This window comes from Bacillus sp. FSL H7-0578, from assembly GCF_038630855.1.
In the GTDB taxonomy this organism is placed as follows: Bacteria; Bacillota; Bacilli; order Bacillales; family Bacillaceae; genus Bacillus; species Bacillus safensis.
In genome coordinates this window covers 1152377-1210047 of record NZ_CP152045.1, presented here as the reverse complement: position 1 = coordinate 1210047, position 57671 = coordinate 1152377, and the positions used below count along the sequence as shown (strand labels likewise).

Genomic DNA, 57671 nt, shown 5'->3' with positions numbered 1-57671 from the left:
GCTAAATTGATTCCTTCACGAGCAGCCACTTTTTCTGCAAGTGGTGACACGCGCTGATCTTTCTCACTAGAGTGGACGGCCGCCTCGACGTCACGCTTTTGAACTCTGCCTTTAGGTCCTGTGCCAGATACCTCATGAATCGCTACATGATGATCCTTTGCCGTTTTTCTCGCCGCAGGTGTGGCACGTACTTTTTCATTAGGTGTTTTTGGGGCTTCAGTAGAACTGGATGAAGCCGCTTCTGATGAAGACGATTCGCTGCTGTCTGGTGATTCTTCATCTGATTGTGCTGGCGGTTCGCTTGGCACCTGTTCATTTGCCTCTCCGATGTATCCAATGACAGCATTAACTGGAATTTGATCATCGGCTTCATAATATTTCTTTAGAAAAATACCATCATCATAGGCTTCCACCTCAATATTGATCTTGTCTGTCATAATTTCAAAAAGAGGCTCACCGATTTCAACCGAATCACCTTCTTCTTTAAACCATTGAAGCAAGGTGCCGACTTCCATCGTACTGCTCAGCTTCGGCATAAATATCTCTTTTGGCATGATCTTCTCCCCTTTACTTAAGAGCGCACAAGCTCTTTTGCTGCTTCAATAATATCTGGCACTTGTGGAATGACCGCTTTTTCCAGCGTCGGGTTGTATGGTATTGGGACCGCAAGACCGCCAAGTCGTTTAATTGGAGCATCTAAGTAGTCAAAGGCTTCACTTTCCGCTATCATACTTGCAATCTCTCCGCCATAGCCGCCTCGTTTTACCGCTTCATGAACGACGATACATTTACCTGTTTTCTTCACAGATTCGATAATCGTTTCTTCATCTAATGGGACGAGTGTTCTTGGGTCAATGATTTCAACATCGATTCCCTCGGCTTCTAGTTCCTTCGCCGCTTCTAACGCTTTGTGTACCATAATCGCTGTTGCTACAATCGTGACGTCTTTCCCGCTTCTTTTCACATCTGCTTTCCCTAGAGGAATGGAATATTGCTCTTCAGGCACTTCACCGATTGTTTTATATAAAAGCTTGTGCTCGTAGAAAATGACAGGGTTATCATCATCCATCGCCGCTTTTAAAAGTCCTTTTGCATCATAGGCTGTTGAAGGCTGAACCACTTTAAGTCCTGGAATATGCGCCATCCACGCTTCTAAGCTTTGGGAGTGCTGCGCCGCTGCCCCCGTTCCTGATCCTGCTGGTGTTCTCACGACAAGCGGAACCTTTCCTTTTCCGCCAAACATGTACCGTGTTTTGGCTGCTTGGTTCACAAGCTGATCCATTGCGATTGTGATAAAGTCAGAGAATTGAAGTTCTAAAATAGGACGCATACCAGTTAAAGCCGCTCCGACTGCCCCACCTGCGATGGCAGCCTCTGAGATAGGTGTATTGCGAACACGCTCTGGACCGAATTCTTCAATCATGCCGCGCGTGACCCCAAAAGCACCTCCATATACGCCGATATCTTCACCTAAAATGAAGACATCTTGGTTTTCTCTCATTTCCTGACTCATAGCCTCTCGAACGGCTTCTAAATATGAAATCTCTCTCACTGTTGTTTTTGTCACGTGATTCCCCTCCTAATTAGGCGTATACATCCTCTAATAGTGTGTCAATAGACGGTTCTTTACTGTTTTTGGCGAATTCGACAGACGCTTCAATTTCCTGCTTTGCTTCTTCCTGTAAGCTTGCTGCCTGCTCTTCTGTCAAAACATTCAGTTCAATCAAGAGAGACTTAAAACGTTTGATGCCGTCTTTTTGTCTCCACTCTGTCTCTTCTTCACGTGTACGGTATTTTTTCGCATCACTCTTAGAGTGACCCTTCCAGCGGTATGTTTTCATTTCAATGAGTGATGGGCCTTCTCCCGCTCTCGCACGGCTGACTGCTTTATCAACTGTGTTCATAATTTCGACCATGTCATTTCCATCAACCGTTTTCCCTGGCATTCCGTAGCTTTCTGCTCTTGTTGAAATGTCTTCAATGTTGATCATTTCTTTCACAGGGCCAGACATGCCGTACTGGTTGTTTTCACAAATAAACACAACTGGTAAATCCCAAATAGACGCAAGGTTTAATGCTTCATGGAAGCTGCCTTCATTTGTGGCACCATCTCCGAAGAAACAAAGAACAACAAAGCCTTCCTGCTTCATTTTAGATGTGAGCGCTGCACCTGTTGCCAGCGGGATACCGCCGCCAACGATTCCATTTGCCCCAAGATTTCCTTTTTCTAAGTCCGCAATATGCATGGAGCCGCCTTTTCCTTTACAATAGCCGGTTTCACGTCCAAACAATTCAGCCATCATTTTATTAACCTCGGCCCCTTTTGCAATACAGTGACCGTGTCCCCTGTGTGTGCTGACGATCTTATCTTTATCTTCTAATACGGCAATCGATCCAACAGCTGACGCTTCCTGTCCAACACATAAATGAGTGGTGCCATGGATAAGTCCTTTTGCAAAAAATTGATCAACCTTTTCATCAAAATATCTCACTAACCACATTTGTTTATATAAATCTGCTAATTTCTCATGACTAATCTGTTCAGGCAAAGTGATTTGTTTTTGCATTTATTCTCTCCCCTTTACATTTGTTCTTATGTGTTACATTTGTAATTATCATACGTTTAAGTGTCATCGAAGTCAAGCATTTCTCTCTCATTTTTAAGCGTTTTCATCTTTTGTCCGAAAAAAAGAGAAAGGCAAAGCCCTTTTCCAAAGAACTTCTCTTTCTCTTTTAATCTCATACACTCATTCATCTGGATACATCATGATTTTGACGCTCTCACCCTCAGGATGCCTCGCACATTTTATCGCCTGAAGCAGCTGGCTTAACGGATAACGATGCGTCACCATCTTTTCAGTGTTGACCACTTTTGCTTTCAGAAGCTCAAGGGCTTCACGATAGTGATATGGATGCGAGGAATAGGCTCCTACTACCTTCACTTCATCATTGAAAAATCGTTCAGCAGGAATGGGCACATCGCCCTTTGGAAAATGAGCAAACACCAAAATCGTCCCGCCTCGCGCTACAGCCTGAAACGCCTCTTTTAAAAGCGCACTGCTCCCAACAGAAATAATAACGAGGTCTGCTCCCTTTCCATCTGTTTCCTTCATCACCCGGTTTTCAACCGGCTCAGCTGCTGGATGGAAAGCGATATCTGCACCTAAACTCCTCGCTTGCAGCAGCCTGTTCTCATTCACATCTGTTATCATCACTTTCCCAGCCAAATAATATTTGGCGAGCTGCAATTGAATACAGCCAATTTGCCCCGCTCCAAGGATCAATACGGAATCTCCTGGATGAACAGGAGCTCGTTCAAACCCATGCAGACAGCAGGCAACCGGTTCTACCATCGCCCCTTGCTCATACGATACGTCTTTTGGAAGCTTGCCCATCGTGTGCTTGACATGCAAAGCAGGTACACGGATATATTCTGAAAACCCGCCCGGCTCTACATTTGTGGCTGTAAACTGCGGACACATCGTATAAAACCCCTTTTGACAAAAGTCACAGGTGAAACAAGGCACATGATGCGCCACATAAACCCTGTCTCCCGTCTGGACATTTGTCACACCCTTGCCGGTCTCGACAATATCACCAGCGATTTCATGCCCTAACACCGTCCCAGGAGGTACTGTCTCATGCGTTGCTTTGTAAATATCCGTTCCGCATAAGCCGCAGGCTCGCAGCTTTAACAAAACTTCATCATCACCGATGACTGGCCGGCTCCGCTCCTCATACCGAATGTCCTCTGAAGAATAAAAGACAGCTGATTTCATGTAGCAGCATCCTCCTTTTCATCACCCTTCGCAAAATCCTGTAGTGTTTGAACAAGCTGCTTGTACTCACTCATCTCGCTGGATATCCAGTAGCGCCCTCCAAATATACGAGCTGGCCCCACCCTGACATAGACTTTCCCGATATGAGGATAAGGCTTTAAAAAAAGCTTTCCTTTAATATCAGAAACTGCATATGTGTGCCATCTGCCAAAAGCGCCTATCTTCAGTTGATCTTCACTAATGATGACGTTTGTCGGCTGGTTCAGTCCCGTGATACTAGAAAGTATGAGAATAGGCAGAGTATAAACGCCTAACACAGCTAACGGGTCAGGTCCTGCTGACCATAATGTATAAAGAGACCAGAGAAAAAACAGACAGATGAGCACAGCCGGAAGAAAAATAGACAACATTGCAGACGTTCGGCTATAAGCATGATGCTGCATGAGACTTCCTCCTTTCAGATCACTAGAAGGAGCCACAAAAGCTCCTCCATGCAATAACTCTCTACTTGATATGATCGATGATTTTCTCGATATCATCTTCAATACCAAATCCAGTTAAAAAGGATAATGTTTGAATCACAGGTGTCCCTTTTGTATCACTCACAGGTGTTGTTGTCACAATTAAATCTGCGCCCTCCGCTTTTTGCGGGACTTCAGATGCCTTACACTGTTCTACGACGACATCATATCCTTTTTCCTTTAACGTTTCTTCTACCTTTTTAGCCACAACCGTTGATGTTGCAACTGCCGTTCCGCATGATACTAATATTTTCTTCGCCATTAGAATCCCTCCAGCTCATTTATTGTTCTTTTTGATCTAAGCCCATTTCTTTCGCATACTGCTTTTTAATATCATTTCGCACCCAGTACCATAGAAGCGCATAAGCCAAAGCACAGATAATCGCTGCAATAAAGTAAGGGTTGCTCGGATCAAGAAGTCTCACCATGATCCAAGGAATAACGTGAGAACCAAGGTCAATACCTGAAATCATGTTTGCCCCTTCTGGGAAATCAAAGCCGACTGCTTTCCCCATGGTTGTCGCAAGCGGGGCAAGGTTCGTTGCGATAAAGAAGACAATCATTAATGTAAAAATACTGTTAATAAGGCCGCGAATAATATTTCCACGAGCGGCTGCTACTGCCCAGACAACTGTAAATGGCAGAACCGATAAGTCAGCAAACGGGAGCATGCCATTGTAAGGCAGAACAACTGCGAGCAAAATCGTAATCGGCACCATTAAAAGGGCTACCGCCATATTCGCTGGATGACCAATCACAATCGCTGTATCTAAACCAATATAGACATTTTTCCCTGGGAAACGCTTTTGAATATAAGAACGAGCGCCCTCAGAGATTGGAATGAGCCCTTCCATTAATAAAGCAACCATTCTTGGCATTAAGACAAGAACTGCCGCCATTTGAATACCGAGCGTCATCACGCCTTTTGCATCATAGCCGCCGAGAAGACCAATAATGATACCAAGTATGAGACCCATCACAAGCGGTTCGCCAAAAATGCCAAAGCGTTTCTTCAATGTTTCTGGATCAGCATGAATTTTGTTTAAACCAGGAATCTTATCAATGACGCGGTTGGACGCATACATGAGCGGGGCGAAGTTGACCGTTTCTGCATGAGCCATCGATACGCCTTTTAAACCGAAATGGTGTTCGATTGTCGGCGCCGTCCAATCGGCTAACTTTAGCGTGATCGCAGAGACGATCAAGCCAACAGCAAGAGCCAAGAACATATTATGATAAGCGTAGTAAGTAACAGAGGCTGCGAAAATCAAATGCCAGAAGTTCCAAATATCCACATTCAGCGTTTTCGTAAAGTTTACAGACAATAAGATGACATTTAATAAAAGCACAAGAGGAATCATGAGCGGGGCAACGGGTGTACCAAAGGATATGGCAGCTCCAATCGGCCATCCAACATCCAAAATATCGAGCTTTAGCCCAAGGGAATTAACCATGGCTTTTGCTGCTGGCCCAAGTCCGCTCACGAGCAAATTAATGACAAGATTGACACCAACAAATCCAATTCCGATCGTAATACCGGCCCTGAAGGATTTCTTAAAGCCCTGCCTTAAAATCATACCGAAAAGCGTCATAATAATCGGGAGCATAATAGTTGGTCCAAGGTCTAATATAAAATCGACGGCTTGCTTGATCATACATCCACCTCCTGAATTTTTCAGATAAAGCGCTTACATAATTTCGCGAGTGACTATTGGTTTAGTTCTTGCTGAAGCACGTCAACCGCTTCTTCATAAGATGTCATATAAGAGAGCTTCGTCATCACTTCTTCTTTTCTAAAAAGTGTCATCAGCTTCTCCAGCATCACAAGCTGTTTGCTAGGCTCAGAGATTGCTAGGACAAACACAATTTTGGCTTGCACTGTTTCATCAGGGCTTCCCATCTTATGAAAAATGACAGGTTCCTTTAAAGTAGCTACACTAATCGCTGGTTTGTTCACATGCTCAGGATCTGTATGCGGAATCGCTACCCCAAAGGCTGCAAGTGGAAGGCCTGTAGGATATGTTTTTTCTCTTTCAAGCACTGCTGGTAAAAAGCTCGATTTAATGTACCCTCCAGCTTCTAACCGCCCTGCTAAATATGTGGTCACCTCCTCTCTCGAAGATGTTTCGAACTGCAGCTTAATCAGTTGTTCATCTAACTCAAACAAGCTGTTCAAACAACCACCCCTTTCATTTGGTATAAATATGAACACATGTAACAAAAAGAAAGAACATTTTTAGAATAGAACCTTTTATAAAGCGCTTACAATTATGCCTTCTAAAAAATGTTCAATACTGTTACCTTTGTAAAGATATTATAATATTCAAAATTATAAGTCAATGTCCCTAGGGAAATTTAAATAAAAAAAGACGCAGTCATCACCGCGTCTCTTCCTTCTAATCTTCTATACTGCTTGTTAAATGTGGCTTCCTATATCTAAAAATTCAGATACAAATAGATTGTCTGTCTGCACTGCCATTTCTTCCTTTGTGCCAATTTTTTCGATTCTTCCTTCATTCATCACCACAACACGATCAGCAATATCAAATGCTTCTTCTTGATCATGTGTCACAAAAATGGTGGTCATTTGAAAGTCACGATGAACTTTTTTCAGCCAATGCCTTAATTCTTTCCTCACCTTTGTATCAAGTGCGCCAAAGGGTTCATCCAGCAGGAGTGCCTTCGGCTGAACGGCAAGTGCGCGCGCCAGTGCTACACGCTGCTTTTGCCCTCCTGACAGCTGCTCTGGATACCGCTGCTCATACTGCGTAAGCTGAACAACCTCTAAAAGCTCATGTACCCGCTCTTTGATGTCTTTTTTAGGCAGTCTTTCTCCTCTAGGTTTAATTTTCAGTCCATATGCCACATTATCAAAAACCGTCATATTTCGAAAAAGCGCATATTGCTGAAACACAAAACCGATCTGCCGTTTTCGTACTGGAATGTGTGTGTAATCCTGATCTCCGAATAAAATCTGCCCGTTATTGGCGTAATCAAGACCTGCAATGATTCTTAATAACGTCGTCTTCCCAGAGCCAGACGGTCCTAATAAAGAGATCAATTCACCATTTCTTATCGATAAATCCACGTTTTGCAAAACCTTTGTCTGGCCAAATTGTTTTAATATTTGTTTTGCTGTAATCCCCAAGGCACATCCCTCCATTTATGTTGACCGCTTGCCAAGCCGGTGATCCCTCTGCTGAATGATTTGCTTAATGATTAAAGTAATGACTGCCACAAACGCCATGAGAGACGCCACAGCAAAAGCGGCTTGAAATTGGTACTCATTGTATAAAATTTCGATATGAAGCGGCATCGTATTGGTCATCCCTCGAATATGACCTGATACAACCGACACGGCACCAAATTCACCAATCGCTCTTGCCCCGGCCAAGATGACACCGTAAAAAAGAGCCCATTTGATATTCGGCAGTGTCACAAAGAAAAAAGTCTTCCATCCGTTTGCACCCAGTGTGAGCGATGCTTCCTCCTCCTGAATGCCTTCATGCTGCATAAACGGGATTAATTCTCTAGCGATAAATGGAAATGTAACGAATATGGTGGCTAGGATCATGCCTGGTACAGAATAAATGACTTTCCATCCATTCGCCATAAGCCAAGGTCCTAAAAGCCCGTTTGAACCAAATAAAAGCACAAATACAAGTCCAGCAATCACAGGCGAAACGGCAAACGGGAGGTCCATCACAGTCGTTAACAAACGTTTTCCGCGGAAGTTAAATTTTGTGATAAGCCATGCAGCACTCACCCCAAAGATCATTTGAAGCGGCAAGGTGACGACGACAATGAAAACGGTCAATTTGATCGCCGCTAGTGTATCTGGATGTGAGATGGCCAGAAGGTATGAACTCCACCCTTTCTCAAATGCCTTTGAAAAAACGGTGATCAGCGGTATAAGTAAAAATAAAATCAAAAAAGCATACACGACCGTAATCAATAGGATTTTCACTGCTTTAGATTCGGTTACAGGACTTTTATACCGAACATGGTGCTGATGACTAAACTCTCTCTCCAATGGTTTCACCTCACGTATACTTGTTTTTTCCGCTCAACATACCACTGAATGCCGTGAATCAATAACAGAATGAAAAATGAAAGAAGCAGCATCAAGCATGCAATTGCTGCTGCACCATGATAATCATATTGTTCAAGCTTGGACATGATCATCAGCGGTGTAATTTCTGTTTTAAACGGAATATTTCCAGCAATAAACACAACAGAGCCATATTCACCTAGCGCTCTTGCAAACGCAAGTGAAAATCCAGTCATCACCGCAGGAAACAAGGCCGGTAGCAGTATGTGAAAAAAGGTCTGTCTCCTTGTCGCACCAAGAATCGCCGCAGCCTCTTCCACTTCCTGCTGCAGCCCCTCTATCACAGGCTGAACGGTTCGGATAACGAATGGAATGCCAATAAAAATCAGTGCCAAAATAATCCCAATCGGTGTGTACGCCACCTTTATATGCAGAAATTGACCAATCCATCCATTAGGAGAATAAAGGGTGGTGAGGGCAATACCCGCAACAGCGGTTGGGAGAGCAAAAGGCAAATCAATGAGAGCATCTAAGATTTTCTTTCCAGGAAATGTGTACCTGGCGAGAACCCAGGCAATCAGTACACCAAACCCTGCATTGATGAGAGCAGCTGCAAAGGAAGTCGTCACGGTCAGCTGAAGCGACTTCAATACTCTTGCATCGGTAAATACCTTCCAAATCCCCTCTGCTCCTAATGAAGCCGTCCAAATAAATACCATGGATAAAGGAATGACGACAATCGCACTCACATAAACGAGCGTCACCCCAAGGCTCAGACCAAATCCAGGCAATATACGTTTTCTTTTATTGGCGGCTGCATGTGTTTTCTTCATCACATCGCCCCCTATTTTTGTCCGCTGTATATTTGATCAAATAAGCCGCCATCATCAAAAAATCTTTTCTGCGCTTTTCTCCACCCGCCAAACGCTTGATCAATCGTCACCATATCAATCTTTTTAAACTGGTCTTTATATTTGTTTAAGACTTCTTGATTTCTAGGGCGATAATAGTTTTTCGCCGCAATTTCCTGCCCTTTTTTAGAATATAAATAATCTAAATAAGCCTTCGCCACTTTCTCTGTTCCTTTACGTTTCACATTTTGATCAACAACCGCAACAGGCGGCTCCGCTAGAATACTAATTGATGGGGTGACAATCTCAAATTTGTCTTTGCCTAGTTCGTGCTGCGTTAAATAGGCTTCATTCTCCCATGCAATTAACACATCCCCAAGTCCGCGTTCAACAAAGGTCGTTGTGGCTCCGCGTGCACCTGAATCAAGGACTTCGACATGTTCATATAGCTTTTTGACAAAATCCTTTGTTTTTTCTTCATTCCCATGAAATGTTTTATCGGCGTAGGCCCATGCAGCTAAGTAATTCCATCTCGCACCGCCGGACGTTTTCGGATTTGGCGTAATGATGGACACACCTGGCCGAATCAAATCGTCCCAATCTTTAATGTTTTTGGGATTCCCTTTCTTCACAAGAAACACAATGGTCGATGTATACGGTGTGGACTGATTTGGAAATTCTTTTTGCCAATCTTTTGAAAGCAGTCCGCGATCTGCAATCGCATCAATGTCATACCCTAAAGCCAGTGTTGCCACATCTGCCTCGAGTCCATCAATAATCGATCTTCCCTGCTTTCCTGATCCACCGTGAGACTGCTTGATCGTGACATCCTCACCAGTTTTGTCTTTCCAATACGTCTGAAAGGCTTGATTGTATTCCTGATACAATTCACGTGTAGGATCATACGAAACATTTAACAGCTCAACCTTTCCCTTTTGCTTTGAAGCTTCGTTTGCGTTTGAGCATGCAGTACTCGTCACAGCCAAGACTAAAATGATGGTCACGATAGAGACCCATTTCCACTTTTTCATGTTATCCCGCTCCCCGTTATCAAATAATAGTGACACCAACCTTGCCGTTTCACACGCAAAAAAGACCCTTAGCCACCTGAAATACATCACAGTTCTGTACTTCAAATTGCCAAGAGCCTTCGGTTGTCCGATCAGCTATGTATGATTGATGTTAGTCTTTATATTATTCAAACTATTCACAGGTGTCAACTCTGTTTTTTCATTTAAACAAAAAAAGAAACGCCATCTTGAAGAGGCGCTTCTTTTCCCGGGAAATGGTCTTAATCGGCAGATAGCTTTAAATTGACACCAACAGCGGTTCCATTTCTTGAGGAGTCAGCTACTCCTGTAAATGTCCCTGCTTTCCGATCAATGAGTAAGGCTTGCACATTTCCTATATCAATAGGTGAACTGCCAAAACGGTGACCCATGTCATTTAGCTTCGTTCTCACATCAAGGGGAACACCTACTTCGTAACGGTAAGAAGTTGGACTGTTTGTATAAATCCGCGGCTCTTCTACCGCATCTTGCAGCTCCATGTCGTATTCAAGCAAGTTTAGGATCGTTTGTGAAACCGAAGCAATAATGGTCGTTCCTCCAGGTGAGCCCACAGTCATGACCGGCTCGTTATCTTTGAATATGATGGTCGGGGTCATACTGGATAATGGACGCTTATTCGGCTGGACTTCATTTGCTCCGCCTGGTCTTGCGTCAAAATCTGTTAGTTCATTATTTAAGAAAAAGCCATATTCCGGAACAAGAATTCCTGTACCAAATAACTGTTCAATGGTTGTTGTGAATGACACGACATTTCCCCACTGATCGGCAACAGTAAAATGAGTGGTCTCGCCAATGGTTTTATCTTCTGGCTGCGGGACAATTGGGGATGGATTTTTTTCATCCTCATACGCCCATGGATCTCCTTCTTTCGGGTTTTTGTTCATTTGATCTAATTGAATGAGAGAAGCTCTTTTTGAAATGTAATCATCGTCTAGTAGTCCTTTTAGTGGAACATCTACGAATTCGGGGTCGCCTGCATATGCAGCACGGTCAGCATAGGAGAGATGCATTGTTTCAGCTAGCAGCTGATATTTTTCGAATGATTTGAGGTCATATTGTGATAGATTGAAGTGATCTAGTATTTTGAGTATTTGCAGCATAAACACACCGCCTGAGCTTGGTGGAGGCATACTTGCAAGCTGGTAGCCTTTATAGTCCCCCCAGATAGGCTTGTCAGTCTTGACTTCATAACGACCAAGGTCATCAGTTGTCATCGTTCCGCCAAAATCTTGGACTGTCTTTGCAAGTGCTTTTGCTACTTTTCCTTCATAAAATGCTTTGCTTCCTTTTTTTGCAATGAGCTTAAATGTTTTCGCAAGACCTGGCTGTACAAGCAGATCGCCTTCTTTGAGCGGCTGATCATCTGGAAGAAAGATTGGCGCTGCGGCCGTTTTTTTCAGCTTTTCTTGATGATCTTCAATGGCTTTTGCCAGAACAGAATCGATTTCAAATCCATCCTCTGCAAGCTGAATGGAAGGCTCAATCAATTCCTTCATCGAACGGGTTCCCCACTTATCTAATGCTGCCTCGAGACCTTTTACTGTCCCTGGGACACCAACCGCATTACCGTGTGTGGACCGCTCAGCAAATGGGATGACTTTTCCCTCATCCGTTAAAAACATGTCAGGTGTTGCGCCCTGTGGTGCTCGTTCTCTACTATTGATGATGGATGTTTCTTTTGTCTTTCCATCATAAACCATCATAAAACCACCGCCGCCAATTCCAGACATCATTGGCTCTGTCACATTCAGTGCGTACTGGATGGCAACAGCAGCATCCACTGCGTTTCCACCTTTCTTCAATACATCAGCACCTACTTCTGATGCCAGCGGGTGAGCAGTAGCCACCATGCCATCTTTACCAACAGCTACTTTACTCCCATGAGATTCGTTCGCATTGACTTGGCTGACAGGCAGAAAAAACGAGAAAACAAACAGACATATGGACAAAACAATTATAGAAATGCGTTTCATGAACAACACCCCTTCCATATTCTTACTTTGACCTTACCGACTTCTTGACCAGAATACAATAGATTATTCTAAAATTTCAAAAATTTTCATCCTATCATCCTACATTTCCTAAATCAAACATTGTTTTTCAAAACATATGACGCACTCACTCATTAGGAATAAAGACACATCATTTCCAACGATTCAGCTTCAAGGTATAATAAACACAACAAAGAGGGGGAAAAGCATTGAACAACAAATGCAGATTATTTTGGGAAGACTATTGGAAAGAGAAATCAGAAAAAGCACCTGCTGACGCGTTTGTTTCGGCGTGGGCATTCGGCTCAGATCCTGATCATTTGCTTGATCTTGTAAAGCAAGGAAAAAAAACAGCCACTTGTTCTGGACACCTTTTTTATGAAAAGGAACAGGAGCCGCTTCCACAACCCGGACAATATGCGGTCATTTTGGACAGCCAAGAAGAGCCAAAAGCCATCATTGAAATTACACATGTAGATGTCATGCCAATGAATGAAGTCCCCGTATCATTTGCACAAGCAGAGGGTGAAGGCGACTTATCTTATGACTATTGGTACAGAGAACATAAAGAATTTTTCACAGAAGCACTCCAATCATACGGTTTAGAATTCAAAGAGGATATGCTTCTTGTTTGTGAACGGTTTAAGCTGATTCATTCAGCTTCTTAGCCTTTAAGCGGCGCCAAATATGGCCCGCTTTTTTCGTGGCTTTTCCCCTTTTAGAAAAAGGTGTGTTGAGATCACATCTTTAGGTCAGAATAAGATCAAATAGAAAAAGTGAAGAAATTTTCGACTACACCTGTTTTTTTTCGACAAAAGAATATATAATTATTTGATGTGTGCATTGTCTCATTTATACAATGGAGGGTTTTTACATGTTAAAAAGGAAAAAAGACAAGTTTTCCGTCTTGTTAACGGAAATTGCTAAAAATTTAGATGAAACTGCTGAGTATTTTGTTAGCTATAAAGTAACAAATCAAACCACTCTGAAAGAATTTTCTGACACATTGAAGGAATATGAGACAAAAGGTGATAATCATGTTCATACCATGATTAAAGAGCTGAACAAAGCCTTTATTACACCGATTGAACGTGAAGACATTCTTCAATTGACGAATAGCCTCGATGATGTTTTAGATGGAATTGAGCATTTTTCCGCAACATTAGAAATTTACTCAATTACAAGCTCTGACGAACATATCGACAAATTCAGCCACTACATCAGAGAGTGTGCGAAAGAAATTTTAATCACAATTGATCTACTAGCTGAAAATCGCTTGAAAGATATTCATCCGCACGCAATCAAGATCAAAGAGATTGAACATAATTGTGACAATCTTCATCGTAAATCATTAAAGAACTTGTTTGGAAAAGAAACAGATCCAATTAAAGTGATTCAATACAAAGAAATTTACGAAACACTTGAAGAAATTGCTGATTCCTGTCAAAGTGTTGCCAACAATCTAGAAACAATCATTATGAAGAATGCGTAACGGGGTTAGTTAAACATGGACACATTACTCATCCTTACCATACTTATTGTCATTTGTGCACTTGCTTTTGATTTCATTAACGGGTTCCACGATACAGCAAATGCCATTGCGACTTCAGTTTCAACGAAGGCATTAAAGCCTAGACATGCGATCATCATGGCAGCGTTCATGAACTTCTTAGGAGCAATGACATTTACAGGTGTGGCAAAATCCATTACAAAAGATATCGCAGATCCATTTACACTTCAAAACGGCTCTGTTGTGATCTTGGCTGCTTTAATTGCCGCCATCACATGGAACTTGCTTACTTGGTATTACGGGATTCCGAGTAGTTCTTCACATGCATTAATCGGATCAATTGCAGGTGCGGTTATTGCCTCTGCCGGTTTTGGCGCTTTAAACTATTCGGGATTCATTAAAATCATTCAAGCACTTTTGCTTTCACCTATCCTAGCTTTCGTATTGGGATATATCGTGTATACCATTATCAAAATTATATTTAGAAACAACAATCTCGCAAAAACAAATAAACAATTCCGACGTGTTCAAATTTTAACGGCTGCACTGCAATCGTATACCCATGGGACAAACGATGCGCAAAAAGCGATGGGAATTATTACGATGGCTTTAATTGCAGGTAATTTGCATACAACAGACGACATTCCTTTCTGGGTACAATTCTCTTGTGCGCTTGCAATGGGACTCGGTACTTCTATCGGAGGCTGGAAGATTATCAAAACAGTCGGCGGTAAAATTATGAAAATTCGTCCGGTAAACGGAGTATCTGCCGACTTAACGGGTGCAGCTATTATCTTCGGTGCGACGTTTATTCACTTACCTGTTAGTACGACTCACGTTATCTCATCTTCTATTCTAGGTGTAGGTTCTGCACACAGAGTCAAAGGGGTTAACTGGGGTACAGCAAAACGTATGCTTGTCACTTGGGTGATTACATTACCGATTTCAGGAACTCTAGGAGCTCTTATATACTTTGTGTTAAATGCGATTCTCTAATATCAAAGACCTGTCTGACAGGTCTTTTTTTATTTGCCCGCACACTTAAAACCTTCCTTCTGCAGGACATTTTTTCATGAAGCAGGTTTTCCAATCATATCCATAGAAATAAACAAGTATTCATCTGTCTATGGGAGAGAAGAACATGCTATTATTTTTTCAATTGACTGTATGGTTATTGCTAGGTGCTCTTGCTGTGTATGTATTTGCGGTTTGGCGCTTTGAACAAAAAGTAAAAGAAAAGATGTTTGCCATTCGTAAAACGTGGTATTGGATTTATGTAGCGGGTGCTGTTGTGTACTGGACAAATGACCCCTCTTCTATCTTCACTGATTGGATGCACTACTTGATCATTGCCGTATTTTTCGCATTAACTGATGCTTTCATCTTTCTTAGCTCCTATATTAAAAAACTCGGAAATCATGAGCTGGAAACCGACACCCATCAACTCCTTGAACAAAATAACGATCTGCTTCATTCTTACCTCAATAAACTAAAAACGTACCAATACCTATTGAAAAATGAACCGATCCATGTATATTATGGAAGTGTAGAGGCATATATAGAGGGAATTGAGCGGCTGATTTATTCTTTTGCCGACAAGATGAATATTCAAGCGGTGCTTTGTCCATACGATATGCAGGAACAAAAAGACGACCTGCTTCGGACACTTGACCAGCGGGCTCTTATTCAGGCGAAGCTTGACAGGCAGGAAGTATATTACGATGATTTCGGTCATTTGGTGCTCATCCCATTTTCTGTAGCAGATGCTCATTTTGTCATTAAGCTCACCTCCGATGAGATTGTCACGGAGTTCGACTATTTATTAATGACATCACTTACAACAATTTATGACCTAATCTTGCCTGACGAAGAGGAAGGTGATGAAGATGGACCACGCACTTCAAGGGGATAACAACAATCCTAAGAAAAACCCTTTTAAGATTTTAAAGAAAAAACGCCATATCAGTATGGCCGATTATAAGGTAAGCCCCCATACTGAGCGAATTTTTAAAAAGAATGAACAGCTTCTGGATGAGTATAAAAATAAAAAGGCTTGATTACACTAAAGGACGCGGAACGAAATCCGCGTCCTGCTTCCATTTTCACATAGACTTGCATACAATACACTATACGCTGCAACGATTGAGGTGCCAAAATGAAAAAGAAAATCAAACAACTGAGATATGTTCAGTTTGCCGAATATCAGCCGTCCCCATATACTAAGCGTTTAATTGAAAAGAGTGAAACAGCCATCCAATCATACAAACAGAAACACTCACTGATTTAACAGTTTAAGCAGCTTCTCCTTCGTTTTAGGACCGTATATTCCATCACTTGTCAAACCGTTCACCAGCTGAAAGCGCGCTACGGCATTCGCCGTTTTTTCTCCGTAAACACCATCGATGCCTTTATCTGCAGCCGATTTATCAGGATAAAAATAAACAGCAGCAAGCGCTTTTTGGACGTGGCGTACGTGCTCTCCCTTCGTTAGAGGCGAAGTCACCTTTAAAATCCCATCTGGCAGCTCATACATCATTTTTCCATCGTTTCGATAAATTTTGAGAACCTGTCCAATTTGAATCTTGTTCGGGTCGCTAATGTTATTCCACTTCTGAAGATCTTGAACTGTGACGTCATGAGCTTTGGCAATACTCGTTAACGTATCCCCGCTTTTGACGACATACGTGATGACCGTCTCAGGGTCTCCTGCCGTTTCAATTCCTTTTTTAAATTCATCCCATGTAGCGAGAAGCAGACGCGGACATGTTTTTCCAGACCAGTGCTGATGTGTGACCACATTCGCTAGTGGAATATTATGCTCTTTCAGCAGCTTTTGGATGAGCCATTGCGCATGTTTAACCGCTTGCTGGAAATTCCCATCTTCATTTTCACAAATTTCAATGCCGATCGACTTTCTGTTCCCATTTCCATGTCCGTCCCCTGCATGCCAGCCATTTTCATTTAACGGCAGATGCTGAAAGATTTCATGATCATCCACTGTAAAGTGCCAGCTTTCCGCTGTCGTTGGGCGTTTCACATATGCCGCATGACTTTTCGCATCCGCTCCCTTTGACGTGTTTGCTGTGTTATGCACCGTCACATACATCGGTGTCATGGCGTATCCTGGGCGATTCCCGTTTCCAACTGGAATAAAATCTTGATAAATTTCTACCATGTTCTGCACTCCCTTTTGCTAAATTGAATTGATCTTTCTCATCAATTGGTGGCGTTCGTAAGACAATTTGGATTTGTTTTAGTGATAAGACTATGGTAAAATTTGAATTCAATCCACTCTTTTTAGTAATGGGAAAACGCAAAAATGAAGAAAAAAACAGGAATTAATTCCATTTTTCCTTGATTTTATGTTAAAATTGTTAAAAATAAGCCGATATTAAAAGTAAGTAATAGCTTCATTAGCTATTTAGTCCTATATGGACTTTTCTTTTACGCCAAAAACAGAACATACGTTTGCTTGGAGGTTTTTAAATGACTGGTTTTTTAACCCATTTAGAAGAAGAGATTAAACGGTTATATGCCAAATTACAAATAAGCTGTCCTGCTTATAGAGACATGCAAAGGATCGCTTCTGAATTTCATGTATGGGTCCACTATGAGGATACTGGCAGCATGATGATCAAACATCAAGGTCTTTACAGTATTATATTAAACAGATCTCTATCGTCAGAGGAACAATGGCAGGATTTTGCCCACGAGCTTTGTCATGTGCTGAAGCATGCAGGCAATCATTTCAAGATGCACAAACTCTTTCGAGAACTGCAAGAGTTTCAAGCTAAACAATTCATGTATCACTTTTGTGTGCCGACCTTTATGCTGATGCAAATGAAGCTTCCAAACCTTCGGCAGCAAGCCATTTTGCACATTGCGCAAACATTTCATGTCACCTGGGCTTTCGCTGAAAAGCGGCTGGCCTTGTTCGAACAGCGGAAAGCAGGCATTCGCTTCCAACAAGAGTTTACATCTTATTTAATGAAAGCCGAGAAGGTCGCGGAAAAAGAAGCTGTTTATCAAACGTAAGCCTCTTCTGCATAGGGCGACAGGGTTTATCCATAAAGATTTAATACTTGCTTGAGTACATTTGTGTACCGATAAAATTGCTCATTTTGCGTTTCACGGCGATAGCGCCGTCTGAAGTCTTGAAAGAATGCTCTTCTTTGCGCCTGACTGATTTCAAGTTGTACACTTTTTCCGGTCAGACATTGATTATTAATATTGTGAGGATGTGTTCCAGAATAGCGATCAGATTCAGATAGCAGCACTGCGGGGAATCCATTAAGCGTTAAACGTTTCACTGTTTCTGCCGCTTTTTCTCTGTCTGTCCCGCCCACTAATGTTTGAAGCACCTCCGTTTCCCCGTAGCCATGGAGCGCAAACGTGTAATGATGGGCATGCACTAGAGAAAGGCAGACCGGCTCATTGAAACGTGTGCTTGTAATGTGAAGCACATGATTGCCTTTCACTTTAAGGCCTTCAAATAAATACATAGAATCATCACTTGCGATTTCATGAATGAGCTCACTCACGCCAGATTCAATTCCCCCAGCATGAGGGGACAAAACCAAAAGCTGGTCTCCTTTCCGCTCGTGAAGAATTTGATAGTCGATTCCCTCTCTTTCATGAGCGGAAAGCTCTTCATAACTTTGATATGTATCAATGATTTGCGTCATTCCATCTTCCCCATTTCTCTATATGAGCATAAGTCTACTGATCTTAAATTCTTTTGTAAAGGAATTTCGCATGACCTATCGACTTAATACATCCTTAAATTTTCCTTATCTTTTCGGCTATCTGTTGAATTTTGAGAAAAAATGACCGATAATTGAAATGAATAGAACTTTTGGACTATATGAATCTTTTTGTATTCTCTCTCATAAATTAGAAATATTGTGATCTACATCTGGAGGAATTCATGTTAAAAAAGAAAACCACCATCACCTTTGTCATCTTAATCCTTAGCTTCGCTGGCATCATTTACTGGAAATGCTTTTCTCTTCAAGGCGTATCTCACGGAACCTTTATCCGCTCGATGACATCACCTGACGGAACATATATCATCAACACCTATCGACATAGCGGAGGGAAACTAAAGGAGAACGCAGTTAGAGCAGAAATTGAAAACAAACTCACCCACCGAAAGAAAACGATTTACTGGAAATACCCTGATAAAGACCCTCTCATCAAATGGAAAAATGGACAGCTCGTTCAAATTGGGCATGAATTTTTAAATGTGGTAAAGGGAGAAACATACGATTATCGCTTTGACCGGAACAAAAGAAAATAGCGTATCAAAAAAACGAATCCCTTTTGGATTCGTTTCAAATTGTTGACAAAGGGCTAAAATGATTTTTATTTTAGCCCTTTGTCTTCTTTTCAGCGTGATAGAAAACCTTTGCAGTCTAGGAAGGACGAGCACTGGCGCGGAGCGAATTGAACATTCGTGAGCACCAGCGCGCAGGACTGACAAAGAATGCGAGGGTTTGTCTACACGCTGAAACGAATCCAATTGGATTCGTTTTTTACGTTGACATTACATGCTGCATGAATTCTTTCATTTCTTTACTTACGCTCGTCAGCCGTTCCACAATTTCACTAAACTCTGTCACAAGTAAAGCCTGCTCTGATGATGAACCTTTCATATGGTCCATACTCTCAAGTAATGTATGTATATTAGAGGAAATCCCTTGCAGTGAACTTTCAATATTTTCTGTTGCACGTGAAGTTTCACTTGAAAGCTTTTGAACCTCACTGGCTACAACACTAAATCCAGCCCCCTCTTTTCCTGCCCTGGCTGCTTCGATTGACGCATTCAATCCCAGCAAACTTGTTTGTTTCGAAATGCCCTTAATCATTTTTGTAATATCAGATGTTTTTTTCGAGCTTTCAAGTGTTTGCTGCGTTTGTAAGGTCATTTCCTCACTTGTCGCAGAAAGCTCTTCTGAATGTGCCGCCACCACATGCACCTTTTCTTGAATACTTTGAATGATGTCATTTAATGACTCCATATATGCTTCAAGCTCTAATTGATTTTTAAGTGGAAAACCTAAAGCGAGTGCGCCGATAACTTGTTGATTTTCATCAAAAATTGGCAGACCCATTGCATTTAACGGTATTCCGTAAACCGATTCAGGCACAAACATACTTGATGTCTCACCTCTGAGCGCTTTTTTCATATTTAAATCATCTGGCTTAATGAGTTCTCCTGCTCGAATTTGAAAATCAACATCTTTCGATGGCAAATACAGCAAGAATTTCTCTCGATCAATGACACCCATCGTCACTTCGTTTTTTAAAATCTGCATCATATAAGGTGCTGCTGTCACAATACTCTGTAGTATATCCAATTTCTCTACCCCCTTATATAGTTTATCGGTCGTTCTTCTTAAATTAATAGTTACTTTTTAAAATAATGATAATGATTAGAAGAAATTCTTCATATTTACGAGTAAAAAGAAGTACTTTTCCTTTCTATATTCAAACGTAAATTTGCTATAATTAATGAATCGACATATGATGAAATGGTCATGTAACCATTTTGTATATTCATTGGAGGCGCATGTTGTGACACAACCCATGAAATATGAGCGGGCAATCGTCATTGGCGGAGGTATCACCGGGATGCTCGCTGCAAAAGTTTTATCAACGTCTTTTCATCAAGTATTGATGATTGAAAAGGATGAACTGCCGGACTCTCCTGAGAATCGTCTTGGCACTCCTCAAGCCTTTCATCCACATAGAATGCTGCCACTTGGCAAGCAAATCGTTGAACGTCTATTCCCTGGTTATACAAAAGAGTTACTGGCAATAGGCGGATTTAATACCATGCATCAAACCTCTCGATTTATCACAAAAGATGGCGAGTTAACGCTCACTGATACAGAAGAAACTGCCGTCACAAGACGCGCGATGCTAGAGTGGGTGCTGATAGAAAGAATTGTAAAAGAGGGCCGTGTGCAGTTTTTAGAAAAACATGAAGCCATCTCTCTTCAGTTTAAAGAGGGAACAAATCAGGTCATGGGGCTCATCGTGAAGAACCGGCAAGTAAAACCTGGAAGCATTCATGAAATGAAAGCAGACTTAGTGATCGATACGTCTGGAAGAATGTCTAAGTTGCCAAAATGGTTGAAAGACGCTGGATTAACCTTGCCACAGACTGATGAGTTAAGTGTGTTTCTAGGCTACAGCACAAGATATTATCACATACCATCAGGGGCCCCACCCCTGCAATCAATGGTCGTAGTTGGCCAGCCAGACAAGCAAATTCCAACAGGACTGTTTGAACGGGTAGATCATGATTTAGTGGCTGTTCTTCTTTCTGCAGCTGGCGGTTCACATTATCCAACAACGGATGCTGATCAATTTGATTCAGAAACCGCTGCACTGACCCACCCCGCGATAGCAGAAGCCATCACCCATTTAACGCCCTTTACAAAACCAAAAGGATTTAGAGTTCCTTCCTGCGTGAGACATCACTATGAACACATGCAGGATTGGCCAAGTGGATTATTGGTGATGGGCGATGCCTTGTGTACGTTAGATCCCATTCATGGACAGGGCATGACAAAGGCAGCCCTCGAAGCACAAACACTTGACCGTATGCTCAAACTAGCACAAAAAAATGAGCGGCTGTCTTTTGAAAAGGACACATTACAACAAATGCAGCAAGCGAGTGAACTTGGCTGGTGGCTTTGTGCGATTGCTGATATGGCGTGGGACGGTGTCGAGTTAAAAGGAGAAGCAACCATCCCCCACTTGACGTTCGTACAGGAATTTTTAAATCGCTACGTACAATTCGCCATTGTGACAAAACAGCCTGAATGTCTTGAGGCATATCACCGGATGCATTCTTTTTTATTAGAACCAAGAGAAATCATCAACTTAGAACAGCTGCACAACATGATTCAAGCTGACACCTCTGGAGAAACCGCTGAATGGTGGAAGCAATGGGATCAAAAGAACGATGAAGGCAACCTAGCTTTTTTCCATGAAGCGGTTCCTGACTTTCGTCTAGAGCACTTGCTGTCATTTGAATGAAATAAAAAAAGCCCCTCTCAAAGGGGCTTTTTCATTAACGTAATAATTGAAGTACGTTTTGTGGCTGCTGGTTTGCTTGCGCTAACATTGCTTGAGATGCTTGAGAAAGAATGTTGTTCTTTGTGAACTCACTCATTTCTTTTGCCATGTCAACGTCACGAATACGAGACTCAGCTGCTGTTAAGTTTTCAGCAGAAGCACCAAGGTTGTTGATTGTGTGCTCTAGACGGTTTTGGACTGCACCAAGAGCTGAACGCTGTTTAGATACAGCGCCGATTGCTGCGTCGATTTTTGCTACTTCGGTGTCAAAGTTAAAGCCTTCTTCATTAACTACAATATCTTTTACAGTTAAAGTTTCTGCATCCATTTTGCCAATCTGTACGTTGATATTTTGCTCAATGTTTGCGCCAATTTGAAATTGGAATCCTTCTTCAACGCTACCATCCAACAGATTCTTTCCGTTAAATGCTGTACGCTGAGAAATACCATCAATTTCATCAACCAAAGCAGTAAGTTCTTCTTGAATAGCTGTTAAATCTTCTGTTTGTTGAGTCCCAACGTTACCTGCTTGAACTGTTAATTCACGCATACGTTGAAGAATCGCATGTGTTTCAGTTAATGCACCTTCAGCTGTTTGAATAAGCGAAATGCCATCTTGTGCGTTTTTAGACGCCATTTCTAATCCACGGATTTGTCCACGCATTTTTTCAGAGATCGCAAGACCTGCTGCGTCATCTCCTGCACGGTTGATACGAAGTCCAGAAGAAAGCTTCTCCATGTTCTTTTGCCCTGCACCATTGTTGGCAGACAAACGGTTCAGTGTGTTAAGTGCTGCGATATTGTGGTTAATTCTCATGTTAAATGACCTCCATGTGTTTGAACCAATTGGACGTCCTTATCCAAAAGTTCTAAATTAGAATTTTTTTGTAAGCCTTACAATCCATTTATCGAACATTTATGGAATATGTTTAACAAAAAAGGAATAAATAAGGATAAAGTCTCATTCACTATGGTCGTTTCGCTAGAGTATTCCAAATTTAAAGGTCATTTTTCATGATTTATAACAGGGGTTTAAGAATCATAAGACTGGAGAAAACGCGAAGAAAAAAACATAAAAAAAAGCCCCATAAAGGGGCCTGTCATTAACGTAGTAATTGAAGTACGTTTTGTGGCTGTTGGTTCGCTTGTGCAAGCATTGCTTGAGACGCTTGAGAAAGAATGTTGTTCTTAGTGAACTCACTCATTTCTTTCGCCATGTCAACGTCACGGATACGAGACTCAGCAGCTGTTAAGTTTTCACCAGAAGCACCAAGGTTGTTGATTGTGTGCTCTAGACGGTTTTGGACTGCACCAAGTTTACCACGCTCAGTAGATACTTTATTGATTGCAGCATCTACTTTGTCTAATAAAGCATCTGTATTAGCAGCTGTAGCAGTTGTTACATCATAATCTGCTTTCAACATATCAAGACCAGCAGCAGCAGTACTCATGTTACCAATATTAACAGTTAATTGTTGAGTTTTGTTAGCACCAATTTGGAAAGTAAATCCATCTGTTGCTGTGCCATCAAGTAATTTTTTACCGTTGAATGCTGTACGATTAGAGATACCATCTACTTCATCTAAAAGGTTGTCGATCTCATCTTGGATCGCTTTAAGATCTGTAGTTGCATCTTGCGTACCAGTGTTACCCGCTTGAACAGTTAGTTCACGAACACGTTGAAGGATTGAGTGAGTTTCAGTCAATGCACCTTCAGCTGTTTGGATAAGAGAGATACCGTCTTGTGCGTTTTTAGATGCCATTTCTAATCCGCGGATTTGTCCACGCATTTTTTCAGAAATCGCAAGACCTGCTGCGTCATCTCCTGCACGGTTGATTTTAAGACCAGAAGAAAGTTTCTCCATGTTCTTTTGGCTTGAAGCGTTGTTTGCAGACAAACGGTTTAATGTGTTAAGTGCTGCGATATTGTGGTTAATTCTCATTTCCTATTACCTCCATGTATGTGGGACCTGACAGACGTCCTTGTCTGAAAAAAGTCCTTTATTCTAGGGCTTATCAACCCTGACAATTCTATTATCGGACGTGATTATAGGATGTTTAGCAGATTTTTAAAAAAATATCGCATTTTTATCATGATGTTAATCCTAACTTTGAGAATTCTATAAAAATAAAAGCTGCTGATCTCTTATCAGCAGCTTTACAATTTATGAATATCAGTATTGCTTGATATCAAACATTAAGATATTTTGGTACACAACGTAATCCTTCTTACTTGTGAAAGGACCTTTATTGTGTTCATCATTGATTTCATAGAAGTTCATGCCAATTCCAAAACTTCTCTCTTTATACCAGTTTAGAAAATCGTTGATTTCTTTCATTGAAAGCAAATAATCCTTTTGCAGCCCGTTTATCATGGTAATTGAAAGTATACCTTTTGCTGCTTCTTCACCAGGTTTTGTCCCGTCCTGATCTTTTGGTTCTTCAGTTGTACCATCACCAGGCTTTGTTCCGTCTTGATCTTTTGGTTCTTCGGTTGTGCCGTCACCTGGCTTCGTTCCGTCCTGATCTTTCGGTTCTTCGGTTGAACCATCACCAGGCTTTGTCCCGTCCTGATCTTTTGGTTCTTCGGTTGAACCATCATCCGGCTTTGTCCCGTCCTGATCTTTTGGTTCTTCGGTTGAACCATCACCAGGCTTTGTCCCGTCCTGATCTTTTGGTTCTTCCGTTGTGCCATCACCTGGCTTTGTTTCACCTTCAGCAATTTGCAAATCTTTTAATGAAATAGATATCACTGATTTGTAATCACTTTTAATCGATTTTGAATGAAAATATTCCTGAAAATTTCTTCCACCTATGATATATATCGTATCATCAAGTGTTACAGCACTTGACCCCACTCTAGCTTCAGGCAATTTGCTTATACTTTTTTTCACAGAATTAGACTTAACATCATAATATTGTGTATAAGGTGAGATTATGCTAGACTTGTCATCGTCATACTGACCGCCAGCCATAAACAATTTCCCCTGATATGTTGTAAATGCAGCCCCTAGTTGATAAAACTTTAATTGTGATTTTGTTTGCACCCATTTATTTGTTTCAATGCTATATTCATATACATGGGCGTTTTTGTGATTACTTACTGTTCTTTCCCCACCTGTAACATAAATTTTATTGTTAATAACTTCTGACATAGACATTCCCGTAAATTGCTGAGGAAACATTTTTAATTGTTCCCATTTATCCGTTTTTGTATCATAACTATAAAAATTATGTTCTTGATAAGGGCTTTTATTCGTTGCAAGAATATAAATCTTATCATTTAAAACACTCGCACTTATATCACCTTTTGTTACAGCTAAGTATGGAATATTAATTGGTGTTTCTGCCCATGTATCTAACTCTGCATCGTAAATATCAATCGTATTTGTACTATCTTGATATGCTCCTCCAATAACATATACTTTTTTACCTATCGCCACTGCCGTACTATCTGTTCTTTCTCTTGGCATATCAGCTTTTGAGCTCCACTCATTTTTGTGAGGATCATACATGTAGGTATTTTTATTACTATATGATTTTTCACTACTTCCCCCGAAAACAAAAATCTTCCCATCTACTACTGCGGAACTAGAATGAAGTCTCTCTTCCGGTAAGTCCGCCCGCTTCGTCCACCCATTTGTCTCAGCTGCATGAGCTTTTAACGGATGAATTGTGACCATCATAAAAATAGTCAAAAGCACTAAAAATAAACCTTTTTTCATCGTTTCTTTCCTCCATATCTTAAATATCCCTCCTTTTATCGACATATTTGTAATAAAATTTAATTTTTATCATTGTACACCAGAACAAATATCCTCAAATCGCACCTGTTATTTACCCTCACACATACATCACCGGCGTTGATATTTTAATAATCTTTCCGCCGCGACGATAAAATCTTGGGACGCGCCGGCTTAAGGTGGCGATGACTTCGTAGTTGATCGTATTGAGCATTTCGGCGATTTCATCGACAGAAATTTCTCCGCCCTTTTGACGACCATATATGACGACTTCTTCGCCTTGCTTTGCTTTCATTTCTCCTAAACTGATCATCGTCATATCCATGGTGACGCGGCCAGCAATCGGCATTCGTTTTCCACGGAAAAGCATAAATCCTCGATTGGATAATGCTCGTGAGTACCCATCTGCATAACCGATTGGTATGGTTGCTATAACTTCATCAGGTTTTGCTACATAGGTTGCCCCATAGCTGACGGTCCTTGGCTTTGTCACCATTTCCTTCACGAATGCAATCCTTGCTTTTAAACTGAGAGCGGGCTCTAGCTTAACAGCATCTAAACTCTCAATGTATTGCGAAGGATACAGTCCATAAAGTCCGATGCCTAGCCGTATCATATCTGCGCTAAATTCAGGAAATGCGATGGCAGCCGCTGTATTGTTCATATGTACAGTGGGCAAAGTAATGCCTTCTTTTTTTAAGAAACGAAGAAAATCAATAAAAATGCTGTGCTGCATTAGTGTGAAATCAGGGTCAGGCTCATCCGCAGTGGAGAAATGCGTAAATATTCCATCCCACCTCAGGTTTTCACTCTTTTCAAGCGCCTCCACCACCTCTAACAGCTCTTCCTTTGTCCGTACACCTAATCGTCCCATCCCTGTGTCAACATTGACATGAATCCCAAGGCGATGCTGACTTTCTTCTTCCGCTAAGATCTCATTTGCTTGAACAATCCAGTCTTCTCGAAGGCCGGAGAGATCAATTCTCCAGGCTGCAGCCCTTTTCACACAGTCGAGCGGGGTAAATCCAAGGACCAGAATCGGTGCTTCAATTTTTGCTCTCCGCAATACAATACCTTCTTCCAAGCTGGCAACCGCAAGCTCTGTCGCACCGCTTTCTAGTGCCTGCCGCGCTACTTCAACTGAGCCGTGTCCATAAGCATTTGCCTTTACGACAGCCATGATCTTGCTTTTCCTTGGAATATGCGCTTGAATGGCTTCGATATTTCTTTTAATCGCGTCAAGATTGACCTCGATCCAGACTTCCCTGCAAAGCTTTTGCATGTATGTTTCCTCCAGTCATTTCGATATCAATGATCGTTTTCGTGTCTAGTCTATCTTTATTCATTTTTGAGAAAAACATTCAACCGCAATGATTGAACCAGCTTTTGTCTTGATGGACATAAAAAAAGAAACCACCTCAAACTGTGATTTCTTCTTTATGAACAGTCATTTATTAAACCGCAGATTTCATCATTGAATCAATTTCATGATAAATCTCCTTCAGATTTTCTCGTTCAGTCAAATATTCGGCAGTGCTCTTACGAACAGGCACATCAAATGTCAGAAAGGTGAGCGTAATCGTTGATGATTCCTGATCATTCATAGTTAATCTCAATTCAAGTGTCGAGATCTCTTCATTATTATCACTCTCAACAGATTGTTCAATCGGTACACCATCTTCTAACATGTCAACTTGCTTCAACTCTTTCAAGGAAAGCTCAGTGACTTCAAACCTGAATTTTCGAGATGAGCGGCCAGGTTGATGTGTAATAAAGCGTATTACCTTTCGCTCATCATCAATCGCAAAGCCTTTATCAACATTTTGTGAAAAGATGTATGTGGAAGCCTGAAACCCGTCTTCTTGAAAAAGCATCATCATTTTATCTAATAATATATTTGGATCATTCTTTTCTTTTTGCCTTTGCAGCCTACCCGCTATCCATAAAATGACCATTGCACCGATGATGCTAAAAACCGTTCCCAGCCCATTACCTACATCTACGAAAATAGTAAAGCCTAAAATAGCAACAATAAAAGCGATTACAATGCCTATGATGAATATCACTCCATGCTCCTCCTGTCATGACCCTCATTGTTATATTGGTTTAATCAAGTATAGCATCTGGATTTTGATCGAAAAAAAAATCTATTATAGACTAAACAGACACTATATTCATTTCGCTTTTAAATAGAAAGGATTTTTATGATGAACCTCTACACGACAGACGAAATCATTGATGCTCTTTATAAAGCCTGGTCCTCTCAATCTAGTTCAAAATGGAGTGAAGACAACCCGGCCAATGGACAATGCGGCGTCACTTCTTTAGTCGTCCATGATCTTTTAGACGGAAAAATAAACAAAACCGCATTACCCAACGGATGGCACTTTTACAACGTAGTGAATGGAACAAGAATCGACTTTACTTCTTCACAATTCTCTGAGGAAATCGTTTATATGGATGTCCCTTCAAATCGAGAAGAAGCATTTCAAGATACGAATGAGGATCAATACCGATATTTAAAGGAACGAGTCCTAAAATATTTAAACATTTAATACTCATGAAAACAGACCATATGAGGTCTGTTTTCATTGCAGTTTGATCAAGTGTTTAAAAGATAGGCAGTAAGAATTCACACACCTTATCTTCGCCTTCTTCTCTATACCTTTCCATTATAGGGGCCTGACGCATGTTTAATCGATTGTTTTGGATCATTTGAGGCAATTGTCTCCAAAACAAATTCACTTTTTCGATTGTATGTGTCACCGTGAACACAGCATACTTTCCTCCTTCAAAATGACCAGTCTGAACCATTTGATCTTTTGAGAAATCTCTATTTGTCATAAGCATGAGATCGTATCTGCATTTTTCTGATGGAATTTTTCCAGGATCATCTTGAGGAACACCATATATACCATATTCCTTTAATTCATCATTTAAATGATGTTGCTTAATCCATTTTTTAAATCTCTTCATCATCTCAAAATTCTCTTTGCTGCCATATGATCCGATATTTCTCATATACACCATTTTCATATTCGTTAACATTTCAATTTTGTAATTCATGATTTCCCTCCAATTTTTATTGGAAGACTGGCCAATCATTCCTTACAAACAACGGTAACATCCTTTAAAATATAATGCAGTAGGATATTAAAAATAATGTAATGCATGATGGAAAATACATATGTAGGATTTGCGATCTAGATCGTACATGAAGTAATCTCATTTTCTCTTCATTAGATATCAAATTTTTTCAAATAAAAAAGTGCGGACTATAGCCGCTCAATTGTTATTGATTTTCCTTTGAAGACTTAACACCGAGAAAGACGCCAATCAAATAGATGATTGTTCCGAAAAACATACCATTTAACAAACTGATAAACAACATTTTACAAACCAGACCAACATAATAAGACGCTGGCGTCCCTGGAAACACAGCCATATTGAACAGGCTAATCATAAAGGTTAAAGCAAAAGATATAATGAAAATCCTTCGAAATAATGTTGATTTTAACATTGTCACTTTACTTCCTCCTCAATATCTTTTCTATGGAAAAAATATTCTTTATTCATAGCATATATTCAGTCTTAAAATAACCAACAATACTGATGACACTGATCATCACAAATACTATTGATAACGTTTTAAATTTCATACTGACAGTCCCCCCGCTTCACTTGAGTTTGGAAATAAAGAATCTTTTCATAGAAATGCATCGCATTGTCTTTATCTCCCATTTCATTATAATATTTTGCAGCATCTTTTGCTAAATCTTCAAGATCAGGATACATTGACTTTATTTCTAGCGATTCCATTATTTTTTCCAACTGCTCAAAATTGTTGTCAACATATAGTGATCTTAAAAATTTGAATATCAATAACAGCACATGGTCTTTCAGCTTTTCAGATAGTTCTATGCCGTTATTTAAAGCATACTTACCTAAATCCTTTTCTTTCTTTTTGAAATAGGCTTTGGACAACATAATGAGCGGGTCTAAGATTCTATTTAAATGTTCGTATCCCTGCTCTCTAAATGCTCGAATTGAGTCATTAAAATGTATAATTGCTTGGGCTATTTCATTATGATGAAAATAACTCAACCCTAAATTATAGAGTGCTGATCCTTTTAATCGTTTTGTTGAGTTGTCGGCGGCTTTTTCTAGTGCGTGTTGAAAATGGGGTATTGCTTTTTCGGGGCAGCCCATATCTATATAGTTTAATCCGATCACAAAAGAACATTGTATTTCTCTTACTGTGTATGTCTCTTTTTCTCGATAGCATTCTATCGCCTGAGCGATATGGTGCATGGACATGTGGGTTTGTTTCATGTGGTAATAGATTTCAGCCATCTTGTAATTGAACTCGGCCCGTTCGATATCGTCACTGACAAGAGACAGCTTTTTTTCTGCCCGTTTATAGAAGGTAATCGCATTTAGGTATTCATAGTTTTCAAATTCATACATGCCGAAGAAAAAATCGAAATAATACTCGAGCAATCCTGTTAATTTCTCTTGGTCTCTTTTGATCTTCATTGCGAGTTCCTTGAAGTTGGCCCGCTCTTTCCCATTTTCTAAAGGATTGAAGTAATCAAGCATTAATTTATGTCTGAACTCCATGAGTGAGAAATACAATAATAAATCTTGATTTTCTTCCATATGATCAAGCATTGATTTGATTTCCTCTTTATATGCTTCGGCGTCCGGTACGTTAAATCTTTGAATATGATAATACCATTCATTGATTTTCAAACCGACGTGAGAAGAAAGCACTTTCTCCATCAGCCCTTACCTCTTCCTCTATTTTCCCTATAATGACATATATTATCATTTTATGTACCAATCGACACCGAAAAGAAACCGCAAAAAGGCCCAATAAAGGGCCGTGAAATTGATAAAATAAAATGACTTCTATTCATAAATAAGCACCCAGTATTCCGCCCCAGGTTCTCCTTCTCCCACAACAGCCTTCCACCCTTTTTTTTGATAAAAAGATAAAGCTTTGTGATTGTCGGAGACACATTTGAGGGTGACCGGTGTTCCTAAAACTTTTATCGCTTGTTTGAGCAGCAGATCGCCAGCCCCTTGACCAGCAGCTTCTGGATGTACAAACAAAAGGTGAATAAAACGATCTGGTACATATAGAGAAATGAATCCAAGGATTTTATTGTTCTCCTCAGCTAAGAAAATTTGCTCTTCCTGCGTATCTTGATCAAAATCTTGCAGATGGAGTTCTTCTGGATTGAGCCAGTGAAAGCTCTGGCGCCGGGATTCTAAATAGATTTGTCTTAATTGTGGATAATCGATCGTTTTTGCTTCTCGAATGAGCAATAGAATTCCCCCGTTTATATTGAAATGTGAAGCTGCATCATTTAACTCGACACTTCTTCTTTTCTACCAAGTTTCATTGATAACTGAACGCCAATCATTAACGAGACGATGACAAGCATTGCCACAATGGAAGCATAAAAATGTCCGCTTAAATCGAAAACCAAGCCAATGAAAAACGGACCGAATCCACCCACGATGTACCCGCCCATCTGCGACATCGCAGACCAGGTTCCGGCTTCCTCCGGAGTACTCGTCTCCATAATCGGGAGCATAAGCGCTAAAGGAAATAACCCCCCGGCACCCATACCTAGGAAAATGACGGCTGGCAAGATCGGCATTGGCAGAAGAAGAAAGATAAGGCCAATGAGTTCAGACAGACTGCATAAGATGAGAAATAATTTCGGTTTTCCTAACCGAGTAACGACCGCTGGAACGAGTAGTGCCACCGGAATCTGAATGAGTGTAAATATGGTCAAGAGCATGGCAGCATATTGCGGACTGTTTCCAAAACTAAGAGCAATCGGTGAAATCCATGCCGTCAAAGAATAAAACATACTGGACATAAAGCCAAAGAACAAGGTGAATTGAATGGCCTTTTTGTTTCGTAGCGGCAATTTTAACGGCAACGTTACAAGATCACTCTGCTCATTTTTGCGAGCTAAACCTATCCATAGAATAAGGGCGATCACCCCTAGAATAGCCCAGCAGGACAATGCAAATGGAAGATGATGCTGACTGCGTAGATAAATCGGAATCGTGAAACCGGAAGCGAGCGCTGCACCTATTGTCATCGAAATTGAATACACACTGACAATACCAGGATTTCTCGGGAAATATTTTTTAATAAAACTAGACAATAAAGGACCTGCGAAGCTAATCCCTACCCCTCCAGCAAACGCAGTCATGAGCAGGATAGCAACCGATTGGCTAGTACCACGCAGTGCAGTGGCAATCGTGATAAGAAGAATCGAGAAAAACAGCGTTCTCTCTAAACCAAAACGCCGGCTGAGTATCGTTGCAACGGGAGCAAATATTCCCATACAAAGGACAGGCAAAGTGGTCAAAAGGCTTGCTGTCAGTGCGTTTACTCCAAGCTCTGATTGGATCATGCTCATCATGGAAGCCACGGAAGTAATGATCGGACGTAAGTTTAAAGCGGCTAAAAATAAAGCGGCTAAATAATATATTTTTTTCATCAATACCCTTCTTTCTCTCTCATCTTGTTAAGGTTACTTTGAGTATAAATCTGCCGCATTCATTGATCAATACAATAAATCGTATTATGATGATAGGAAAAGACTATCATTTATGAAAGGTGGACATATGGATACCCGGCATATTACCTATTTTATGGCTGTATTCAACCATTTGCATTTTACAAAAGCCGCTGAGCAGCTAGGTATATCACAGCCTACACTTAGCCAGCAAATTCGACTGCTTGAAGCAGAAGTTGGGATGCCGCTCTTTGATCGAATCGGCAAAAAGGTCGTTGCTACCGAAGCTGGTTCGCTGCTTTATCAATATGGCGTGAAAATGCTTCAAGCTGAAAGAGATGCAAAAAATGCGATGAAAGAACTATTATCGGAAAAACGAGGAACCGTTCGTCTCGCAGTACTCCCTTCAGATCTTGATTTTCAGCTGGTGCCACTATTTGTAGAATTTAAAACTCTTTATCCAGAAACCAATCTAAAGGCATATTCAAATATCTTCGTTCGTGAAGAAGTCCTTTCGCATAAAGTGGATCTCGGCATCGGACTGCGAGGGCCTGCGGATAAGCGTCTCGTTCAAATTCCACTTGGAAGTGAGCCTTACGAATTATTTGTTCATTCAGAAAGTGATTTGGCCCAAAAGAGCGAAGTGTCATTAAAAGAGCTGACTCACCGTGCGTTGGTCATGTATCCGAAGGGATATCTAGGAAGGGATTTAGTAGATGACGTATGTAAAGAACAGGGTGTTGAACTGGACACTGCCATGGAGGTTGGGTCCGCGTTTTCGCTATTGCAGCTGGTTGAAGCCGGCATCGGTGCAACCATTCAGCCAAGAGGATTACTAAAGCAACATTCGATATGGCCTAATATTGTTTCGATTCCTATTGCTGATCCAGCACCTGTCCGGCACTTGGAATTAATTTATTATGCAGATCGATTTGTCAGCAAAGCACAACAGCAGCTATCTGAATGGCTGATAGACTTTTTCAAATCAAGAACTAACTAAAAAGTGAGGTTAACACATGAAGAATGCAAACAGCATATTTACAAGAACAAACCGGGTTGTTATTCGTCAATTTGATAGACAGGATATTGAAGCATTTTATCAATATCGAGCAAATCCTTCTATTGCAAAATTTCAATCTTGGGAAAACTACACGTACGAAGATGCTGAATCATTTGTTCAACATCAAATGACACAAAAACCTAATCAACCGGGGACGTGGTTTCAATACGCTATTGCCTTATCTGAGTCCAATCAGCTGATAGGAGATTGCGCCATCCATACACTTGACAGTGAACCTAGAATCGTTGAAATAGGTTTTACCCTCGCGCCTGAATACCAAGGAATGGGCTATATTCACGAAGCTCTCAGTTCAATCTTCCAATATATTTTTATGACATTGAACAAACATAAAATCATCGCCTTTACAGATATGCGCAACGAAAAATCCATTCGAGTGCTGGAACGTTTAGAAATGAGACGCGAAGGACATTTGCTGCAAAATTATATGTCGAAGGGACATTGGGTCGATGAATATCAATATGCCATTCTTCAATCTGAGTGGGCCGCTAAGCGTCATTAAACATTTATTTCCTATTCAAAATTCCTAAATAAGCGCTCCATGGACCCACATCGGTTCGATATCGTTTCGCCATGACCCGAACAATCTGGGACATATGTGTGAAGTCATGGACAACCCACGCAGAAAGTAATTCGCTCACTTGCACGACCCCAAACTCCGGATGGACGCCCTTTTTCTCTAAATCAAGGCCTGAATGTGTCATGCGCTGAATGTATGCCACATTCTCCATCCGCACATGATGAAACTCAGATAGTGCTTGTTCTATCTGTCTTTCAGATTGATTCAAATGAGAGTAGCGGTCAAACGCAGGAAATGGTGTATTCTCTCCATCAGCAAGAATCACATTTAATCGAGGAATCCAATTGAATTTCTCTGCTTCAATCAAATGTTCAATGACTTCAACTGGATTCCATGTTCCCTCTCCTTCACGGCTGTGAAGCCAATCATTCGATAAACCGGACAAAAGACTTTCTAACATGTGAGGAGTTCGACTCAACATATCCAAAGCTTCATTCAAATTGAAATTCATATGGCTGCTCCTTTATCAATTTTCTTTATTCTAATGTTTTTTGAATAGGATGCAACTCATACTTTAAGACAGATAAATGCGCTTTTCATCAACCTTCTATATACAAATAGAACTTTTCTATAACGATTACCATGCTTTCTTTTTTTATAATAGAAAAAAATGAAATGTGGTGATATCTATGTCTATAACGATTGGTATTATGGGCGGGATGGGTCCTTTAGCAACGATTGATCTGATGAAAAAAATCATTTCACATACACCAACTATTAAAGATCAGGATCATTTACATGTGATTGCTGATAATTTCCCTAAAATTCCTGATAGAACCACTGCAATTTTTGGGAAAGGCGACGATCCTACAGAATATATGATTGAATCAGTAAAGAGATTAGAACGTGCCGGAGCGGACTTTATTCTTATTGCATGCAATACCGCACACTTCTTTTTAGAAAACGTACGACATTCCACTCATATCCCTATTATGAACATGCCATTAGAAACCGCAAATTACCTAAACAAACATCACTATACATCTGTGGGCTTACTATGTACTGATGGAACATTAAAAACCCAGCTCTATCAAAAGGCTTGTGCTCATCACAAGATTGACGTCATGACTCCTAGTGAAAATCTTCAGAAAAACGTGATGAATGGGATATATGCAGTGAAAGCAGGAAAATTAAGTAAAGGCGGAAGTGAATTGGCGTTAGCTGCAGAAATTTTAATCAATCAAGGAGCAGAAGCCATCATTGCCGGCTGTACAGAAATCCCCTTAGTCCTAAGGTCAACTAAAGATGTGAAAGTGATTGACCCTACTGTCATTTTGGCGAAAGAGGCTGTAAAATTAGTGTATGAGCTTGAAAAACTAAACATTTAAAGAACGTCATATAAGGGGATAACATGAATATTGAGAATATAGAAGCGTTTATTTATGTATGCCAGCTAGGCAGTATCAATAAAGCTGCGGAAGCACTGTATTTAACCCAGCCTTCTGTTTCGGCACGTATTCAATCATTAGAAAAGGAATTAGACCTGAAATTATTTGATAGACAGAGAAATAAACTATCTCTGACGGAAAAAGGTGAACAGTTTTACCCGCATGCCAAAAAGATTCTCCATTCTTATCAAGAAGCAAAGCATAGTCTCAAACAAACGATGATTCCTTATGAATTGACGATTGGATGCGCATCCTCCATTTCCAATAATCTATTGCCTAACATATTGCCCGCCCTAAAAGAAAAATACGAAAACCTGAAAGTGAAAATCGTAACAGGACATTCAAAGGATGTTGTCCAAAAAGTGATTAACAACCAAGTAGACTTTGGGATTGTGAGGACTGAAACACATCCTCAAATTGAATCGATCCCAATTTTCAGCGATCCAATCGGGCTGTTCGTCCCAACTCATCACCCGCTTGCCAGCCTTGACAACATCAATATGAAAGAGCTAGAAGAACAGCCTTTTATTTTCTTTGACTATGGATCATTTGATTGGTTGATGCTCCATCGATTATTTCAAAAAAACAACATCACACCGAACATTTCCATTGAGGTTGATCATATGGAAACTGCAAAAAATTTAGTGCTGCAAGGAATGGGACTATCATTTCTACCTCATCATTGTGTTAGAAATGAGGTAGAACAAGGAACATTAAAACAAATTTCAATAGACCCATCCATTGATTTCAACATCAATATCGAGTTCATTTATAAAAAAGGAAAATCCAAATCCGTTTTCATTGATCAACTCAAACAGTTTTTTCATGAATTAGATTAAAAAAAAGCCCTTTTCAGGGCTTTTTTTGGATTCGTTCTGATTGATTAGCTTTCGTTTGCCAACATGTATGCTGCAGTTTCATGTATATCTTTTAATCCTGATCTCTGTGCGTACTCGGCCACAGTAATCGCACTTGTCGTCAGAAGTTCTATTATATGTTCATCCATTCCTGGCCAAGTTCTCCCGCCTGCTTTTTCATACGCATGGATAAGTTTTGTTAACCCTTCTTTCCCAAAGAGAAGTTGATGCGACAAAAAGTCTGCAGATACATCACCAACCCCCACTTCAGACCAATCAATCACACCCGTCACACATTGATTTTCATCAATCAGAATGTGGCCGGGATGCAAATCTCCATGCTTCACTCCCACGAAAGGCGGCCATAAAGAATCTTTAGCTAGCCATTCTTGCCAGCGCTCCCATAACCCGCTGTTAATGGTGTATTGCGATTTGACACGTTCCATTCGCTGTTTCATTGATCCTCTTAATTCATGAGCACTGAGCATCTCCACACCGATCGTTTTAAATGGCTGTTGATCTAAGGAATGTACATTCGCTAGAACTCTTCCTAATGATTCATAATAAGCTTGCGGTACATTCGTTTGATCAAAACTCCACACATATGATTGCTTCTCCACATCAATACTAGCCGCCGGTACCCCCTCTAATTGTTTATAAGCAATCAGACTTTCTGTAAAGATAGACCACTGAGGGACCTGAAAGTGAACCTGCTTACTCATATGATCTAATGTCTTTTTTTCTTGTAAAGTATGTTTCATTGATTCAGGTCTGCGAGGCATTCTTAATATCCATTGATCACCATGTAAATCTTCGACATGTGCGACACGGAAATCCACACCTGATTCATTTATTTTGATGGTATTCTCTAAAATTTCTAATCCGTGATGTTTGGCTAATTGCTTTAATTCTAGTCTATTCATATTCTTTTCCTCCAATTGCTCATTTATTCATGATCAACAGGCGTTAAGAAAATCATCAAAAAAACCACAAATAGGCTGCTATCTGTGGCTAGAGTAAACACGGCTAGACTCATATCTCTCTTTTTATCAATAAAAAATTACAAAAAAAGACAGAAATGATATCTGTCTGTCTTCAAGTAAAGTTACATACTTGACCGCTGAAAATGATTAAAAATGTGCAGACTACCCCGTTTACTCTGTTTGATGAAAACAGAGCCTTTGAACATATGAAATTATTGATTGTTCAAAGTTTTCTGGCGTAATCTTCCTGCATGCATCATTTTTAACCATCCTCCTCTTCATAATATAAAACTACTATACTTCATTTAAATATGACTTTCAATAAGATTACAAAAAGAAGCCCTTTTCAGGGGCTTTTCTTCTTTCACTATCGTTTTTTCACAGGATGAATGTCCTCTCCCAAAAAAGCGGTATCAGGCTCACCACTATTTTCTAGAAACTCCGCTATTTCTTTCAGCTCTTGATTGATAAGGTCATTTCTTTGCATATCCGGGTTTAACAGAAGGATGGAGTGAATCGTTGTCGCTGCTTCATACAAAATATGTTGATCTTTTATCTGTTTGATGCATTTTTTCATACGATCGAAAAACCATTCAATCTCTTCAATTTCTTCCATCGGATAATGTGCCATTTTAAAGAGATTCTGCTGACAAAGGTCTTGTCTCTCAAAAATTTGTTCAAGCTCTTCTTTACTGATATACAAATCCGAGCATTCCTCATCAATTTCTACTACCTCGATCATGGCGTCTTCAGCTGTATATAACTGCTCAATAAAATCATCAAAAGTATCTGCCAGCTTAAAATCCACTCCCATCTCTAAATCAAAATAGTAGCGGGTGTTCTTTCGTTTGTCGATAATCCATTGCGATCCATGTATCTTCCTCTCCGCTGATGATCACAAGTCCCTCCGGCAGCTCCAATTCATCACTTAACTGGGAACTATTCATGATGCCATCATCTTTGGCGATTCCTCTTAGATGATCAAATTGAACATGACCCTCAGCCCATGAATTCGGTTGTTCCGTTGGAAAAGCATTACGAACTGTAAAGCCACCATTCCATTCTAAGATGAGCTTTTTTTATGTATCAGGTAAAGCGACACCAAGTCTCACCTCTGCTTCACGAATTTGTTCCTCATCTATCTTTTCTAACGTGAAAGGACTCTCTTCTTCTTTCTCCCAGAAAGGTTTCAAAGTGGGGACCTCCTAGTTTCTAATGAGATCAGTATATCATTGACCAACTACTCATTTACCATTTTAAAACCTCAAATTACAAACTCGTTCAATTCCTTCATCCAATAAAGAATTTATCAGTAGATATAAAAAAGATCTGGCTGGAGTGCCAGCCAGGTACCAGGCACTTAAAATGCTCAATGCCAGCATCCGCATGTTATTCCTTCTGGACAAAATATTCACGTTCGTTTTGTTTATCTATATCATACGATGATCCGCATAGAAAAAAGATCCCCTTTTTCTTGATTTGATGACCAATTGACACAAAAAACCTTGAAAGGCATTGGCCGATCAAGGATCATTTTGTTACTTCATTTTCACTGCTTCTTTCATTTCCTCTACTATTTTATTAAACCACTGTATAGGATTTAATGAGATCGCCGGAAAATAGATTTCTGCATTATTTTCGATAAAGCTTTCTTTTTCTTCTATTGTTAAAGTACCATTCAAAAAATCCTGACAATCCTTTATAGTAGACAGCAGACATTCTTTAGTAGCTTCATGAATAAACTCCTCTAACGCTTCTTCTGGTGAATCGATATCCTGATGAAATGTCCCACCTAAAAAATCTTCTAACTCCTCTAAATAACTGTAACTCTCATTCATTTTATCATCCTTCTTTCTATTTAACAGGGTATCCTGTTAAAATAAAACCGCCATTCTCATCTTTTTTCAGTATAATTTTTGCATTTGTAACATTCTCAACTACTTCTGAATTTCTCGAAACACTTCTTCCAATTACCTCCCCATCACCCTTATATTTTAATGGTAATGTAGGTCTACTGTTGGGGTCGGATAACCACTTTTGTATTTTATCAACACTCTTCGGATCACCCAAAACTGAATCAGCAACTCTTTCTGCAGTCATTCTATCGTTAAAAGTAGAAGAACCCGTGATTTTAGGATTACTTTTCAGCCTTTCTAATAGTTCTTCATCTGTTTTCCCAACATGTCTCTCTATTAAGTGCCCACCTCTGGATTCATGTGTAGCTAACCCATTACCTGGAGATAAAGGATTTTTCTCACCTTTCTTGATTCCCATCTTACCATGAAACCCTTTTGCACCAAACGGTAAAAGCATCCCCAGCGCCGCATTCATACTCGCTTCCTGCTGTTCTTTCGAGATCTTGTTTCCAAACATGTCTCGGCCTGTGATCGCTTCGCTGAAGCCGTTGGTGGCGGTGAGGCCATATAAACCTTTTTGGGTTGCCTTTAGGGCGTCAAAGGATTTTTGTGATGTCTTGTAGATATCGACTGCCCTGACTGCAGCTGATGTGGCTTGGGTGGTTTTATAGACAGCTTTTCCGCCTTTGAAAATGCGGCCTGCCCAGCCGACGATTGGGATGTAGCCTGCGGCTGCCATGCCGCCTGCCGCGACTCGCTGGCCTGTGGTGAGTTCCTCGCCTGTGATTGGATCAACGCCTGTTGCGGCACGTTTTGCATCGTTCACACCTGTCAATTCATTGACGATATTTCCGCCATAATCAAGTGCTTTTTCATACCAAGGACGGTTGGCGAGCGCTTCTTGTTCCTTTGCGATCTCTCGGGCTTCTTCTTGTTCTTTTTTGATTTTCAGATATTCAGCAGTTTGCTTCTCAATATCGCTCTTTGCCTTGTAGATGTCGCTATTTTGATACGCTTTCTTGTCAAAATTCATAGGCGAAATCGCTTTTCCGTCATTTGTCGCATTCATCATTTCAGCATACAATGCCATTGTAGCTTGTTGCTCCGTCTCTGACAAAGCATATTCATCTTTTAAATTTTGATCAAGCTCTCTTAGTTCTTTGACCGTCTTTTTTCGTTCATCTTCCGCATCTTCTATTTTTTCATCAAAGGTTTGGCTATCAAATACTTCTAGGGAAATGAGGTCATCAATGTCTTGAAAAATCGTTTTGAGTGCCTTTTTTTGATCCTTCACAATGCTTTTAGCATTCTTGATGCCCATATGTACTGCGTTGTCTAAAAAGTGTTCTTCTACAAAGGTATCGCCGCCAAAGCTCGTATCATCCAGTGTCCCAGAAACACCTTCATGAAAGGCTTTTTGTTTATCAATGAAGCTGATAAACATGTCTACATTTCCAGCGAGCTCTTTATAGAAACTTTTAATGTTATCGGCACCTTTCCCAGTGAAATCATCACCGAGATTGGTCACACCTTGTAATGACTTTTTTAAATCTACCATTTGTTCGCGGAGTTCCTGATAGTGTTTTGCCCTTGTGTCCATGGCACTGGTTAGTGCTTTTGCATCAAGTATCTTGCCCAGCAGAATTCACTCCTTCCTATTCATTGACAAGGTCAATTTTACCAACACAGGGTTTGTCATGAAATAGGATTAAAGACACAAAAACAAGACCTAGAGTACTTTCTAGTGTTTATGGTTACTTGTTTTTTAATAAGTGATAACTATCTCTTCCTAAAAACACTCAAAACAATTTTAGTAGATAAAAGTTTGTCGACAATAAAAAGAAACAGAACATTCGTTGACAGAAAAACAAAAAAAACCTGCTACGCAAGAGTTTCAAAGATGATTCCAACCAGCGACCTCTACCCTATCAAGGTGAATGACCTCATCCGAAGCAAACGGACGTTTTCTGAAAAAGACTGATTTAATAAGGTTCTATAATGTGCAAGTGCATTTCTGATAAAAAACTGAAAGGGTTCGTCCCCAATCTGTCCCCATTTAAAAAAAACAGACCCTCAAGGTCTGTTTAGTTTTGCCTATGAGTTTTCAAATGTTGAATTTGGATCGATCATCGTCGTGTTTCGATCGGTTTTTTGAGGAAATACAGTGGTATTTCGATCAGTTGATTCTTGTGAGTAATTAAAAGAACCTAGGCAAGCAGCACCTACCAATAAAGTGGCGCTAATCAATATCTTCATTTTAATATTCATATAAACACTCCCCTTTTTGGATTTCGGTTTGAGCTTCTATGGCAGTTCTATAATAATCTGCTACCCTCTCCGAATCATTCCTTTTTTCATAAAGATTTGCAAGGCTTAAAGCAAACTCTTCAATATAAGGATACAACTTCTTTTCCTCTAACCCTTTAAACATTTTTCGTATATTTTCAATACCTTCATCTACATAAATTGTCTTTAATGAATTGAGCAATGTTTTATAAAACAGATTGTTTTCTGCTGTTGCACTTTTTATTCCTTTAGCGATATATTCAAGTGCTTCTTTTGTTTTATCACTTTTAAACAAAGTCCAACTTAAACTAAAAAATAATCTTGGTTTAATATCTTCATTGTTTTCAGTCATCTTATCCAACCCTTTTTTATAGAAGGAAGCAGCTTTAATATAATCCTGTTGCCTGTCATACGTATTTCCAAGATTCAAATAAGTTTTAGCGATTAATCTTTGATCATTTATTTCTTCAGCAAGATCTAGTGCTTTATGTAAGTGGGGGAGCGACTTCTCATATCGTTTAAAATCATCATAATTTCCTGCGATCACAAATAGACTTTGAATTTTTCTCACCTTATAAAGATCATAACGATCATAAATCTCTAGGGCTTTTATAATATGGTGCATAGAAACATGGGTTTGTTTCATAATGTAATATGCTTCAGCAACTTTAAAATGGAATTCTGCTTGTTCAATTTCATCTACAACAAGCGCCAGCTGCCTCTCAGCAATCTTATAATATTGAATGGCTTGTACATACTCTTTCTTACTGAATTCATGCATACCTCTAAAAAAGGCATTATAGTATTGCAACATTCCAGACAGTTGATGGTTAGAATTCTCTATTTTATCGACTAGCGCGGAAATTGATTGATCGAATGAAGGTTTTATATAATCGAGCATAAGCTGATGTCGAAAACACATCAATTGATAGTAAATGAGCAGGTCTTGATCCTCTTCCATTCGCTCAATTTCTCGTTCTACCTCAGCTTTCAAAATCTCTGCATCGGGTACACTGAATTGCCGAATCATTTTATACCATTCATTTATTTTCACACCAACATGTGAAGAAAGAACTTTCTCCATTCCTTATTCCCCTTCCACTAATTTCCCTTATATTACATTTATTATCACATGTTTAAGTTTACAAGGCACCGAAAAGAAACCGCAAAAAGAACAGTTGAGTAACAGATTTTACGCATTTTCTTCACATAACAAAAAAGCAGACTCCATCAAGTCTGCCTTTCCTAAAAATCAAATGACTACACCTTTTGAAAATTAAGTATACAATGAATCGCTTAACCACTCTTCACAATGTTCTATAAGCAACCTCAAATATTCCACATATTGACCGACGTGATAGCCATCACAAACAGCATGATGTACTTGAATCGCAACGGGTAGGATGATTTTTTCTCCTTTCATCTTAAATTGACCTAACGTAAATATCGGCAGTAAATAAGTTTCATCTGTAGATACATTAAGGTTAAAAGAAGTAAAATCAATCCACGGCAGACTTGAAATATTGAACATGTTTTCTGGCATATGAGGTTTCGGAAATAGGTTGCTGCTTTTGCTAAATGTTTCAATGTCCGCTACACAGCTTTTATAAAACCGAGCAAAGTTTTCGTCATAAGGTGTCCAAATACTTGAAAATGTCTTTGTTTCTTTATTTAGAATCGTATAACTAGGATGGAGAAGATCCCAGTGACCAAGTTCATCGTTCACTAGATCCATCCGAAACTCCGGTATTTTTTGCACAGCCCTTGCTAACAAATAAATTTGCACAGGATATACTTTTAGCTTTTTTTCTTTTAATATTGAATGCAATGTCGTGATGTCTAGATCGATCACCAGACTATATGAGCATCGGGTTAACTTCATATAATGATGAAAGTGCTCTTTTCTCGGATAATTTTCATCTATTTGTTTAAACATTTTTTATCTCCTCCTGAATGTGATTTACTGTATTCAGGAGGAAACTTTATCTGTTTTCACCACCACAATCATCCTTTCAAGAGATATGTGTTTCTGTCCATTCAAAGTCTACCATGAGTTTCACCTACGATAAAGCCTTCAGCAACTCTTCGTAAGTCATCTTGCCTAACGTGAACTGTTCTAGTGCTATATATGTTTTCTCCGCTGAGGTATTCATTCTATTATGACATTCATTCACTAACTCATGTTCATTTGTTATTGGCTCATGTATATGTTCTTTTTTTCGAAATGCTTCATAATATCTTATACCAAAAATTCTCTGGGACATCGCATTGATGTGAATTCCGTCTGGGTTAGGTATAAGACCTTTCGCAGTAACATAATAACAATTTTCATGATGATGTGCATATTTTTGAAGTTCCTCATTCATCAGTGAAAATTCCACACATCCTGCGCCAAATGCCACTTTTCCCAAGAAATCACCCAAACCTCCTATTACAAGCGGAATGTTAGGTACGGATAATTCAGTTCTTAGTTCATGAAATAATCTTAGTATTTTTTCATAGTATTCTTTGTATTTCCCATCTTGGCTGTCACTTTCTCCTTGATGCCATAATATCCCTGCCAATTCGCTACTTTCCTTTGCAAATTTAGCTTCACTTATTGCATGACGAAATAATGCTTCATCCGGCGACCACTCATCAATGGAACTGCCACCCTCTGCACAAGGAATAAGGCCAATCTTCTCTCCTTCATGATCCTTACACCAAGCCGCCGCAAAGGAAGCCCCCAGTCCTACGCCAGCTACCGGCCTATCAAAATGAATGGGTTCAGTCATCATTTGCCATCTACCATTTCGCAGCATCATGATCCTTTCATTATAAATCGGAGGAACTTCATGTTTGAAGCCGCGCCCCGCCATATTTGATTGTCCAATTAGTAAAAATGACTTCATATCTTTCTCCCCCTCGCTAATTATTTTATCAAATGTGTATTCACCTGAACGTTGAAGAAATATTTTGTATTATTTTTTACATGTTTATTATTGTTAACAGCTTGTAGCAGTGCAGCATCTACTAAAAAACAGCTCACCACAGACAACGTGATTGAAGCTTTCAAAAGTGCTGGGCTTGAAGCAGAAAAACCAACTGATCTTGAACGAAAAGAGTTTGGAAATATAAGAAAGGAAAAAGGATTCTCATTCCTTCTTTAGGTGAAAACGCTGGTGGAAGGATTTTCAAATTCGGAAATGAGAATGACCTTAACCAGGCCAAATCATATTATGATGAGTTAGGAAATGCTGGATCTATGTTCTTCTCTCACACATATTCAAAAGGGAACTTCCTGCTTCAAATGAACGGAGAAATGAAGGATTCTGAGTTTGAAAAATATAAGAAAGTGATGGATGAGGAAATAAAATAGTTTCATATTTTTTACTGATTGCTTCTTTAATCTTTAACAAAGAAGAATTCTTTACGATGGTCTCTAATTCAGCTGGATCGAACCGTCACCTCTACCCTGTCAAGGTGAATGACCTCATCCGAAGCAAACAGACATTCCCATGAAAAAGACTGATTTAATAAGGTTCTATGATGAGCCTTTCTGATAAAAAATGTGCATTTCTGAAGAAAACTGAAAGGGTTCGTCCCCAATCCGTCCCCATAAAAAAACAGACCCTTAAAGGTCTGTTTTAATTTAATTCATATCTAATGAGAAGCCTTCATCTGCACATAACTTTGTATTTCAGTTTTTCCACATATGCTTTAATAGTGCTGTCCATCCTCTGCCCTTTTATTGGTTACACGTTGAGCAATTCTGTTTAAATTATATGATAAAAAACCAGATAAAGATTCTACGCTTTCCCTTGTATAGAGAATTGGTCAAATTCATACGATAACATATTTAATCAGTGTGTGCGATAGCCTTGACTTCAATCAATTGCTCTGGGAAAGCCAGATATGTCACACCAATGAGACTGCCAGCTGGTCTGTGTTGACCTAAGTATTCCTTGAATAGATCTATGACCGTTTCGGAGTGTTCTTGTGGATTTGTTAGAAAAATTTCAACATATGCAATGTTGGATTTCGTAGCTCCCAATTCCACCAATACCCGATCAAGGTTCTCAAATGTTTGCAGAGTCTGAGCTTCAATATTCTCCTTACCAACGAACATACCATTTTTATCGTATGAAAATTGACCTGAAATGTAGATTGTTCCTTTAACGCTATATCCTTGGGTAATACCGTGATCCCATAGATTGTGATTGTAGGTTTTAATATTAGTCATTGTTTTCTCTCCTTTATTTCAAAGTAAAGTAAGTATAAAATGAATATAAATAAAAAAATAGTACGCACTATTTAGATAGCTACTATCAGAAAGGATAGTGTCAATATGAGTATGGCCGATTATAGAAAAACGGGTAATATCCAAGAGACACCTTTTGGATATACTTTATCAGTTATAGGAGGCAAATGGAAAATGCTAATTCTGTATCTCCTTTCGGAAAATCAACCCGTTCGCTTTAATGATATGAAAAGGAGACTTGGAACGATTACCTTTAAAACATTGAGTGCACAACTTAAAGATTTAGAGGCAGATGGGATGATTATACGAAAGGAATATCCACAAGTCCCCCCTAAAGTGGAATACAGTCTTACAGATAAGGCAGAAACACTTTTACCAATTTTAGAACAGTTATGTGATTGGGGAGAGAAAAATCGAAGTAATTAAATTCTTTTTGTATACATAATTCAAAGTATTGACTATGAAGATACAAAAGAAAAGCAGCTTTTGATAAAGCAATGGAGCGTATAGGGAACTTCTAATCTTAATGAAAAAGATAGTAATGATTAGGCCCCATCCGTCCCCATAAAAACAGACCTTGCAGGGTCTGTTTTTATTTTGTCTATACGTTTTGAAGTTGTGTTTTGATCAATTGAAACAGCAATGAAAATAGCAGATAATATTCAAATAAAAAAAGCCCCCAAAAAGGGCTTTTTTATTAATAGACTTCATGCTTAACCAAAGTAGCCGTTTTCTGCGGTTTGAAAATCATTTGAGGAATTTATATGTACAGTGGTTGTGATCCCCATTAATAAGGTAAGGCTTAATATCATAACTTTCAGGTGCTTCATTCAGCTTCCTCCTCCATCCATGTCAATTTTTTGGCCTGTGATTCCAAACCTTCATCAAAGTATTTTGATGCCAGTTTGTAATTATCCTGCTTTTTATAAAATCTTGCTGCCATAATTGACAATTCTGCGGCATCTGTCCAAAGTTTTTGCTTTTTCAGTACATCAAGAGCTGCGTCGAGCTGAATTTCATCATCTGTTACATATATTGAATGTATGATATTTAACTTAGCAATATACGCATTGTCAGCTAATTCATTCGCTAACATGAGTGACTCATTGTGTGCATCCAGCCCTTCAGCTTTTTTATCTAACTGGAAGAGTACACGCGCTAACATGTAATTTGTTCTCATATACAGTGGTTTGTGTGGCTTTTTTAATTCAACTGAAAAGACATTTTGTAAACATTCTAAAGCTTGCTGAAGCTTTCCTTGACGCTCATAACATATCCCAAGATTGAAATACCCTAGCGCTTGTGGAAAATCAATTTTAGATTCTGCTGCTAAATTGATAGCATCCTTATAGGTGGATTCAGCTTGTACAAATTGGTTTAAATCCATCTTATTTGATGCGATTACCATTAGAGTAGTAGCAACCCGACTCTCTTGTAAATCTGCTGATTTAAAGCTTTCTAAAGCTTTTTTGGCGTGGTTAATGGAGAAATGATTTTGTGCGATTTCGTAGTATGCAATCGAAAGCTGATAATTAAATTCAGCACGTTCTAAATCGTCAGGAACGTTTCGAAGTCGGGTCTCTGCAATATGATAATAGTTGATAGCGTCTGAAAAGCGCTTTTTATAAAACTCATACATGCCATTGAAGAAGAAATAATAATACTGAATCATGTCATCCGTTTTCTGCTTCTCTTCAATGTCTATTTGATTCAATATATCTTTTGATCCCTCAAACTCCTGCGCCAACATTTTGTATCTGGAATCAATCAAGTTAAAGTATAATAAGACATTTTGATCTTCTTCCATATTTTCAAAGGCTATTACGATCTCTTTTCTCTTATTTTCAGCCTTTAGAATGTCCTGTTTCTTGATATATCCGTACCAATCACCGATCATTTTAGCAACAAATGGGCTTGCTACTTTTTCTCCCAAACAAACCTCCCCCTATCCATTCCTTTATTTTCCCTATAATTACATATATTATCATCCGTTTGAATATTCCACACCGAAAAGAAACCGCAAAAAAGAGAGACGAATTCGCCTCTCTGGTATGCCTTTTATTATTTGATGATACTCCAAATAAATCTTCCACTATTATGGCCTGTTTTTTGTGCCCAAGCTTACTAAAGGAAACTTGTTTTCATAGCAATATGTTCTCCGAGATTTACTATAAGTGGATCTTTATTTTTTTCTAAAAATTTAGCAATTTGATTTAGATTTCCATTAATTTTATCGTTGATTGGCATATTGGGATTCAATAAGAGAACGTTGTTAATCGCAGAAGCTACTTCATAAAGATCATCTTCATCTCTTGTTTTTTCAATGTGATATTGCATCTTTTTAAAAAAACATTCAATTTCGTTCAAATCAACCATCGGGTAGTATTGAATTTTATAAAGATTCTCTTCATCAAGGACGTCCAATTCAAATATGGCTTCAAGTTCTTCTTTACTTAAATGAACTTCAGAAAGTTCATATTCACCCTCTGCTGCTTCCTCATCGGCAGTGTACTCAGCTGTATAAAGCCCCTCAATGAATTCATCAAAGGAATCTGCTAACTTAAAGTCTTCTTCCATCTCAACATCAAAATAATGAATTGCAGGATTCTCTTTCGTTTTTCGATAATCCATCGCTACCCAAGTATGGCCATCCCCGTTAATCAAAACAAGCCCTTCTGGCAGCTCCCACTCTTTTATTAAGTAGGCACTATCCATAATTCCTTCACCTTCTGCAATTCCTAAAAGATGATTAAATTGAATATGATCCTCAGCCCATGAATTAGAGTGAGTGGATGGAAAAGCATTATGAACTATATAACCGCCATTCTGTTCTAATATGAGCTTTTTATATGTATCTGGCAAAGTGACTCCTAGTTTCTTTTCAGCCTTAGCTAATTCTTCTGCGGTGATCTTTTTTAATGTATAGTAACCTTCATCGTCTATTTCCCAAAAAGATTTCAAAGTTTATTTCCTCCTAGTGTCATTTAATAAAACACCTTTCACGAACTTATATTCTATTAAATTGTTTTTGGTGGTGATTGTATGTTTTATCTTGAGAGAAAGATTTATCGTATATGTCGCTTTCGTAAGAATCCAACAATTGATGATCTGGTAAAGGCGAGAAGATCGTTAGGCAATCAGTCAAAACCTCCTGCCAACTGAAAAACAATCTGACGGATAAAGTTCGTCGCCAATCAAAAGAAACAGAACGAATATTCGTTGTCAAAAAAACAAAAAACCCTTGCTAAGCAAGGGTTTAAACGATGATTCCGACTGGGCTCGAATCAGCGACCTCTACCCTGTCAAGGTAGATATATGGAATCCTGTGATTATCAGTGATACCCTCTATTCACTCATAACCCTTGATACATAAGCTTTCTTTACCCTTCTGTATCCTTTGGTGTTCCTTCGTATTTTTTAAAAATCGAAAAAAATGTTACCTTTTTTGTTACCTTTTTATACACCTATTTTAAACTTATGACTATATGCAAATTTAAGATTTACCACCATTAATATATTTCACTAACATAGCTGCTGCGTACATCAAAAAAGCAGCGATTAAACCATTCACCATACTCCCAAAAACGACAATCAAAATTTGTCCTGCGTAATCTGTCCATGTCTTATCTGGAAATACAGCAATGTTCCATATACTCACTAGCATATAGAATCCAGTCACAACGATAAACGTCCAAACAACTAACTTTGATTTGAGCATTTACTGACATTCCCCCAACATCCATTTTCTTCTATGATAACATGGGTTAATAATTAATCTTCAATCAATTCATCATGATCCATACGCTTAGCTTCATCTAACTCACGTTCTAATCGCTTCTTATCTAGTTCCACTTCCTTTAATGCTTTCTTAACTTCACGCAGCTCACGCACAGTCATCTCATCTACAGTTTTTGTTTCACCTGTGGATGGGATTTGGTGTGTTGAGTCGATGAATTCTTGTCTGTCTATTGATGTGGGTAGAGAAAGCATTTCGAATAGTTTTCCTGTTGGTAAATACAACGACGTCGTCGTATTTGAAAACTGATCTTGTGCTTTTATAAATCTTTGGGCAGTTCTAACATTGAAATCAATGCTTTTCAACCATTTCTCCCACTCCCCATGAACCAAATCATTTTCTTTCACATGCTTCAACCGTCTACCAATCTCAAATATGGCCTGTCCAGCTACTTGCTTATACGAGTTTATCTCGGCTGTGATGATGTTTTCTTGTTATCCTTGCCAAACGTATATGAGCAATACACAGAATTGGTTTCTTCAAATAGCTTTAAATTTTCTATTTTTAAACAATCGATAGTACCTATAGCATTTTTGAGTATAGCTTTACTTTTCATTAACATGTCATACTGAATAATACGATCGTCTAAGCTTAAAATATCGTCCATAAACATTGCGTGTAATTCAAATCTATTATTCTCATATTCAAATCTAAGAATCTTCACTTGTATCCCCCTAATTAATTTTCCTTAATTATACAGAGGATTTAGATTGAATGGAAAGAATATCATAGTTTTAAACGACTGAAAGCAAAATGCATTTAATCATAACGAAGTTTTTCGTTTTGATATAAGGTGATGTCATTTCAAATGACGGTAGGTATTTATGAGATCCCCACCATAGGTAGCTCCTAAGTTCAATTTAGGCATCTGCTTAATACCCTCATTTAAAATGATAGTGGTGACCGTCATAGCGTTCCTACGATACATACTTTTCCAATTAAAAACCTTAAAACATCCACCAAGAAGGACTATTAATCTATTTTTTGTTGAAATAACCCAAAAATTGTATATAATAGTATCTGAGGTGGAATGTTTTGGAACAAGTTTGTGAAACTAAAAGTAAATACATAAAAGATAGACTAGAAGATCAGATCGAATGGTATGATAAAAAATCAATGCAACATCAAAAAAAATACAAAAACATGAAGGTTGTTATTATCATCCTAGCTCCTGCTATTCCCATTTTGAGTGTTTTAACAAAATTCAACAGTTTATACGTTACATTGTTAATAGCAACAGCAGGTGGTATTATCACTATCTTGGAAGGATTATTGAGTTTAGGAAAGCATCAAGAGAATTATATAGAGTACAGACGGATTTGTGAAACATTAAAGCATGAAAAGTATCAATATTATACAAAGACTGGTGTTTATTCAGAAGGAGATACCTTTAAATTGTTGGTTGAGAGAACTGAATCAATAATATCGCAAGAGAATATCAACTGGGCTAATATGCAGAATAAAGCAAAGGGAGAGACAAATAATGGCTAAAAAGATTTTTATAAGTTACGACTATGATAATGATAGGGATTATAAGAATATGCTTGTTGCGTGGTCTAAGAACAACACCCCTAATTTTAAAGATATACAATTTGAAGACGGTTCTACAGATATCTCAGTTAATTCAACAGACACCGGAGCAATTAGAAGAGCTATATCTAGGCGCATGAATACATGTGGATACTTCTTGCTTTTAGTTGGTGAAGATACTCACAAAAGCAGCTGGTGCGACTGGGAAATTGACAAAGCGAAAGAATTAGGGATGAAACTTGTTGCTGTAAAAATAAACAACAGCAATACTTCTCCAGTCGGAATCCTAAATGCACAAGCTATATGGGCTAAATCTTTCACTAAAGAAGCAATCAAAAAAGCTATTGACGCAGCCTAATTATTCATCTAATGGTTTATACGTCTTTTCAAATATATCTGGCTTACACGGATAGATTTCACCATGCACACCTTTAATGATCCAATCACCAGGCGATGCTTTCATAGTGCCTTCTAATGTTTCGATGTCCATTTCTTTATCAATTTGATATGCTTCTACAACAACAGGTTTCTTTACAAATTTTTTCTTTTCCATACAGTTTCATCTCCATATTTTTTATTATTTAAATACCTCATTTTAAAACAATTAAACCATTTTAATTGCCCTCTATAAAGGGCTTTTTTGTTTTATAATTATCTTCTTCTACACTGACTTTTACTCATTACCCCCCTTTACATATAATGGCAAACGTAAGACAGGACTATATAATTTTCTTTCACCATTAGTCTTGACTTGTCGTTTGCTTTTTGGCTTGATAGGTTGAAAGCAATGGACTACGGCTGGACAAGTTGTCTGCCTGAATTTGCTTGTAAAAAAAATAAACAAACTCAGACAGGCGACTGATCATCTTGATAGTGTATCAAGCTTATGGTATCCGTATGTGTCACCCTATTTGCCGTTGGTTATTCCCCAAACAAACCTACTGTGTCAAGTGTCCCTAACAGGTTCAACGAACGCAAAATTATGTTCGTATACTTATGGCTTGTCCTGCATCGTCAGAAACGATACACCCATCCTTCGTACAGCACTTAATGGCAGCTTTCGCCTTTCAGATACATGTGCAAATAGGGAAGCACAGTGGTACCCTATCCTCATTTATCGCATCGGCTGAGTCACTACCCTTTCAAGTTTAACGTGTGTTAGCGCATTCCACGACAGTCTTACCCTTAAAAAAGGCATCACTAAAGACAACACCTTGATCCAGGAGCATTGACTGATTCTATTCAGTTGTGACCTATTGAATATAGATTAAAAATAAGTTAGAATGGGCTGGTATCATGGGATTTGTACCAACCCATCAGATTAGATAGTGCGCCAACACTTTTCTAATCAGCTAGAAATGACGATCATGAGCAGTAGGAATAGTCCTGTTATGCTCATGATTGTTACAAACAGTAACTCATCCATGAACCTTCTAAACAGCTTCCCCATTAATTTAATCCCACTACAGCTAACTCTTCACGACCATAAATATCAAGCATGTTGTACTCATCATCAGCGACTCCATATTGATCATTGCTATGTACTTCTTCAATTGTTCCTAGCCCGTATAACGTTTGCACTCTTTGACCTACAGATAACTTCCAGTTTGGATTAACATTGTTTAACATGTTCATTTCCCCTTTGTAATTGGTTTAGTTGGATCAAGTATGATGCAATCAAATTCAGTTTCTTGATTCTTCGGTTCGAATATCCTCAAATCGGTTAAGACTTCCCAAAGCGTTATTTGCTTCAATAGATGTGTAACGACTTCAGCAAGCGTTTCTAAGTCTGCATACGGAACGTTTCTTCCTATATACCAGATCGTTCCCTCATCGTAGTTACCGTCAGTTCGTTGCGTGATTTCAGCTAAAACAATCTGGCCATCACACTCCCCTACTGCATAACCTTCTTTAACGATGATTGCTGAGTAAAGATTGTTTATTTCTTGTGTGTTGAATTCCGTTTGAACGTTTGTAATACGATTCGTATAACTCTTCTTATATTAAGTTCGACTTATTAAACTAAATATACGATATATAATTTTATCTGTCAACACTTTTCATTCTTTTTGTTCGATAATTCGTTTTTAAGGTTCGACTTGTGATACAATAAATGTAGAATACGAATGAGGAGAGTTATAATGAGAATCAGTTTTAAACCAATGGAAATCACTCTAATTAAGCGAGATAAAAACAGAGAAGATTTAAAAAGAGACTTAGGAATTTCGGGCTCTACTCTTGCCAAAATGACTAGAGGCGAAGTCGTCTCTTTAGCTGTTATACTGAAAATTTGCGAGTACCTGGATTGTCCCATTCAAGAAGTTGTTGAATTTGTAAAGGAAGATTCTTAAGCAAAAGTATTGCTTTTTATTTTTTTAATTCGTTAAACAAAACCATTGCAATGGTTTTACAAATAAATTAGAGGTATGCAAAATGGACGAAAAACTATTCAAATTGATTGAACAATTAGCTGCGGACGTATAAATCATTAAACAAGATGTGAAAGAAATTAAATCCACAGTCACCAAGCTAGAAGAAAATGAGCAGTATTATAATTGGTCAGAGGTGAATTGAATTGACCGAACGTACTTAATGAGTTGCATGAAGGCTTTGAAAATGTCAAAACACTTAGACAAGATTGAGGATTCTTTGACACGAATTGAAGATAAAGCAAAATAAAAACAAGCGAGAAATAACTCGCTTGTTTGAGCATACTTTTAAGATGAATTTCTTTAAAAACAGTTTGCGACGATACCTGTCAAACTAAAGAAGTCTAGAAGAGCATCTTTAACATCTTTATTCAGACCTTTTGATGCATCATGTAAAGCCTTATCCATAGCTTTGTATCTTGAAAAACCACCGTATCGGTATTCATCATAGTGCTTTTTTATCTTTTTTACAGCTTTAGTTGTCCCACCGAGTGCCTTTAGAGCAGACTTTATTTTAGTAATTTTAGTGAATGAAAAAGCATTGTTTACTAATGCAATGCCAACTGCAGTAACGCAACCTGCAACATTAGAAGTTCTAATTAAATTAGGGTCTTGTTCTCCAAACTTCAAAAAGCCTTCCCCTTCTCTGTAATAAATAGACACGAACAAACCTGTTTCTTTCTCAAACCATTCAGCAGTAGCTTCTATCCCCTTACCTAAAACAGCATTGGGGATTTTTTCAATTGATTTAAGGACATTCTCGGTTTGATCAAACATCTCACTGTCAGCTAAACGCTCATTTTTAGTAGGAGCTGCATCACTAGTATCAATGGCACTTGCAAAACTTGGCGCAACCATTGAAAATAAAAAGATGGACACCATTATGTAGATGTAATTTCTTAGTTTTCTCATTCTATTCCTCCTAATATATCAAGATTGATATAATTTTACCATTTATGTAAAAATATTTCTATAGTACAATATGTTTCAGAAAGGGGATTTTTTTATGAAAAATAACTTATCCTTACTAGGTGCAATCGCCATTTTAATTATCACCATTGTGAACTTTGCTTCAAAAGATGAAATAATCACAGGGATAGTTGGAGGTATATTGTTTATATTCATGCTTGTTCTAAACATCGTTTCTAGAAAACGAGCAAACAATGACTCTACTTAATGGGATTGAAGTGAATACTATTGGGGAAATTGTTTAAATGACCACTTACATTAATGTGTAGGTGGTTTTTTAATACCATCATTTACATATAGACCCTCTCCTCTATTCTTCTTATTATTATTAATTTTATAAAATTAATTAGAGGAGTTTTATCGTGGTCAAAACTAATAGAGGAAATTGGAAGGAAATCTTTGAACATGCAAAGAAGAGACAGAGACATTAACTTTTCCAGGTAAGCCCTACTCAATAGCAATTTCCCCTCAAATATATGGCGATGTCGTTACAGAAGATCAATTCTATCAAGAATTAGCAAATATAATCATAAAAGAAGCCCGTATGGAATATGGGTTTAAAGAGGGTGATGAATATGAACGAACAGGAGACAAACAAGTCAAAGAAGAAAAAGGAATCAATCGAAAACTATAAGGTTGTTACAGATTTAACTGAAGAGGAAATTAAAGAACACGTTGAAGAAATAATGGAGACCGAAGAGTTCTATGAGGTATTCGAAAGATTTATGTACAAATATAATTTAGTCTAAAATAAACAAACCAGTCCTCTCGATCAACTCAAGAGGACTATTTATTTACTATCAAATCAAGAACCAATAAACATAATTAAAGTAGCAAAAATTGAAGCAAGCACAACTAAAAATAAGACACACCCTGAAAAAAGATGGCTTTTTGAACCTGTTTCAAAAAAGTAAGCAATACAGAAAACTAGTCATTCTCCATTGGATCAATTACATCAAGGTAAAATGACCCTGAATTATCTGGCAGAAATATAGAGTGGTTGAATAATGCTGTCATAATGCCGCCTTGTCTAACCATTTTCCCATTTTCATCAAATTGTGTCATATGGATCATCCTCTCATTTATTGTAATAGCGGATACTGCTACTCTTATCTCCAGCAGCACCTTCAACACCTGACCAAGCAAAATACTTTAATTTTAAAGTTGAAGATATTGATGCAGCTCAAGCTAAATCGGAAGTGTTAGTTTTGATGAAAAAACAAGAGACAAGTGTTTGGACTGAAGAAGAGGCCAAAACTTTCCTGGATGGCGTTAAAGATAGATAATAGGCTATACTGTTTGTTTTATATTGCTTTACACACTGGCATGAGACAAGGAGAGCTTTTAGGATTGCGCTGGAAGGACATCGACTTTAAACACAAACGCTTATCAGTCAAACAAGTGATGTCACATGATGCTAGAGAGATGTATCTTGGGGCTAAAACCGAAGCAGGTAAGAAGTATCGATTTAGGCGATAAAGCCCTTGAAGTATTAAAAGAGCATAGAGCTAAGTTAGACAAAGAAAAAGAAAAATATGCTGATATATATAAAGATCGTGTTTTGGTCTTTTGCACACCGCACGGAACACCATTAAATCCATCTAACATCCGAAACAGAATAATGAACCCTGCAATAGAAGAAACAGGCATTACCAAAATAAGATTTCATGATCTGAGACACACATGTGCAACGATATTACTTTTGAATGGCGCACCTGTTAAAGCAGTTAGCGAGAGATTAGGGCATAGCAATATAAAAGTAACACTTCAAACTTATGCTCATGTACTACCTTCAACAAGTCAACAAATAGCTGATCAAATAGATGGAATTTTAGATTGACCACACTGAAAATATGGTGTGGTTTTTATTATGGCAATGTTACCTTTTTGTTTTTAGAAATACAAAAGCCACTCTCGATTATCTCAAGAATGGCTCTGTATCAACGTCTTTTCATATGATTCCGACTGGGCTCGAACCAGCGACCTCTACCCTGTCAAGGTAGCGCTCTCCCAGCTGAGCTACGGAATCGGGTTATGTATCAGTTCTGGGCTTTCTTTTACTGACAGTCTCTATTATATAACCATCATATTAAGTCGTCAATGGTTTTGTTCAAAAAAGGTCAAAAAGCCGGCGGCTGTGCCGGCTTTTTTCTCTCCTTCTTTATGATTGGTTCACAAGGACGGGCTTTAGTTGATCGAGTGCTTGTTTGAAGTCGCGTTTGAGGTCTTCTCCGTTTTCAACTCCGACACTTAAACGAAGCAGCCCATCTGTAATCCCTCTTTTTTCTCTTTCTTCTTTTGGCATAGCCGCATGTGACATTTTGGCTGGATATGACAGAATCGATTCAACGGCGCCGAGGCTGACGGCGAATACAGGTAATGTGACAGCATCCACCAATTCTTTGACAGCCGCTTGGTTTTCTAGTTCAAATGAGAGAACGGCTCCTGCTCCGCTTGCTTGCTTTCGCTGAATATCTGCACCCGGATGGTCATCTAAGCCTGGGTAGTATACTTTTTTCACCGCAGGATGTTCTTTGAGGAATGTAGCGAGTTCATATGCCGTTTGGCTTGCTTTTTCTAATCTGACCTGAAGGGTTTTTAATCCTCTTAGCACGAGCCAGCAATCCTGCACGCCAAGGACTGCACCGAAGGAGTTTTGCAGTGAATAGAGTTCCTCTCCCAGCTTCTCATCTTTCACCACGGCTAAGCCTGACAGTACATCACTGTGGCCGCTTAAAAATTTCGTTGCGCTGTGCAGGACAACGTCAACACCAAGGTCCAGCGGACGCTGAAGCGCAGGTGTTAAAAACGTATTATCTAAGAAAGTCAGACAGTCATGCTCTTTCGCAAGCTGGACGACACCTTCAATATCTGTAATCCCTAGTGTTGGATTTGACGGTGTTTCCATGTAAATGACCTTTGTATTCGATTGAATGCCTCTTTTGACTTCATTCAAATCCGTCATGTCCACGAAGGTATGCTCAATTCCAAACCTTGAAAGAACTTGGGTGATCATCCGGAAAGTCCCGCCGTACACATCTCTTGTGACAAGGACGTGATCTCCCTTTGATAATAGAAGAAAAGCGGTCGAAATGGCTGCCATGCCTGATGCAAAGGCAAGCCCTCTCGTTCCTCCTTCCAGCGCTGCAATCGTATCCTCTAATGCTTGACGTGTCGGAGTTCCCGATCTGGAGTAGTCATATTGGCCAAATTCATCGAAGCTGCTTTGATGAAATGTGGATGCATGCTGAATCGGTACACTGACTGCACCTGTTGAACGGTCTGTTTTAAACGCATTATGAACGAGTTGTGTTTCGAGTGTCCAATCGTGTGTGGTCATTTGGCGTGTACCTCCTCTTTTACTTGTGATAGTGCCTGTTTCAGGTCTGCTTTCAAGTCATCTACATGCTCGATGCCAACAGAGAAACGGAGCAGCTTGTTACATACACCGTTTGCAATGCGAATCTCTTCTGGAATATCCATATGCGTTTGTGTTGCAGGATACGTAATGAAGCTTTCGACTCCGCCAA

General features: G+C 39.2%; 65 protein-coding genes, 1 tRNA gene and 2 pseudogenes (2 of these 68 running past the window's edge). 22 read left to right on the top strand and 46 right to left on the bottom strand.

Annotation, left to right across the window (positions count from 1 at the left end):
* From MHB41_RS06130 to ggt, 13 genes are all read right to left on the bottom strand, one after another.
* A protein-coding gene (locus MHB41_RS06130; protein ID WP_340898880.1) for a dihydrolipoamide acetyltransferase family protein crosses the window boundary here: on the bottom strand, positions 1–554 show its start. It extends 772 nt beyond the left edge of the window; the window shows 554 of its 1326 coding nt (coding positions 1–554); the start codon lies at positions 552–554; the stop codon falls past the left edge of the window.
* A gap of 17 nt (positions 555–571) precedes the next feature.
* On the bottom strand, positions 572–1552 hold the full coding sequence (locus MHB41_RS06125; RefSeq protein WP_034281944.1) for an alpha-ketoacid dehydrogenase subunit beta: 981 nt from the start codon (positions 1550–1552) through the stop codon (positions 572–574).
* A gap of 31 nt (positions 1553–1583) precedes the next feature.
* Entirely contained in the window at positions 1584–2567 is a 984-nt protein-coding gene (gene pdhA / locus MHB41_RS06120; RefSeq protein WP_217008549.1) for a pyruvate dehydrogenase (acetyl-transferring) E1 component subunit alpha, read from the bottom strand.
* A gap of 180 nt (positions 2568–2747) precedes the next feature.
* Positions 2748–3779 carry an alcohol dehydrogenase catalytic domain-containing protein gene (locus tag MHB41_RS06115; protein WP_217008548.1) on the bottom strand — a complete coding sequence of 344 codons (1032 nt, stop codon included), beginning with the start codon at positions 3777–3779 and terminating at the stop codon, positions 2748–2750.
* The gene (locus MHB41_RS06110; RefSeq protein ID WP_034623414.1) at positions 3776–4222 is read right to left on the bottom strand and encodes a hypothetical protein; all 447 of its coding nucleotides are present in this window, start codon (positions 4220–4222) and stop codon (positions 3776–3778) included. The genes MHB41_RS06115 and MHB41_RS06110 overlap by 4 nt, the downstream gene beginning before the upstream one ends.
* A 61-nt stretch (positions 4223–4283) precedes the next feature.
* Positions 4284–4562, bottom strand: coding sequence for a PTS sugar transporter subunit IIB (locus MHB41_RS06105; protein ID WP_003212259.1), 279 nt, complete (start codon positions 4560–4562; stop codon positions 4284–4286).
* A 19-nt stretch (positions 4563–4581) separates the two neighbouring features.
* The gene (locus tag MHB41_RS06100; RefSeq protein ID WP_025093457.1) at positions 4582–5955 is read right to left on the bottom strand and encodes a PTS transporter subunit IIC; all 1374 of its coding nucleotides are present in this window, start codon (positions 5953–5955) and stop codon (positions 4582–4584) included.
* A 53-nt stretch (positions 5956–6008) separates the two neighbouring features.
* Positions 6009–6476, bottom strand: coding sequence for a PTS sugar transporter subunit IIA (locus MHB41_RS06095; protein ID WP_120207214.1), 468 nt, complete (start codon positions 6474–6476; stop codon positions 6009–6011).
* A gap of 240 nt (positions 6477–6716) precedes the next feature.
* A complete protein-coding gene (cysA, locus tag MHB41_RS06090; RefSeq protein ID WP_183002005.1) occupies positions 6717–7448 on the bottom strand; it encodes a sulfate ABC transporter ATP-binding protein in 732 nt (243 codons plus the stop codon).
* Between the two features lie 15 nt (positions 7449–7463).
* Complete coding sequence (gene cysW / locus MHB41_RS06085) at positions 7464–8333, bottom strand: sulfate ABC transporter permease subunit CysW (protein ID WP_120207218.1); 870 nt, start codon at positions 8331–8333, stop codon at positions 7464–7466.
* 5 nt (positions 8334–8338) lie between these two features.
* Entirely contained in the window at positions 8339–9184 is an 846-nt protein-coding gene (cysT, locus tag MHB41_RS06080; RefSeq protein WP_034281474.1) for a sulfate ABC transporter permease subunit CysT, read from the bottom strand.
* Between the two features lie 11 nt (positions 9185–9195).
* Positions 9196–10233 carry a sulfate ABC transporter substrate-binding protein gene (locus MHB41_RS06075; protein WP_070325738.1) on the bottom strand — a complete coding sequence of 346 codons (1038 nt, stop codon included), beginning with the start codon at positions 10231–10233 and terminating at the stop codon, positions 9196–9198.
* 260 nt (positions 10234–10493) lie between these two features.
* The gene (gene ggt / locus MHB41_RS06070; RefSeq protein WP_120207221.1) at positions 10494–12245 is read right to left on the bottom strand and encodes a gamma-glutamyltransferase; all 1752 of its coding nucleotides are present in this window, start codon (positions 12243–12245) and stop codon (positions 10494–10496) included.
* Positions 12246–12472: 227 nt separating this feature from the next.
* On the opposite strand from ggt, the gene MHB41_RS06065 reads away from it, so the two are divergent.
* The 6 genes from MHB41_RS06065 to MHB41_RS06040 all read left to right on the top strand — a co-directional run bounded on the left by MHB41_RS06065 (position 12473) and on the right by MHB41_RS06040 (position 16060).
* The gene (locus MHB41_RS06065; RefSeq protein ID WP_024424958.1) at positions 12473–12931 is read left to right on the top strand and encodes an ASCH domain-containing protein; all 459 of its coding nucleotides are present in this window, start codon (positions 12473–12475) and stop codon (positions 12929–12931) included.
* Between the two features lie 206 nt (positions 12932–13137).
* Entirely contained in the window at positions 13138–13755 is a 618-nt protein-coding gene (locus MHB41_RS06060) for a DUF47 domain-containing protein (RefSeq protein WP_024426775.1), read from the top strand.
* Between the two features lie 15 nt (positions 13756–13770).
* Positions 13771–14769 carry an inorganic phosphate transporter gene (locus MHB41_RS06055; protein WP_017359158.1) on the top strand — a complete coding sequence of 333 codons (999 nt, stop codon included), beginning with the start codon at positions 13771–13773 and terminating at the stop codon, positions 14767–14769.
* A gap of 145 nt (positions 14770–14914) precedes the next feature.
* A complete protein-coding gene (locus MHB41_RS06050; protein WP_024424960.1) occupies positions 14915–15685 on the top strand; it encodes a type II toxin-antitoxin system SpoIISA family toxin in 771 nt (256 codons plus the stop codon).
* A complete protein-coding gene (locus MHB41_RS06045) occupies positions 15654–15830 on the top strand; it encodes a type II toxin-antitoxin system SpoIISB family antitoxin (protein ID WP_080652934.1) in 177 nt (58 codons plus the stop codon). The genes MHB41_RS06050 and MHB41_RS06045 overlap by 32 nt, the downstream gene beginning before the upstream one ends.
* Before the next feature lie 98 nt (positions 15831–15928).
* Positions 15929–16060 (top strand): type II toxin-antitoxin system SpoIISB family antitoxin, encoded by a 132-nt coding sequence (locus MHB41_RS06040; RefSeq protein ID WP_120207232.1) that lies wholly within the window; start codon positions 15929–15931, stop codon positions 16058–16060.
* On the opposite strand, the gene MHB41_RS06035 is transcribed toward MHB41_RS06040, so the two are convergent.
* Positions 16049–16948 (bottom strand): N-acetylmuramoyl-L-alanine amidase, encoded by a 900-nt coding sequence (locus MHB41_RS06035; protein ID WP_340898897.1) that lies wholly within the window; start codon positions 16946–16948, stop codon positions 16049–16051. The two genes, MHB41_RS06040 and MHB41_RS06035, sit on opposite strands and share 12 nt — an antisense overlap.
* 311 nt (positions 16949–17259) lie before the next feature.
* On the opposite strand from MHB41_RS06035, the gene MHB41_RS06030 reads away from it, so the two are divergent.
* Positions 17260–17808 (top strand): ImmA/IrrE family metallo-endopeptidase, encoded by a 549-nt coding sequence (locus MHB41_RS06030; protein WP_340898899.1) that lies wholly within the window; start codon positions 17260–17262, stop codon positions 17806–17808.
* 26 nt (positions 17809–17834) lie between these two features.
* Here MHB41_RS06030 and MHB41_RS06025 read toward each other — a convergent pair whose 3' ends face one another.
* The gene (locus MHB41_RS06025) at positions 17835–18458 is read right to left on the bottom strand and encodes a poly-gamma-glutamate hydrolase family protein (RefSeq protein ID WP_024424964.1); all 624 of its coding nucleotides are present in this window, start codon (positions 18456–18458) and stop codon (positions 17835–17837) included.
* A gap of 242 nt (positions 18459–18700) precedes the next feature.
* Between MHB41_RS06025 and MHB41_RS06020 the strand changes: the two genes are divergently transcribed.
* A complete protein-coding gene (locus MHB41_RS06020) occupies positions 18701–19072 on the top strand; it encodes a DUF5412 domain-containing protein (RefSeq protein ID WP_024426772.1) in 372 nt (123 codons plus the stop codon).
* A 235-nt stretch (positions 19073–19307) separates the two neighbouring features.
* Here the strand turns inward: MHB41_RS06020 and MHB41_RS06015 are convergent, their stop codons facing one another.
* Positions 19308–20132 carry a methyl-accepting chemotaxis protein gene (locus MHB41_RS06015; RefSeq protein WP_034281469.1) on the bottom strand — a complete coding sequence of 275 codons (825 nt, stop codon included), beginning with the start codon at positions 20130–20132 and terminating at the stop codon, positions 19308–19310.
* A gap of 217 nt (positions 20133–20349) precedes the next feature.
* Here MHB41_RS06015 and MHB41_RS06010 point away from each other — a divergent pair, with 217 nt between their 5' ends.
* On the top strand, positions 20350–21822 hold the full coding sequence (locus MHB41_RS06010; RefSeq protein WP_340898903.1) for an FAD-dependent monooxygenase: 1473 nt from the start codon (positions 20350–20352) through the stop codon (positions 21820–21822).
* Positions 21823–21856: 34 nt separating this feature from the next.
* Here the strand turns inward: MHB41_RS06010 and hag (MHB41_RS06005) are convergent, their stop codons facing one another.
* The 5 genes from hag (MHB41_RS06005) to MHB41_RS05985 form a co-directional block, all read right to left on the bottom strand.
* Positions 21857–22678 carry a flagellin Hag gene (gene hag, locus MHB41_RS06005; protein WP_025093449.1) on the bottom strand — a complete coding sequence of 274 codons (822 nt, stop codon included), beginning with the start codon at positions 22676–22678 and terminating at the stop codon, positions 21857–21859.
* Positions 22679–22964: 286 nt separating this feature from the next.
* Complete coding sequence (hag, locus tag MHB41_RS06000; protein ID WP_025093448.1) at positions 22965–23804, bottom strand: flagellin Hag; 840 nt, start codon at positions 23802–23804, stop codon at positions 22965–22967.
* Between the two features lie 231 nt (positions 23805–24035).
* Complete coding sequence (locus tag MHB41_RS05995; RefSeq protein ID WP_061109717.1) at positions 24036–25586, bottom strand: kelch repeat-containing protein; 1551 nt, start codon at positions 25584–25586, stop codon at positions 24036–24038.
* A 118-nt stretch (positions 25587–25704) separates the two neighbouring features.
* Positions 25705–26886: an alanine racemase gene (gene alr, locus MHB41_RS05990; protein ID WP_046310657.1), complete on the bottom strand. Its 1182-nt coding sequence runs from the start codon at positions 26884–26886 to the stop codon at positions 25705–25707.
* A 172-nt stretch (positions 26887–27058) separates the two neighbouring features.
* A complete protein-coding gene (locus tag MHB41_RS05985; protein WP_024426765.1) occupies positions 27059–27670 on the bottom strand; it encodes a GlsB/YeaQ/YmgE family stress response membrane protein in 612 nt (203 codons plus the stop codon).
* A gap of 141 nt (positions 27671–27811) precedes the next feature.
* Here MHB41_RS05985 and MHB41_RS05980 point away from each other — a divergent pair, with 141 nt between their 5' ends.
* Positions 27812–28159 (top strand): hypothetical protein, encoded by a 348-nt coding sequence (locus tag MHB41_RS05980; protein WP_217008545.1) that lies wholly within the window; start codon positions 27812–27814, stop codon positions 28157–28159.
* 55 nt (positions 28160–28214) lie between these two features.
* On the opposite strand, the gene MHB41_RS05975 is transcribed toward MHB41_RS05980, so the two are convergent.
* The 4 genes from MHB41_RS05975 to MHB41_RS05960 form a co-directional block, all read right to left on the bottom strand.
* On the bottom strand, positions 28215–28670 hold the full coding sequence (locus MHB41_RS05975) for a GyrI-like domain-containing protein (protein ID WP_061109715.1): 456 nt from the start codon (positions 28668–28670) through the stop codon (positions 28215–28217).
* Positions 28671–29252: 582 nt separating this feature from the next.
* Positions 29253–30386, bottom strand: coding sequence for a Rap family tetratricopeptide repeat protein (locus MHB41_RS05970; RefSeq protein WP_061109713.1), 1134 nt, complete (start codon positions 30384–30386; stop codon positions 29253–29255).
* A 129-nt stretch (positions 30387–30515) separates the two neighbouring features.
* Entirely contained in the window at positions 30516–30935 is a 420-nt protein-coding gene (locus MHB41_RS05965; RefSeq protein WP_061109712.1) for a GNAT family N-acetyltransferase, read from the bottom strand.
* A 41-nt stretch (positions 30936–30976) separates the two neighbouring features.
* On the bottom strand, positions 30977–32131 hold the full coding sequence (locus tag MHB41_RS05960; protein WP_046310631.1) for an MFS transporter: 1155 nt from the start codon (positions 32129–32131) through the stop codon (positions 30977–30979).
* 112 nt (positions 32132–32243) lie between these two features.
* Between MHB41_RS05960 and MHB41_RS05955 the strand changes: the two genes are divergently transcribed.
* Both MHB41_RS05955 and MHB41_RS05950 read left to right on the top strand, forming a co-directional pair.
* Complete coding sequence (locus MHB41_RS05955; protein ID WP_340898910.1) at positions 32244–33149, top strand: LysR family transcriptional regulator; 906 nt, start codon at positions 32244–32246, stop codon at positions 33147–33149.
* A 16-nt stretch (positions 33150–33165) separates the two neighbouring features.
* Positions 33166–33729 carry a GNAT family protein gene (locus MHB41_RS05950; protein ID WP_340898912.1) on the top strand — a complete coding sequence of 188 codons (564 nt, stop codon included), beginning with the start codon at positions 33166–33168 and terminating at the stop codon, positions 33727–33729.
* A gap of 4 nt (positions 33730–33733) precedes the next feature.
* On the opposite strand, the gene MHB41_RS05945 is transcribed toward MHB41_RS05950, so the two are convergent.
* The gene (locus tag MHB41_RS05945) at positions 33734–34258 is read right to left on the bottom strand and encodes a DinB family protein (protein WP_340898916.1); all 525 of its coding nucleotides are present in this window, start codon (positions 34256–34258) and stop codon (positions 33734–33736) included.
* A gap of 178 nt (positions 34259–34436) precedes the next feature.
* On the opposite strand from MHB41_RS05945, the gene MHB41_RS05940 reads away from it, so the two are divergent.
* Both MHB41_RS05940 and MHB41_RS05935 read left to right on the top strand, forming a co-directional pair.
* The gene (locus tag MHB41_RS05940; protein ID WP_340898920.1) at positions 34437–35135 is read left to right on the top strand and encodes an amino acid racemase; all 699 of its coding nucleotides are present in this window, start codon (positions 34437–34439) and stop codon (positions 35133–35135) included.
* 23 nt (positions 35136–35158) lie between these two features.
* Positions 35159–36034, top strand: coding sequence for a LysR family transcriptional regulator (locus tag MHB41_RS05935; RefSeq protein WP_120207257.1), 876 nt, complete (start codon positions 35159–35161; stop codon positions 36032–36034).
* Positions 36035–36078: 44 nt separating this feature from the next.
* On the opposite strand, the gene MHB41_RS05930 is transcribed toward MHB41_RS05935, so the two are convergent.
* The 7 genes and pseudogenes from MHB41_RS05930 to MHB41_RS05900 form a co-directional block, all read right to left on the bottom strand.
* Positions 36079–36975: a macrolide 2'-phosphotransferase gene (locus tag MHB41_RS05930; RefSeq protein WP_340898925.1), complete on the bottom strand. Its 897-nt coding sequence runs from the start codon at positions 36973–36975 to the stop codon at positions 36079–36081.
* 427 nt (positions 36976–37402) lie between these two features.
* Positions 37403–38228, bottom strand: a pseudogene (locus MHB41_RS05925) (SMI1/KNR4 family protein).
* Between the two features lie 345 nt (positions 38229–38573).
* The gene (locus MHB41_RS05920) at positions 38574–38873 is read right to left on the bottom strand and encodes a contact-dependent growth inhibition system immunity protein (RefSeq protein ID WP_034284276.1); all 300 of its coding nucleotides are present in this window, start codon (positions 38871–38873) and stop codon (positions 38574–38576) included.
* Between the two features lie 16 nt (positions 38874–38889).
* Positions 38890–40533, bottom strand: a complete 1644-nt coding sequence (locus MHB41_RS05915) for a T7SS effector LXG polymorphic toxin (protein WP_340900246.1) — start codon at positions 40531–40533, stop codon at positions 38890–38892.
* A gap of 615 nt (positions 40534–41148) precedes the next feature.
* Positions 41149–42261, bottom strand: coding sequence for a Rap family tetratricopeptide repeat protein (locus tag MHB41_RS05910; RefSeq protein ID WP_070325721.1), 1113 nt, complete (start codon positions 42259–42261; stop codon positions 41149–41151).
* Between the two features lie 192 nt (positions 42262–42453).
* Positions 42454–43113, bottom strand: a complete 660-nt coding sequence (catA, locus tag MHB41_RS05905; protein ID WP_034282005.1) for a type A chloramphenicol O-acetyltransferase — start codon at positions 43111–43113, stop codon at positions 42454–42456.
* 124 nt (positions 43114–43237) lie between these two features.
* Positions 43238–44068 (bottom strand): sialate O-acetylesterase, encoded by an 831-nt coding sequence (locus MHB41_RS05900; protein WP_061109702.1) that lies wholly within the window; start codon positions 44066–44068, stop codon positions 43238–43240.
* A 90-nt stretch (positions 44069–44158) separates the two neighbouring features.
* On the opposite strand from MHB41_RS05900, the pseudogene MHB41_RS05895 reads away from it, so the two are divergent.
* Positions 44159–44535, top strand: a pseudogene (locus tag MHB41_RS05895) (stress protein).
* Positions 44536–45015: 480 nt separating this feature from the next.
* Here MHB41_RS05895 and MHB41_RS05890 read toward each other — a convergent pair.
* A complete protein-coding gene (locus MHB41_RS05890; protein WP_061109701.1) occupies positions 45016–45399 on the bottom strand; it encodes a RidA family protein in 384 nt (127 codons plus the stop codon).
* 105 nt (positions 45400–45504) lie between these two features.
* Between MHB41_RS05890 and MHB41_RS05885 the strand changes: the two genes are divergently transcribed.
* Entirely contained in the window at positions 45505–45843 is a 339-nt protein-coding gene (locus MHB41_RS05885) for a helix-turn-helix domain-containing protein (RefSeq protein ID WP_024424994.1), read from the top strand.
* A gap of 400 nt (positions 45844–46243) precedes the next feature.
* Here the strand turns inward: MHB41_RS05885 and MHB41_RS05880 are convergent, their stop codons facing one another.
* From MHB41_RS05880 to MHB41_RS05860, 5 genes are all read right to left on the bottom strand, one after another.
* Positions 46244–47350 (bottom strand): Rap family tetratricopeptide repeat protein, encoded by a 1107-nt coding sequence (locus MHB41_RS05880; protein WP_061109700.1) that lies wholly within the window; start codon positions 47348–47350, stop codon positions 46244–46246.
* Positions 47351–47541: 191 nt separating this feature from the next.
* Complete coding sequence (locus tag MHB41_RS05875) at positions 47542–48378, bottom strand: SMI1/KNR4 family protein (protein ID WP_061109699.1); 837 nt, start codon at positions 48376–48378, stop codon at positions 47542–47544.
* 532 nt (positions 48379–48910) lie between these two features.
* On the bottom strand, positions 48911–49135 hold the full coding sequence (locus tag MHB41_RS05870; protein WP_061109698.1) for a hypothetical protein: 225 nt from the start codon (positions 49133–49135) through the stop codon (positions 48911–48913).
* 53 nt (positions 49136–49188) lie between these two features.
* The gene (locus MHB41_RS05865) at positions 49189–49581 is read right to left on the bottom strand and encodes a DUF3102 domain-containing protein (protein WP_267542790.1); all 393 of its coding nucleotides are present in this window, start codon (positions 49579–49581) and stop codon (positions 49189–49191) included.
* Between the two features lie 38 nt (positions 49582–49619).
* Positions 49620–49877, bottom strand: coding sequence for a hypothetical protein (locus MHB41_RS05860; RefSeq protein ID WP_061109696.1), 258 nt, complete (start codon positions 49875–49877; stop codon positions 49620–49622).
* Positions 49878–50248: 371 nt separating this feature from the next.
* Between MHB41_RS05860 and MHB41_RS05855 the strand changes: the two genes are divergently transcribed.
* Together MHB41_RS05855 and MHB41_RS05850 are read left to right on the top strand one after the other, a co-directional pair.
* Entirely contained in the window at positions 50249–50704 is a 456-nt protein-coding gene (locus tag MHB41_RS05855) for a DUF4231 domain-containing protein (protein WP_061109695.1), read from the top strand.
* Positions 50697–51101, top strand: coding sequence for a TIR domain-containing protein (locus MHB41_RS05850; protein ID WP_061109694.1), 405 nt, complete (start codon positions 50697–50699; stop codon positions 51099–51101). Before MHB41_RS05855 ends, MHB41_RS05850 begins: the two co-directional genes overlap by 8 nt.
* Here MHB41_RS05850 and MHB41_RS05845 read toward each other — a convergent pair whose 3' ends face one another.
* A complete protein-coding gene (locus MHB41_RS05845; protein ID WP_061109693.1) occupies positions 51102–51296 on the bottom strand; it encodes a hypothetical protein in 195 nt (64 codons plus the stop codon).
* A gap of 896 nt (positions 51297–52192) precedes the next feature.
* Positions 52193–52372, bottom strand: a complete 180-nt coding sequence (locus tag MHB41_RS05840) for a hypothetical protein (protein WP_056704950.1) — start codon at positions 52370–52372, stop codon at positions 52193–52195.
* Between the two features lie 512 nt (positions 52373–52884).
* Here MHB41_RS05840 and MHB41_RS05835 point away from each other — a divergent pair.
* On the top strand, positions 52885–53094 hold the full coding sequence (locus MHB41_RS05835; RefSeq protein WP_254114489.1) for a helix-turn-helix transcriptional regulator: 210 nt from the start codon (positions 52885–52887) through the stop codon (positions 53092–53094).
* A 381-nt stretch (positions 53095–53475) separates the two neighbouring features.
* Here the strand turns inward: MHB41_RS05835 and MHB41_RS05830 are convergent, their stop codons facing one another.
* Entirely contained in the window at positions 53476–54084 is a 609-nt protein-coding gene (locus MHB41_RS05830; protein ID WP_061109691.1) for a hypothetical protein, read from the bottom strand.
* A 94-nt stretch (positions 54085–54178) separates the two neighbouring features.
* Between MHB41_RS05830 and MHB41_RS05825 the strand changes: the two genes are divergently transcribed.
* Complete coding sequence (locus tag MHB41_RS05825; protein WP_202394277.1) at positions 54179–54349, top strand: hypothetical protein; 171 nt, start codon at positions 54179–54181, stop codon at positions 54347–54349.
* 367 nt (positions 54350–54716) lie between these two features.
* Positions 54717–54890, top strand: coding sequence for a hypothetical protein (locus tag MHB41_RS05820; protein WP_217008542.1), 174 nt, complete (start codon positions 54717–54719; stop codon positions 54888–54890).
* A gap of 178 nt (positions 54891–55068) precedes the next feature.
* On the opposite strand, the gene MHB41_RS05815 is transcribed toward MHB41_RS05820, so the two are convergent.
* Positions 55069–55206 (bottom strand): hypothetical protein, encoded by a 138-nt coding sequence (locus MHB41_RS05815; protein WP_217008541.1) that lies wholly within the window; start codon positions 55204–55206, stop codon positions 55069–55071.
* 367 nt (positions 55207–55573) lie between these two features.
* Here MHB41_RS05815 and MHB41_RS05810 point away from each other — a divergent pair, with 367 nt between their 5' ends.
* On the top strand, positions 55574–55981 hold the full coding sequence (locus tag MHB41_RS05810; RefSeq protein WP_217008539.1) for a tyrosine-type recombinase/integrase: 408 nt from the start codon (positions 55574–55576) through the stop codon (positions 55979–55981).
* A 116-nt stretch (positions 55982–56097) separates the two neighbouring features.
* Here the strand turns inward: MHB41_RS05810 and MHB41_RS05805 are convergent.
* The 3 genes from MHB41_RS05805 to MHB41_RS05795 all read right to left on the bottom strand — a co-directional run.
* Positions 56098–56170: transfer RNA gene (locus tag MHB41_RS05805), tRNA-Val, on the bottom strand.
* Between the two features lie 132 nt (positions 56171–56302).
* A complete protein-coding gene (gene metC / locus MHB41_RS05800) occupies positions 56303–57481 on the bottom strand; it encodes a cystathionine beta-lyase (RefSeq protein WP_101677365.1) in 1179 nt (392 codons plus the stop codon).
* Positions 57478–57671 carry the 3' end of a methionine biosynthesis PLP-dependent protein gene (locus MHB41_RS05795; protein WP_101677366.1) on the bottom strand. Its footprint extends 925 nt past the window's final position, so 194 of the gene's 1119 nt are visible here — the last part of the coding sequence; the start codon falls outside the window, past its right edge; the stop codon is at positions 57478–57480. Before MHB41_RS05795 ends, metC begins: the two co-directional genes overlap by 4 nt.

Bases quoted from the DNA above. Each gene is read 5' to 3' on its own strand.
- pdhA (WP_217008549.1), bottom strand. From the start codon at position 2,567: ATGCAAAAACAAATCACTTTGCCTGAACAGATTAGTCATGAGAAATTA.
- MHB41_RS05920 (WP_034284276.1), bottom strand. From the start codon at position 38,873: ATGAATGAGAGTTACAGTTATTTAGAGGAGTTAGAAGATTTTTTAGGT.
- MHB41_RS05930 (WP_340898925.1), bottom strand. From the start codon at position 36,975: ATGAATAGACTAGAATTAAAGCAATTAGCCAAACATCACGGATTAGAA.
- MHB41_RS06025 (WP_024424964.1), bottom strand. From the start codon at position 18,458: ATGACGCAAATCATTGATACATATCAAAGTTATGAAGAGCTTTCCGCT.
- MHB41_RS05840 (WP_056704950.1), bottom strand. From the start codon at position 52,372: ATGTTAAACAATGTTAATCCAAACTGGAAGTTATCTGTAGGTCAAAGA.
- MHB41_RS05825 (WP_202394277.1), top strand. From the start codon at position 54,179: ATGAAAAATAACTTATCCTTACTAGGTGCAATCGCCATTTTAATTATC.
- MHB41_RS05830 (WP_061109691.1), bottom strand. From the start codon at position 54,084: ATGAGAAAACTAAGAAATTACATCTACATAATGGTGTCCATCTTTTTA.
- MHB41_RS05910 (WP_070325721.1), bottom strand. From the start codon at position 42,261: ATGGAGAAAGTTCTTTCTTCACATGTTGGTGTGAAAATAAATGAATGG.
- MHB41_RS06020 (WP_024426772.1), top strand. From the start codon at position 18,701: ATGTTAAAAAAGAAAACCACCATCACCTTTGTCATCTTAATCCTTAGC.
- MHB41_RS05950 (WP_340898912.1), top strand. From the start codon at position 33,166: ATGAAGAATGCAAACAGCATATTTACAAGAACAAACCGGGTTGTTATT.
- MHB41_RS05935 (WP_120207257.1), top strand. From the start codon at position 35,159: ATGAATATTGAGAATATAGAAGCGTTTATTTATGTATGCCAGCTAGGC.
- ggt (WP_120207221.1), bottom strand. From the start codon at position 12,245: ATGAAACGCATTTCTATAATTGTTTTGTCCATATGTCTGTTTGTTTTC.
- MHB41_RS06060 (WP_024426775.1), top strand. From the start codon at position 13,138: ATGTTAAAAAGGAAAAAAGACAAGTTTTCCGTCTTGTTAACGGAAATT.
- MHB41_RS05870 (WP_061109698.1), bottom strand. From the start codon at position 49,135: ATGCTCAAATCAAAGTTAGTTGTTTGGACGTTTATCGTTGTGACTGGA.
- MHB41_RS05890 (WP_061109701.1), bottom strand. From the start codon at position 45,399: ATGACTAATATTAAAACCTACAATCACAATCTATGGGATCACGGTATT.
- metC (WP_101677365.1), bottom strand. From the start codon at position 57,481: ATGACCACACACGATTGGACACTCGAAACACAACTCGTTCATAATGCG.
- MHB41_RS05820 (WP_217008542.1), top strand. From the start codon at position 54,717: ATGAACGAACAGGAGACAAACAAGTCAAAGAAGAAAAAGGAATCAATC.
- MHB41_RS06030 (WP_340898899.1), top strand. From the start codon at position 17,260: ATGACTGGTTTTTTAACCCATTTAGAAGAAGAGATTAAACGGTTATAT.
- MHB41_RS06105 (WP_003212259.1), bottom strand. From the start codon at position 4,562: ATGGCGAAGAAAATATTAGTATCATGCGGAACGGCAGTTGCAACATCA.
- MHB41_RS06075 (WP_070325738.1), bottom strand. From the start codon at position 10,233: ATGAAAAAGTGGAAATGGGTCTCTATCGTGACCATCATTTTAGTCTTG.
- catA (WP_034282005.1), bottom strand. From the start codon at position 43,113: ATGTTTAAACAAATAGATGAAAATTATCCGAGAAAAGAGCACTTTCAT.
- MHB41_RS05975 (WP_061109715.1), bottom strand. From the start codon at position 28,670: ATGAATTACAAAATTGAAATGTTAACGAATATGAAAATGGTGTATATG.
- MHB41_RS05900 (WP_061109702.1), bottom strand. From the start codon at position 44,068: ATGAAGTCATTTTTACTAATTGGACAATCAAATATGGCGGGGCGCGGC.
- MHB41_RS05995 (WP_061109717.1), bottom strand. From the start codon at position 25,586: ATGAAAAAAGGTTTATTTTTAGTGCTTTTGACTATTTTTATGATGGTC.
- MHB41_RS06110 (WP_034623414.1), bottom strand. From the start codon at position 4,222: ATGCAGCATCATGCTTATAGCCGAACGTCTGCAATGTTGTCTATTTTT.
- MHB41_RS06045 (WP_080652934.1), top strand. From the start codon at position 15,654: ATGAAGATGGACCACGCACTTCAAGGGGATAACAACAATCCTAAGAAA.
- MHB41_RS05835 (WP_254114489.1), top strand. From the start codon at position 52,885: ATGAGAATCAGTTTTAAACCAATGGAAATCACTCTAATTAAGCGAGAT.
- hag (WP_025093449.1), bottom strand. From the start codon at position 22,678: ATGAGAATTAACCACAATATCGCAGCACTTAACACACTGAACCGTTTG.
- MHB41_RS05980 (WP_217008545.1), top strand. From the start codon at position 27,812: ATGAACCTCTACACGACAGACGAAATCATTGATGCTCTTTATAAAGCC.
- hag (WP_025093448.1), bottom strand. From the start codon at position 23,804: ATGAGAATTAACCACAATATCGCAGCACTTAACACATTAAACCGTTTG.
- MHB41_RS05940 (WP_340898920.1), top strand. From the start codon at position 34,437: ATGTCTATAACGATTGGTATTATGGGCGGGATGGGTCCTTTAGCAACG.
- MHB41_RS06100 (WP_025093457.1), bottom strand. From the start codon at position 5,955: ATGATCAAGCAAGCCGTCGATTTTATATTAGACCTTGGACCAACTATT.
- MHB41_RS05815 (WP_217008541.1), bottom strand. From the start codon at position 55,206: ATGACACAATTTGATGAAAATGGGAAAATGGTTAGACAAGGCGGCATT.
- MHB41_RS05885 (WP_024424994.1), top strand. From the start codon at position 45,505: ATGAGTATGGCCGATTATAGAAAAACGGGTAATATCCAAGAGACACCT.
- MHB41_RS06040 (WP_120207232.1), top strand. From the start codon at position 15,929: ATGAAAAAGAAAATCAAACAACTGAGATATGTTCAGTTTGCCGAATAT.
- MHB41_RS05960 (WP_046310631.1), bottom strand. From the start codon at position 32,131: ATGAAAAAAATATATTATTTAGCCGCTTTATTTTTAGCCGCTTTAAAC.
- MHB41_RS05850 (WP_061109694.1), top strand. From the start codon at position 50,697: ATGGCTAAAAAGATTTTTATAAGTTACGACTATGATAATGATAGGGAT.
- MHB41_RS06050 (WP_024424960.1), top strand. From the start codon at position 14,915: ATGCTATTATTTTTTCAATTGACTGTATGGTTATTGCTAGGTGCTCTT.
- cysT (WP_034281474.1), bottom strand. From the start codon at position 9,184: ATGAAGAAAACACATGCAGCCGCCAATAAAAGAAAACGTATATTGCCT.
- MHB41_RS05945 (WP_340898916.1), bottom strand. From the start codon at position 34,258: ATGAATTTCAATTTGAATGAAGCTTTGGATATGTTGAGTCGAACTCCT.
- MHB41_RS06115 (WP_217008548.1), bottom strand. From the start codon at position 3,779: ATGAAATCAGCTGTCTTTTATTCTTCAGAGGACATTCGGTATGAGGAG.
- alr (WP_046310657.1), bottom strand. From the start codon at position 26,886: ATGCAAAAGCTTTGCAGGGAAGTCTGGATCGAGGTCAATCTTGACGCG.
- MHB41_RS06035 (WP_340898897.1), bottom strand. From the start codon at position 16,948: ATGGTAGAAATTTATCAAGATTTTATTCCAGTTGGAAACGGGAATCGC.
- MHB41_RS05970 (WP_061109713.1), bottom strand. From the start codon at position 30,386: ATGGAGAAAGTGCTTTCTTCTCACGTCGGTTTGAAAATCAATGAATGG.
- MHB41_RS05955 (WP_340898910.1), top strand. From the start codon at position 32,244: ATGAAAGGTGGACATATGGATACCCGGCATATTACCTATTTTATGGCT.
- MHB41_RS05845 (WP_061109693.1), bottom strand. From the start codon at position 51,296: ATGGAAAAGAAAAAATTTGTAAAGAAACCTGTTGTTGTAGAAGCATAT.
- MHB41_RS06055 (WP_017359158.1), top strand. From the start codon at position 13,771: ATGGACACATTACTCATCCTTACCATACTTATTGTCATTTGTGCACTT.